Raw genomic sequence first — 57671 nt, forward strand, 5'->3', positions numbered from 1 at the left:
GCACAGCAATGTCGGATTACGGGTATGCCGAGCCTAGGCGAGGCACCTAGTGGTGGGGTAAGAGCGCTTTGGTTACTTTCGCGCTTTTCGAAAGTGACGCGCTGTAAAAGCGCAACCAATTTCAGCCGTGACCGCAATAACGGATATGTACACATAATCACTAAATAAGAAAGATGTGTAGCCATCTATGTCGCGGCAAGGTCACCCAGACCTGAACCCCAACTGAACATCCCACGCTCTTCCCAAGAAAACCTTTGGATACCTGAACTTATCTGCATTTTCTCCCTCTCATGCCGGTAGCCATTGATCGCGGCACCCTGATAAGCTCGCGGCTTTACTCGTTTGCCCTATTGGCGCATGAACAAGGAATCAGAATGAAACAGCATCGGTTGGCAGCGGCGATTGCCCTGGTCGGTCTGGTACTCGCAGGTTGTGATAAGCAAGCCAGCACTGTTGAGCTGAAAACCCCGGCACAAAAAGCGTCCTACGGCATCGGCCTGAACATGGGCAAAAGCCTGGCTCAGGAAGGCATGGACGATCTGGACTCCAAAGCAGTAGCCCTTGGCATCGAAGATGCCGTCGGCAAGAAAGACCAGAAGCTCAAGGACGAAGAATTGGTTGAAGCCTTCGCAGCGCTGCAAAAGCGTGCCGAAGAGCGTATGGCCAAAATGAGCGAAGAGTCGGCAGCTGCCGGCAAGAAATTCCTCGAAGAAAACGGCAAGAAGGCTGGTGTAGTGACTACCGCTTCGGGCCTGCAGTACGAAATCGTCAAGAAAGCCGACGGCCCTCAGCCTAAGCCAACTGACGTAGTGACCGTTCACTACGAAGGCAAGCTGACTGACGGCAAGGTTTTCGACAGCTCTGTTGAGCGTGGCAGCCCGATCGATCTGCCGGTTAGCGGCGTGATCCCGGGTTGGGTTGAAGGTCTGCAACTGATGCACGTTGGCGAGAAGATCAAGCTCTACATCCCGAGCGATCTGGCTTACGGCGCACAGAGCCCTAGCCCGACAATCCCGGCCAACTCGGTTCTGGTATTCGATCTGGAACTGCTGGGCATCAAGGACCCTGCAGCTGCAGGCGCACCTGACGCTGAAGAAGAGCCAGCGGCACCCGCTTCCAAGTAAGCGACGCACTGGCTTGAACAACAACGCCCCGTTTCGACGGGGCGTTGTCGTTTCTGGTCGAACGGATTCGGATGAGCGCAGTCGGAGTAACATAGCCGACAACAGAGCTGAGTACCTTGTCGGACGATCCAACATTTTTGTGACAGTGGCTGTGGGTAACTTCTGAACAGCCTCAAGTCAACGATTTTTATGGCTTTTTTTATGTGACTAAAAAACGCCCGATTTGACTCCGGACCACGTAAAACGCGGGTTACGGGCTGAAAAAAGGGCTCTGTTCACAAGGTTATCCACAAGTTGTGTGGATAACCTTTTTGAGTATCAGGCACCGGCATCTGTAGGCGCGGTGTTTATCGGCACCAAACTTGGCTCAACGGGAGTGGACATGAAAGCACCCTGGAATTTGCTCCGATATTTACCCATGGCGCGGCGGCTGATCGCTGCTGGACGCTTGCCGGGTTTGTTATTCGCGGTGGCGCGCAAAGGTTCGGCTGAAGGTAGCCGTCTGGGCAAAATAAAAGACGACCTGCGCTTGTTGCAGGCGTTATGCCTGGCTTACTGGCGCGGCGAATACCGAGCCATCAGCCCCAAGGCAATTCTGTCTATCGTGGCGGGGCTGATGTACTTCTTGAGCCCGCTCGACGCGGTCCCTGACTGGATTCCCGGCATCGGTATGCTCGACGACATCGCCGTGCTGGCTTGGGTCATGAAAAGTCTGGATGCCGAACTGGAGGCATTCCGTCAGTGGCGCGCGCGTCAATCGCCGGAAAAGTTGATCGTGGTCGAGCGTCTGCCTGCCACCGCTGCTTTGCTGGAGCAGGAAAAAGCCAAGTAACGACGTGATCGGCTGTTTGAACCGTCCCTAATGCCGGGGGAAAAGGATTCAGGATAGGCAAGCAGCACCGGACCGCTGTTAAGATGCCAGCATGGGAATAAACTTACTCGATTTGTGTAGTTTTCCTACATGGGGGTTGTATGGATCTGCAGGTTATTTCTCGGAATGGGGAGCCGGAGTACGCAGTTCTGCCGTGGGCTCAGTATCAGGCTTTGCTGAAGGCGGCCGGTCTTTCCCCTCAGTCAGTGGCTGAACCCGCGCCAGTGTCGACCGCGGCGGTTGCCGATGCTGCTGAATTGCCCGGTCTTGATCAACTCGCCGCGCTACGCGCTGCCAAGGGTCTGGAACTCTCGCAACTGGCGAGAACCGTTGGCATCAGCCCGTCGTATCTGGAAATGATCGAGAGCGGCGAGCGCAAACCGGACGCCGCAATTCTTCGCAGTCTGGCTTGGGAAATGGGTGTGACGGGCTGGCGAGGTGAGGCATGAGTGTGCGCATCAGCCGTCAGCATTGGGACGGGCTGCTGGCGGAACTGGACCAGGCGCGTCGTCAGCGTCATCTGTTGACCTATCGTGCATTGCTGGAACGTCTGCAATTGCCAAGTCCGGCCATGCAGACCCTGACAGCCGCACTGGAACACCTCGCGGCTATGGATGCCAAAGCAGAGCAGCCTTTGCGTAGTTCACTCGTGATCAGCCAGGGTGCCAGCCGTTTGCCGCGTACCGGGTTTTTCGAGTGTGCTGAGCGTCTAGGGCGATTTTCAGGGCCCTCCGACGGCGTTGCTGCGGCGTCTTGGCATGCGTCGGAAGTGGTTCGGGTGTTTGAGTTCAGTTATCCCGAATAACGTTTAGATCAATGCGCTGGTTTACAGGAGCTACCGAAGGCTGCGAATTGCGTATCACAGAAATAACGATTTCGCAGCCTGTGGCAGCTCCTGCAGAAAATCATGTTCCTGCCAGTTGGTCCTTGATTGCCAACCCCAACTCCCGCGTATCAATCACATGCACACTCGCGCCAACAATGTCTTTGGCGTGGTGCTTAGCCTCTGAAGCCAGTTCGGCCAACTGGCTTGCATCGAGTTCGTTGCAGGATTCGCTGTGCAAGTGGATCACGCCAATGGACAACGAGAGCAGGGGGAATTCCTGGCGCTGTCCCTGGCGATTGGAAGCGATGAAGCAGCCTGCTTCCAGATGCTCGGAGCGATAAAAGCGGCGGCACTGATTCTGAAAGTCTTCCAGCAGTAAATTCAAACGCTTCTGCCAGTCTTCGGAGCCGAGCACCATCAGGAAATCGTCGCCACCGATATGGCCGACGAAGTCCTGGCTTGGGTCGATGCGATCATTCAGGCACTGCGCCAGGCACAGCAAGACTTCGTCGCCCCGGCCATAGCCATAGATATCGTTGAAGGGTTTGAAGCTGTCGATGTCCACGTAGCAGATCATCGACTCGCGCCCTTGTTGGAGCAAACGCGTCAGGCATTGCTGGATCGGAACGTTACCCGGCAGTAGCGTTAGAGGGTTGGCATAGCGGGCCTGCTGGATCTTCAGTTCAGTGATCAGCTTGAGGACATCGATCACCCGTCCAAGCCCTAGATAGCTGCCGTTCAAGGTGATGATGAAGTCTTCTTCGATACGCTGCCGGGCACGGCTGGTCAGCAATCGACTGACTTTCTGCAGGGACTGGTTTAACTCCACGGCAAGGAAGTCGTCGCTCATCAGGCGGCTGATCGGCTTGCGGGCGAACAGTTCGGTGCCAAAGGGTTTGAGCAGCACTTCGGACAACGAATGCCGATGCACGATGCCGCACGGTCGACCCTGGTCATCCAGTACAGCCATTGAGTTCAGCGCCGCCTGCTTGCGAAAGGCTTCGAGCACTGACGCGGTCGGAGTGCTTTGCTCAACGGCCGGTTGCTCGTTGAGCAAAGCGCTCAGGTCGCTGCCTTCGTCGGTCAGGGATGGCGTCGCCAGAGCGTCCAGTTTTGGCAGCAGCTTGCGGGCGTCGCGGGGCGGTTGTTCCTGCGGGCGGCAAAGCAGATAGCCCTGTACCAGATCTACACCCATCTCACTGAGTACCGCGAGTTCTTCCGGCAACTCGATACCTTCGGCGATGACTGAGGCTCGTGACGCTTTGGCCATTTGCAGCATCGAACCGACGAACTCACGTTTGACGGCATCCTGATGAATGCCGTCGATGAAGTGTCGGTCGATCTTCACGTATTCGGGCCGTAACTCTGACCATAAGCGCAGGCTGGAGTAACCAGCGCCGAGATCATCCATGGCGATGGAAAAGCCCATGTCACGATAGTGATGCAGCGCGGTATACAGCAGCTCGAAATCTTCCGTCGGGGTTTGCTCGGTCAGCTCGATCACCACCTTGTTAGGCGCGATGCCATAGCGTTGCAGCAGCTCCAGTGTTCTCCCGGGCGGATGCGTGGGCTCCAGCAGGGATTCCGGCGAGATATTGAGAAACAGCATGCCTTCCAGCTGTTGTTCGCTGAATCGGCGACAGGCACTTTCCCGACAGGCCATTTCCAGCTCGCTCAGGCGCCCGGCATGGCGTGCCACCGCGAACAGGTTGATCGGGGAGTGCAGGGTGCTGTTGGAGGGGCCACGCGTCAGCGCTTCATAACCCAGAATCCGCCGCTCGCTCAGTGACACAATCGGTTGGAACAGGCTGTGCAGATCGCTGTGAGCGAGAATCGAGCTCAGTGCGCTCAGCTGTTCTGTCATGGTCATGGCAATCTCGAGGCAAGAAATAAGGGGCTAAACGCCAGTGCGTTGAGCCCCTTATTTCACGACAGATTCATGACTGTTTGATGACGATTGCTATCAAATAGCCAGTCCTCTGGATTCAATCCGAATTTTTGTACCAGGTCGCCCTGTGTCCCTGACACCGCGCTATCGCGCGACAAACACGGGACCTGTAGGAGTGACCGGGGTGGCGATCCACATTGCTCGCGATTCGGTCTGTCAGGCAATAAATATATTGCCTGTACTGGAGCTATCGCGAGCAAGCTCACTCCTACGGAAGTTGCAAACGCCTGTAGGAGCTCACGAGCAACGCGAGGCAGCGATTACAATTCGCCTGACACACCGCAATCGCGGGCGTCGTAACCTCCGTGCGCTCCTACAGGGACCTGTTTACTTCTTGGCGACCGAAGCACTCAAGCCCAGATAGTCGATCAGAATACGACCGGTCTCGGACAGGTAAGCATCGTCCTCCGGTTTGGCGTTCTCGTCTTCTACCGGGAGGGCATCTTCGTCTTCTTTCTTCAGCTCTTTAAGCGGCTCTTCACCTTTGGCCTTGCGACGGGCGTTTTCCAGCGCCAGTTGCCTGGCTTCGATGGACGCGTGCTCTGCGCGACGGTCCGCTTCGTTGAGGCTGACCGTTTTCTCATTCATCAATTGCTTGGCCAAGGCCAAGCGATTTTCGATGAACACGAACTCTGCATCCTTCGCCGAACGGCTTTCATGTCGCGACTGAAGCTGGGCCAGGAACGGCTTGAACGGGTCAATGGCCGGCTTGATCGCCGGTTTGATGCTGTCCCATGGCATTGCCTCAGGCAGTGCGCTCTCGCCAATTTCCTTGGTGTCGATGATCGACGGATAAGTGATGTCCGGCACTACCCCCTGATGCTGGGTACTCTGCCCGGAAACCCGGTAGAACTTCGCCAGAGTCAGTTTCAGCTCGCCGTGATTAAGCGGCTGAATGGTCTGCACGGTCCCTTTACCGAAGGTCTGGCCGCCGATAATCAGCGCGCGGTGATAGTCCTGCATGGCACCTGCGAAAATCTCCGAGGCCGAGGCAGACAGACGGTTGACCAGCAGCGCCATCGGGCCTTTGTAGAAAGCGCCGGTGTCTTCGTCTTCAAGTACATCAACCTTACCGTCGGCATTACGCACCAGAACGGTCGGGCCTTTGTCGATGAACAGGCTAGTCAGTTCGGTCGCTTCCTGCAGCGAGCCGCCACCATTGTTACGCAGATCCAGGACCACACCGTCGACCTTTTCGGCCTGCAGTTCGGTCAGCAGTTTCTTCACGTCACGGGTGGTGCTCTTGTACTGCGGGTCGCCAGCGCGATACGCCTTGAAGTCCAGATAGAAAGCCGGAATGTCGATCACGCCGAGCTTGTAGTCGCGGCCATCCTGTTTCAGATGCAGGATCGATTTCTTCGCAGCCTGTTCTTCCAGCTTCACCGCTTCGCGAGTGATAGCGACGATCTTGCTGGTCTGGTCATTCGGCGCATTGCTGGCCGGAATCACTTCCAGGCGCACAACAGAGCCCTTCGGACCACGAATCAGTTTGACGACTTCATCCAGACGCCAGCCGATCACGTCCACCATCTCTTTGTCGCCCTGAGCGACGGCGACGATCTTGTCGGCAGGCGCAACCTGTTTGGTTTTGGCGGCAGGGCCGGCCGGTACCAGACGCACGATCTTCACGTTGTCGTTGTCGCTCTGCAACACGGCGCCAATGCCTTCCAGCGACAGGCTCATGTTGATGTCAAAGTTTTCCGCGCTGTCCGGAGACAGATAGTTGGTGTGCGGATCGTAAGACATGGCGAAGGTGTTGATGTATGCCTGGAAGATATCTTCAGCACGAGTCTGACTCAGACGTGCCAGTTGATTCTTGTAGCGCTTGGTCAGCGTCTCCTGAATCTTGGCCGGGTCTTTACCCGCGATCTTCAGGCGCAGGACTTCGTCCTTGACGCGCTTGCGCCACAGGTCATCCAGTTCAGCTTCGTTTTTCGGCCAGGCGGCGTCCTTGCGATCCACCAGCAAGCTTTCCTTAGCGGTGAAATCAAGTTTGTCGACGCCTTTGTTCAATTCAGCCAGGGCGAAATCCAGACGCGACTTGATGCGGTCCAGATAACGCTTGTAGATGGTAAAACCAGGATTCAGGTCGCCGCTTTTCAGGAAATCGTCGAACTGGGTACGCCACTTGTCGAACTCGGCGACATCGCTGGCGAGGAAGTAGCTGCGCGCCGGGTCCAGAAGCTTGAGGTAGCTTTCATAGATGATCACCGAACGTTTGTCGTCCAGTGGCGGTTTGCTGTAATGATGACGCTTGAGCAGCTCAACCACGTTAAGACTGGCGATCACTTCGTCGCGATCCGGCTGGAGGTTATCCCAGCTATTGGCGGCAAAAGAACTGGCGGACATCGGCAAAATGCTGAGACCCACGACCAGCGCAAGGGCGGTACTTGGTAAGAAATGCTTCATGCTGATTCGACGCGGGGACAATTGATAACGCATATTAGGCCGTCTTTGGAAGTCGCCGGTTCCGTCGGATCCGGTCGCATAATGCAAGAAAGCCCGTGCTGTTTCAGCTTCGGGCTCAGTCCAGACTCACTATGGAGGCACTGTGAAGGCATTGCAAGGCGTTGAAGGTCGTGTGGAATGGGTCGATGAGCCAAGTCCGGCGCTCGATGTAGGGCAAGTTCGTATCAAAGTTGCCGCTGCGGGTTTGAATCGGGCTGATTTATTACAGCGTGCGGGGCTCTATCCGCCGCCGCCCGGGGCTAGCGAAATTCTCGGGATGGAGTGTTCCGGAGTCATCGCCGAAGTCGGGCCGGGGGCTTCCTGGCAAGTGGGCGACAGGGTCTGCGCGCTGCTGGCTGGCGGGGCGATGGCGGAAGAAGCGGTGGTTGATGGACGGCATGTCTTGCCGGTTCCTGAAGGCTTGTCACTGGCCGAGGCCGCCGCCATTCCGGAAGTCTATGCCACCGCATGGCTTAACCTGTTTCAGCTTGCAGGTCTAAAGCCCGGCGAGAAAGTGTTGTTACACGCTGGCGCAAGCGGAGTTGGTTCAGCTGGTATTCAGCTTTGCAAGGCGTTTGGCAATCCTGTCTGGGTCAGCGTTGGCTCGGCGGACCGTCTGGAGTACTGCATCGAGTTGGGTGCTCAGGGCGGCGTAGTGCGTAATGAAAGCCTGGACAGCCTGAAGGATTTTGCGCCGTTCAATGTGATCCTTGATCCTGTGGGCGCCAACTATGCCGAGCTGAACGTCAAACTGCTGGGTGTGGACGGTCGCTGGGTGCTGATCGGCCTGATGGGTGGCCGCGAGGCGCAGGTGGACATGGCGCAGATTCTGGGTAAACGCATCCAGTTGCTGGGTTCGACCTTGCGCAGCCGCGATGACACGTTCAAGGCTGACCTTTTGCATGATCTGGGGCAGCACGTCTGGCCACTGTTCACCGAAGGCCGCCTCAAACCCCAGCTGGCCCGCAGCTACCCGATCAAGGATGCAGAAGCGGCTTATGCCGAGCTGGCGACCAACAAGGTCAATGGCAAGCTGGTGCTGGTGATTGATGAAAGCCTGGTTTAAAGCCTGATTCTGGAATCCTGACTTTATCCCGTCGTGGGAGCTGTGCTTGCCCGCGATAAGGACACCGCGAACCAAAGTGAATCGCGTCCAGCCTTATCGCGGGCAAGCACCGCTCCCACAGGGAATGTAGCCAGGCTTGTTACTTCCAGCTATGCACCGGCCAACCGGCTTTCTGCGCGTGCTCCAGCAGAGTCGGGTCCGGGTTGACCACATGCGGATAATCAACCTTGAGCAGCAACGGCAGATCGTTGCGTGAATCCGAGTAGAAGCTCGCGCCTTCAAGGTTTTCACCTTCGGCGTCCAGCCATTCCATGAGACGGGTGATCTTGCCTTCGCGGTAGGTCAGGGTGCCGACGGTCTTGCCGTTGTACACACCGTGAGCGACGTCCAGTTCGATGGCCAGCACTTCATCAATACCAATACGCTCGGCAATCGGTTTGACCAGATGAACACCCGACGCTGAAATCACCAGAATCCGGTCGCCTGCAGCGCGGTGTTCGGCGATGCATTTAGTGGCGTCGCTGAAAATGATCGGCTCGATGTAATCCTCGACCCACGGCCCGACGAGGTGGTCGACTTCTTCCGGGGTACGGCCAAGCATCGGCTCCAGGCTGAAGGCCATGTAGTCTTCCATGGCCAGCTTGCCTTCGCTGTAGGCCTGCATCAGTTCGTGATCGCGTTTGATGAACGACGCTGGATCAACCCAGCCAAGCCTGGCCATCTGCTCACTCCACAGACTGGCGCAGTCGCCGGCGATCAGGGTTTCGTCCAGGTCAAAAATTGCTAAAGCCATTAAAAGCTGTCCTTTGAAAATTAACTGAGCTGCGGTGCGGTTTCCTGTAGGAGTGAGCTTGCTCGCGATGGCGTTCTACTCGCAACGCAACCATCAAATTTGAGAATGCTATCGCGAGCAAGCTCACTCCTACAGAGGATATTGATCAGGCCATAGTATTTGGCCGGATTAACACCGCCTCGTGATCACGCCACCTCACACAACGCCGAAGCATCAACCCTCAACGTCACCCGCGTCCCGTCAGTCAGCAGATCGTCTGCCGAGCGATTGAGTACGTCCACCACCAGTTCAACGCCGCGAGCCTCGACCCGGTAGCGGATCACGTTGCCCAGCAGGCTGTGGCTGCGGATTTGCCCTTCAAGCTCGCCGGTCAGGCTCAGTTGAATGGCCTCTGGACGAATCGCGATGCGGCTGGTGATCGGCCGTTGCATAAGGCGGCTGGCATCTTCGGCTTCGAGCAGGTTGTAGTTGCCAATGAAGCCTGCGGCGAAAACATCCACCGGCGCAGTGTAAAGGGTTTCAGCATCGCCGCTCTGCACGATACGACCCTGATTCATCAGGAAAATGCGATCTGACATGGTCAGCGCTTCTTCCTGATCGTGGGTCACGAAGATCGTGGTCAGGCCCAGCTCGCGCTGAATCGCGCGGATTTGCTCACGCAGATGTTTGCGAATTCGCGCATCCAGCGCCGACAACGGTTCATCCAGCAGCAACAGACGCGGCCGGGTCACCAGAGAGCGGGCGAGGGCGACGCGCTGGCATTGGCCACCGGACATTTGATGCGGATAGCGGCTGGCGAAATCGGTCAGCTCCACCAGCTTCAACACTTCGGCGACCCGCTTGTGGGTGTCGTCAGCGTTGACCTTTTGCATGCGCAGACCAAATGCGACGTTCTGCTCCACAGTCATGTTGGGGAACAGCGCGTAGCTCTGGAATACCATGCCGATGTTGCGCTTTTGCGGGGTCACTGGCACCAGATCGACACCGTCGAGCAGAATGCGGCCGCTGTTGACCGAGGTCAGCCCGGCAATGCAGCGCAGCAGCGTCGACTTGCCACAACCAGACGGGCCGAGCAGGGTCACGAACTCACCACGCTCGATGGTGCAGTTGATGTCACTGAAGACTGCCGTGCTGCCATAGTTTTTTTGCAGATTTTCAACACTGACAAAACTCATATCAGTCTTTGTCCTTATTCAGGCGATTGGCGGCCAGGGTCAGCAGCAACACGAAGAGGAAGTAGGAAATCACCAGCGCACTGTTGAAGTGACCGCTGCTGTTACGCATGTTGTTCAGGTACACCTGCAACGTTTCATAGCGCGTGCCGACCAGCAGGTTGGCGAACACGAACTCGCCGAACAGGAAGGAGAACGACAGCAGCAGGGCGACCATCAAGCCTTTGCGCAGGTTGGGCAGCACCACCAGGAACGCTGCCTGCCAGGTATTGGCGCCGAGCAACTGGGCGGCGTCCATCAGGTCAGTCAGGTTGATCGCTTGCAGGTTGTTACTGATCGCCCGGTACATGAACGGCAGGGCGACGGTGAAGTAGCAGCCGATCAGAATCCATGGCGTACCGACCATCGCGAACGGTCCGGAACCATACAGCTGCAACAGGCCCACCGACGACGCTACCGGCGGCACCGCGAAGGGCAGCAGGATCAGAATGTTCATTAACGCGTCCAGGCGCGGGAAGTGGTAATGCACCACAAACAGTAGCGGCAGGATCAGCACCACCGACAAGATCAGCGCGCCAACACAAACCAGCAGCGATTGGCCAAATGCAGCGAGGAAGCGCGGATCGCTCCACAGCGCGATGTACCACTTGAAGGTCAGGCCGCTGGGCAGAATGCTTGCCGACCAACTGGTCGCCACTGAATACAACAGCGTGCCGAGCAGCGGCAGCAGCAGGATGAAGAACAGCAGATAAACGACCGCTCGGTGATAAAACCGGGCCGGGCCTCTTTCAACGCGAGACATGGTAGCTCCTCTTCAGCAACCACTGATGGACGACTGTGACCAGCGTCATCAGGCCGACCAGAATCATCGCCAGCGCGCTGGCCATGTTCGGATCAAGGCTGATATCGCCTGCAACCATGGCCGCAATACGGATCGGCAGCACGTTGAAGTTGCCGGTGGTCAGAGCGTAGACCGTGGCGTAAGCGCCCAGGGCATTGGCCAGCAGAATGACAAAAGTGCCGAGCAGGGCAGGAGTCAGCACCGGCAAGCCGATGTAACGCCAGAACTGAAAGCTGCTGGCGCCAAGCAACGATGCCGAATCACGCCAGTCCTGACGCAGGGCATCGAAGGCCGGATAAAGCAGCAATACGCCAAGGGGAATCTGGAAATAGGTATAGAGGATGATCAGCCCGGTTTTCGAATACAGGTTGAAATCTTCGATGATTCCCGCCTGCTTGAGCATCAAGGTCACGGCGCCGTTGAAGCCCAGCAGAATGATGAACGCAAAGGCCAACGGCACGCCTGAGAAGTTGCTGGTCATGTTGGCGAACGAATTGACGAAGTCCCGCAGGCGCGAATCCACGTTGCGCAGCGAATAACTGCCCAGCACCGCAATGATGATGCCGAACAGGCTGGACCAGAAACTGATCTCCAGGCTGAACTGCATGGCCTGTCGATAGAACCGCGAGTCGAAGGCCTTGATGAAGTTTTCAATGCCCCAGCCGGCGTCGGAATGCAGGCTGTTGATCGCTACCCAGCCCAGCGGCGCGATCTGAAACACGAAGAAGAACAGTGCAAACGGAAGCAGGCAGAGAAGCCCGAGCCATTTGCCGCGATTATTGGTGCTCACTTGAGAATCTCCCGGCAGACCGGTTTGTCGTGGGGCACGCCGAGCAGTTCGCAGACAATGCCGCACAGCTCGGTTTGCCTGGGTGCCGCCGCAGTATTCAGGCTGAACGCATCGCCCAGCACGAACAGCGGGACTTCGCGCTCTTCGGGCAGCAGGCCATTGTGGGAGCGGTCGTTGTTCATGCCGTGATCGGCAGTGATCAAGACCTGATAGCCCGCGTCGAGCCAGCCTTGCAGGTAATCCGCGATGATGATGTCAACGCTGCGCGCGCTGTTGCGGTATTGCGCGCTGTCGAGGCCGTGCTTGTGCCCGGCGTCGTCGATATTCATGGGGTGAATCAACAGCAGATTCGGCGCGTGCCTCACCCGCAGACTTTCTGCGTCGGCGAACAGGTGCGAGTCCGGGTAGTGATCGGCGTAGTAGAAGTGGCCGTGCTGAATCGGTAATTCGACGTCATCGGTATGGCGATCACGGGCGGCATCGAACGGCGTGCGGTTATACAGTTCGCTGACCCAGTGATAGGCCGCCGCCGCGGTACTGAGTCCGGCGTCGGTGGCGTAGTGGAACATGCTGCGTTGGTTGGAAAGGCGTGACACCTGATTGTGGACGATGCCGCTTTCAATCGGCGGTACGCCGGTCAGGATGCATTCGTACAGCGGGCGCGAGAGTGCCGGCAGTTCGCATTCCAGCTTGTAAAGCGAGGCTCGACCTGCGTTGGCATAAGCCTGCAGATGGCCCATCGCATGTCTGGCCACTTCGAAGTTGAGGCCGTCGAGCACGATGAGGATGACATTGTGTTTCATGAGCCAATCGCTCCGGCAGGCACAGGCTTTTTGGGGAATGACGGGGAAACGGCCTCATCCTTGAGGCCCGTAGCGCATCAGTTCATTTCAACGATGACTTGCTCGTTCCACATCTGTGGCAGTGCCTTGGAGGTTTTCTCCCATGCAGCTGCGTTTTTGATTGGGGTCACGCCTTTGTACTGCTCGTTTGGCAGCAGCTTGGCCTGCACTTCAGGTGGCAGGGTGAGGTGCTCGGCACGAATCGGACGTGCGTTGCCCTTGGCCAGGTTGATCTGACCGGCGTCACTGAAGATGTATTCACGGGCCAGCTTGGCGGCGTTAGGGTTCTTCGCGTATTTGTTGATGATGGTGGTGTAGCCGGAAATCACCGAACCGTCGGACGGGATCAGCACCACGTAGTCATCCGGGTTGGTCATCTTGGCCTTGTAGCTCAGACCGTTGAAGTCCCAGACGATGCCCACTTCAACCTCGCCTTTTTCCATGCTCTGGATGTTCGGGTTGTTGAGGGCCAGACGCTTTTGCTTGGCCAATTCGGTGAATAGTTGCAGGCCGGGCGCGATATTGCTTTCGTCGCCTTTCATCGCAATCGCAGCGGCCAGAACGCCGTTGGCAGCTTGCGCTGCGGTGCTCACGTCACCTACGGTGACCTTGTACTTGCCATTCTTCAGGTCAGACCACTTGGTGGGTACTTCAGAACCGTGCAGCAACTTCTTGTTGACCACGAAAGCGATGGTGCCGGTGTAGGCCAGTGTCCAGTGACCGTCTTTATCTTTCGCCCAGTCCGGAACCTGATCCCAAGTGCTTGGCTTGTAGGGTTGGGTCACGCCTTTAGCCGCTGCAATAGGGCCGAAAGCCGCGCCGACGTCGCCGATGTCGGCACTGGCGTTATCTTTTTCCGCATCGAACTTGGCGATTTCCTGGGCCGAGCTCATGTCCGTGTCCATGTGCTTGAGGCCGTACTTGGTCTGCAGATCCGCCCAGGTGTCTTTCCAGTTCGCCCAGTCATCCGGCATGCCAACACTGTTGACCGCGCCTTCAGCCTTGGCGGCTGCTTCAAGGGTTTTCAGGTCAGCGTCTGCCGCCATGACGGAGGTGCTGAGAGCAATAGCGGAACCGAGGAGTGATGCCAGCAAAAGGTGTTTCATTCGAAGCTCCTTGTGCACTTCTGAAAGATCTTTTTAGAAGTGATCGTTGCGGGTTGGTTGGTCTAGGTCAGCAATACCTGAGCCAAGTTAAGCTTTTTCGATGACATTTTTATGTTGATGCAGCTTGTTACCCGAGGGCTGCATAGCGAGCTGACCGGGTGCGGGGTAAGCGTAGACCATGATCAAAGCCTTGATCTGAAAGGCCTGCGGCGTTTTATTAGAGCGGGGCTGGCATGGTTTGTGATGGGCATTGTCATGGAGCAGTCATCTACACTCCGTAGGCTGTTTCTGCGCACCAACGTGTGCAATGAGAATCATCAGTGCGCTGTTTTGGCGCTGGTCTAGTCCAGTAAGGAAGCCTGATGCGCGAAGAAGTGCCCCGTGCGGTCACAACGATTTGTAATGCCCTGCAAGAGCAGATCGAGCATGGTCTGCTGCCGCCTGGCAGCAAGTTGCCCGCCGAACGCAAGCTGAGTGAAGTCTTCGACACTACGCGTATCACCTTGCGAGAGGCCTTGGTGCAGCTCGAAGCGCTGGGGCTTATTTATAGAGAGGAGAGGCGGGGATGGTTCATTTCGCCGCCACGTTTGGCGTATGACTTGATGCGCCGCAGTCACTTCCACGCCATGGTCGAGGCTCAAGGGCGGGTCGCTGACACTCATGTCATTTCTGCACGCCTGCAACCGGCCTCGGCAAAAATATGCGAAATGCTGCAATTGCCTGCACTGTCCAGCGTGGTCCAGATCTGCCGCGCCCGGCGCATAGATCAGCGTCTGGTGCTGTATGTGGAGCACTACCTGAATCCCGAATACTTTCCCGGCATCCTTGATAGCGATCTCAATCAGTCGCTGACCGAGTTGTACGCCAGCCGCTATGAACTGCGTTACGGCCAGGTCCGCTTCGAGATGGTGCCCACCGCGCTGCACGCAGAAGCCTCGGCGGCGCTCAAAGTTTCACTGGGCAGCCCAGGCTTGCGCATTGCCAGGGTCAACTTCGACCAGAATGGCAGGTTGATCGATTGCGACCTGGAGTACTGGCGGCACGATGCGATTCATGTGAGCGCGGTGGTGCGGGATATTTGAGGTCATCTGAGCAGTAAGGCGTGGGACCGGCTTTAGCCGGGAAGGGGTCGGTTCAATCACTACATTTTCATCTGCAGAACACCGCCTTCCCGGCTAAAGCCGGTCCCACGTCAGTATTTCAGTGAGGCAGGTTTGGGCAAGCAGCGATATCGGGTCTGCTTGCCCACTTGCTTATGGCAACTCATGACTCGCATAAAACGCGGTCAATACTTTCACCAGGTGCGCGAGGTCATGGCTGCCAGCCAGCTCACGGATCGAGTGCATGGCGAACGTCGGCAAGCCGATGTCTACGGTGCGCACGCCCAGATGGCTGGCGGTGATCGGGCCGATGGTTGAACCGCAAGCCATGTCGCTGCGTACCACGAAGCTCTGCACCGGCACTTCTTCAGCCATGCACAGATGGCGGAAGAACCCGGCGGTTTCGCTGTTAGTGGCGTAACGCTGGTTGCTGTTGACCTTGATCACCGGGCCGGCATTGAGTTTCGGGCCGTGGTTGGCGTCGTGCTTCTCGGCATAGTTAGGGTGAATGCCGTGAGCGTTGTCAGCTGAAACCAGCAATGACTTCTGGATCGTACGCACGTAATCCGCACCGTCCGGCAGCAGACGCTGAAGGATCTGTTCCAGCATCGGGCCATCGGCGCCACAGGTCGACGACGAGCCTACTTCTTCATGGTCGGTACACACCAACAGGCAGGTTTCGTCAGTGTTGGTGCCTAGCAGCGCTTGCAGACCGGCGTAGCAGGACAGCAGGTTATCCAGACGCGCGCCCGCGATGAAGTCGGCGTTCAACCCAACCACAGCGGCGCTTTGCGTGTCGTAGAAACTCAGCTCGTAGTCGAGGACCACGTCAGCATTCAGGCCGTGCTCGCGAGCCAGTTGATCGGTGAGCAGCGCGCGGAAGTCGGCGCGTTCGTCACCCGCTACCTGGGCCAGGATCGGCGGCAGCTCGGTCTGTGGGTTGATCGCCCAGCCTTCGTTGGCGGTGCGATTGAGGTGGATCGCCAGGTTGGGGATCACGGCAATCGGCAGTTTGAAGTCGATCAACTGACTTTCCACTTTACCGTCGCGGCGGAAGGTAACACGGCCAGCCAGCGACAGATCGCGGTCGAACCATGGCGCGAGCAGCGCACCACCGTAGACTTCGACGCCCAGTTGCCAAAAGCCCTGGCGCTGCAGTTCAGGTTGCGGCTTGACCCGCAGGCAGGGGCTGTCGGTATGGGCGCCGACCATGCGGATACCGCCGGTCAGTGGTGATTGACGGCCCATACGGAACGCCACGATGGACGAATCATTCCGGGTTACGTAATACCGGCCGCCGGTTTCGGTGGCCCAGGTTTCGCGTTCGTCCAGACGCTGGAAGCCAGCAGCTTCAAGGTGTTGGACGAGAGTCGCGGTTGCATGGAAAGGGGTAGGAGAGGCCTTGAGGAAATCAATCAGGCCTTTGTTCAGCTCTTCGCGCATAAGTCACTCCAGACAGCAATGGCGGGAGTTTACCGTATTGATGTGGGTCGTGTTGTTGCGGGTGTGCTTTGTGTTGCACTTCACGCTATCTCAGATAAAGCGCAGGACCTGTAGGAGCTCACGAGCAATGCGAGGCAGCGATAGCCGTCTGTCTGACACACCGCCATCGCTGGCCTCGTGACCTCGGTGCGCTCCTACAGGATCGCGGTGTGCCTAAAACGGCGCAGGGCATTCGAACCGTAAACGCTCACCCGTTTGCGGATGGGTAAAGCTCAACATGCTCGCATGCAGGCACAGGCGCGGATACGCGGCCAGTGCTTCCGGATGTGCATAAAGACCATCGCCCAGCAGGGGATGCCCAATCGACAGCATATGAACCCGCAACTGATGCGAGCGTCCGGTAATCGGCGTCAGTTCGACACGGCTGTAATGACCGCAGCGCTTCAGCACTTTCCAGAACGTCTGCGCATGCTTGCCTGCTTCGTGATCCACCACATGCCGAGGCTTGGTAGGCGGGTCGTAACGCAGGGGCAGGTCGATGCTGCCGCTGTCCAGAGTCGGTTCACCCCAGCACAGCGCGGTGTAGGCTTTTTCAGTTTCCCGGTCATGAAACTGGCGGGACAGTTCGCGATGCGTATCCGCATCGCGGGCCAGCAGGATGATCCCGGAGGTTTCCCAGTCCAGGCGATGGACAATGCGGGCTTCGGGGTAGCCGTTTTCCTGCAGGCGGGTAATCAGGCAATCCTTGTTGTCCTCGGCACGGCCGGGAACGGAAAGCAGCAGGGTTGGCTTATCAATCACCAGAACGGCTGCGTCCTGATAAATGATGCGGATGTTCGACAACGGCATTTAACGGCCTCTAAACGCAACGACGGCATCAGCCCCACTCGTAAGAATGGTGCTGATGCCGCCGCAAGCAACCGCCGGATCTAGCGATCTGGCAGGGTGATGTTGAGTTCCAGAATCGAGCAGCTACCCTGGTTTTCCAGAGCAACCTGCACATCGTTGGACTCGATGTTGACGTACTTGCGGATCACTTCGACCAGCTCTTTTTGCAGGGCTGGCAAGTAGTCCGGAGTGGTACGTTGGCCGCGTTCATGCGCCACGATGATCTGTAGACGCTCTTTCGCGACCGACGCGGTGCTGACTTTTTTGCTGGCACGAAAGAAGTCGAAAATGTTCATCAGTTACCCCCGAACAGGCGTTCGAAAAATCCTTTCTTCTGAATGTCCAGGAAACGGTGCTCGCGCTCTTTGCCCAACAGACGATCAACCGCATCGCTGTAAGCCTGACCTGCATCGCTCTGATCGTCGAGGATGACCGGTACGCCCTGGTTGGAAGCTTTCAGTACTGCCTGGGACTCCGGGATCACACCCAGCAGAGTCACCGCGAGGATTTCCTTGACGTCTTCGACGCCCAGCATCTCGCCCTTGCTTACACGCTCCGGGTTGTAGCGGGTCAGCAGCAGGTGTTCCTTGATCGGGTCTTCGCCACGCTCGGCACGGCGCGATTTGCTGGCCAGCAGGCCCAGCATGCGGTCCGAGTCACGTACCGACGATACTTCCGGGTTGGTCACGACAATAGCTTCATCGGCGAAGTACATCGCCAGGTGAGCACCGGTTTCGATACCGGCAGGAGAGTCGCAGACGATGTACTCGAAGGATTCCTTGAGTTCCATCAGGACTTTTTCCACGCCTTCTTTGGTCAGCGCTTCTTTGTCACGAGTCTGGCTGGCAGCCAGTACGAACAGGCCTTCGATCTTTTTGTCTTTGATCAGCGCTTGTTGCAGGTTGGCCTCGCCGTTTACCACGTTGACGAAGTCATACACCACACGACGCTCGCAGCCCATGATCAGGTCGAGGTTACGCAAGCCGACGTCGAAGTCGACAATGACAGTTTTGTGGCCGCGCAGTGCGAGACCGGTACCGATGGCGGCGCTGGTGGTGGTCTTGCCCACACCACCCTTGCCGGATGTAACCACGAGAATCTTGGCCAAGGTGTATCACCCCTAGAGGAAAAGGACAGTTAGTCCTGAAGAGCGTCCCTTGAAGCGGCGACCGTCGAACAATGATGGAAATTTAAAGCTTCCGGGTGTCCTACCCTGGGAGCAATTTGCCAGGAACGATTAAAGCTCCTGGATTTCCTACAACCTTTGCTACGTTTTCGCGACGAATCAGGGATGCTTTGAAAATGGCGCAGTATCCGTTAAAGCCGGATGATGTTCAACACGTCACCTGACAGGCTGACCTGTACCGACGTACCCCAGAGTGGATCCCTGCGTAAATCTTCGGAAACCTTGTATTGCCCGGCGATGGATATCAGTTCGGCACCCATCTGCTGACAGAAAATTCGCGCTTTGGTGTCGCCTTTTATTCCAGCCAGCGCCCGACCGCGCAATGGGCCGTAAACATGGATGTTGCCATCGGCCAGAAGTTCCGCACCCGGACTGACCGGGGCAATCACCACCAGGTCGCCGCCGGGGGCGTAAATCTGCTGCCCGCCGCGCACCGGCGTGGTAATCACGCGGGTCGGTTTGATGGTCGGCTCGGGTGGTGTTTCGACTTTTTTCTTCGCCGCTTCACCTTCCAGCGGGTCCAGTGGACGCTCGCGGGCACCGGACGGCGGGAGGACAGGCAAATCGATAGCGATGGCAGCGGCGATATCTTCGATGCGACTGGCACGAATCGCCAGGGTGCGCAGGCCATGCTGGCGGCATACGCGCATCAGGCCGGGCAGGTCCACGGCGCCGCTGTCGGCGGGAAGCTTGTCGAGCGCCAGCACCAGCGGGGTATTGCTGAAAAAATTTGGAGCCTGGGCCACTTTCGCCGCCAATTGGCGGTCGAGGGCCTCAAGGTTGTTGCGGGCCAGCTCCAGCACAGTGATGGCGAGCATGCTGCCCTTGAGTTGGAAGACTGGATCCTGTTCTTGCGATTCGTTTTGGCTCATGGTCGGCATACAACGGCTTGTCGCTAAAAGTGCCGAGACTTATAACGATAACGCCCGCTAGCCGCAAGCGGGGTCGAACCGTTGTAGAATGCGCGGCCATGGTTCTGATGGAAGCCTTAATGGATCGCCCGCGTTTTCGAGCTTATTTTCTTCACCCCCGTTTCTGGCCGTTATGGCTGGGGCTTGGGCTGCTGTGGCTGATTGTTCAATTGCCATTCCGGGTTCTGCTGGTGATTGGGCGGATGCTGGGCGCGGTGATGTATAGATTTGCCACTGATCGCAAATACATCGCGTCTCGCAATCTGGAGCTGTGTTTCCCCCATCTTTCCAGCGATGAGCGTAAGCGCCTGCTCAAGGAAAACTTTGCTTCCACGGGCATCGCCTTTTTTGAAATGGCCATGAGCTGGTGGTGGTCCAAAGAGCGTCTTGCCAAACTGGCGCATATTGAAGGTCTTGAGCACTTGCAGGCTGCGCAGCAGCAAGGGCAGGGCGTGATTCTCATGGCGCTGCATTTCACTACGCTGGAAATCGGCGCAGCGCTGCTGGGCCAGCAACACACCATCGACGGCATGTACCGCGAGCACAAGAACGCACTGTTCGATTTCGTCCAGCGTCGCGGCCGGGAGCGCCATAACCTGGACTCTTTAGCCGTGGAGCGCGAAGACGTGCGGGGCATGCTCAAGTTGCTGCGTGCTGGCCGCGCCATCTGGTACGCACCGGATCAGGACTACGGCGCCAAGCAAAGCGTGTTCGTCCCGTTGTTCGGCATTCAGGCTGCTACCGTGACGGCCACCAGCAAATTCGCCAAGCTGGGGCGTGCCCAAGTCGTACCATTTACCCAGCAGCGACTGGCTGACGGCGGTGGCTATCGATTGGTTATTCATCCGCCATTGCAGGACTTTCCCGGCGAAAGTGATGAAGTTGATTGCCTGCGCATCAATCAATGGGTAGAAAGTGCCATTACGGAGTGTCCTGAGCAGTATCTTTGGGCGCACCGTCGATTCAAAAGCCGACCTCCGGGCGAGCCAAAAATCTATAAGAAGCGTACGTGATCAACTGAGGCGCAGCTAAATGCTTGAACCCGTCATCGCAATGGATGCTGTGAATGATGTAGAACCCGTTACCGGGTTGATTCTGTCTGGTGGTGGGGCGAGGGCTGCTTATCAGGTCGGGGTATTGGCGGGGATCGCCGATTTGCTGCCTCCCGGCGCACCCAATCCGTTTCCGGTCATTGTCGGAACCTCTGCGGGCGCCATCAACGCCGTGAAACTGGCCAGTGGCGCGTTGCATTTTCGTACCGCTGTGCATCAACTGACCGAGTTCTGGCAAGGCTTTCGCAGCCATCAGGTGCTGCGCAGCGACTGGCCTGGCGTGATGAGTCAGGCCGGGCGTTTCTTCGGCAACAGCCTGTTGGGTATTGGCTCCCAGATACCGGTCGCGTTGCTCAACAGCTCGCCGCTGCGCGACCTGCTCACTGAACGGCTTGATCTAGAAGGCATCGACGCTGCAATTGCAGCCAAACACCTGCGGGCGGTGGCAGTGACTGCGTTTGGTTACGAGTCTGGCCATGCCATGACTTTCTACCAAGGCAAAGGCACCATTGATCCGTGGCTGCGCCATCGCCGTCTGGGTGTTCCAACCCAACTGACCATCGATCATTTGCTTGCCAGTTCGGCCATTCCGCTGCTGTTCGCGCCGGTCAAAATCGACCAGGAATACTTCGGTGACGGAGCGGTGCGGCAGTCAGCGCCGATCAGCCCTGCGCTGCATCTGGGGGCCAACCGCGTACTGGTCGTGGGTGTCAGCGGCAACCCTCGGGGTGCCGATGCCAACAGGCAGGTGCAGCGGGTCACGAACGGCAAGCAGCCAACCCTCGCGCAGATCAGCGGACACATGCTCAACAGCACCTTCATCGACAATCTCGAAAGCGACATTGAAGTGCTGGAGCGCATGAATCTGGTCAGTGACATGCTGCCCTGCGAGCATCGCGTGCGTGAGAAGGGCCTGGCCCCGGTGGAGGTCCTGATCATTGCTCCGAGCCAGCCCATCGACCAGATCGCTGCCCGTCATCGCCATGAACTGCCCCGCGCATTACGCACGTTTCTACGTGGGCCGGGGGCGACCAAAACCAGTGGTGCCAGCGTGCTCAGCTATTTGCTGTTTGAGGCGGGTTACTGCCGGGAATTGATTGAGCTGGGTCGCTATGACGCCATGGCGCAAGGCGAACAGTTGAAGCGGTTTTTGCGGTTGCCGTAACTCTTGTAGGAGCTGCCGCAGGCTGCGAAGCGGTGTGTCAATTTTCAAGTCTTCGCAGCCTGCGGCAGCTCCTACAGATCGATGTCAGCTCACCATCAAGCCGTTAACCGATCATCCCGAAAGTCCCGCAACGCCTGCTCGATCTCTTCCCGGGTGTTCATCACGAACGGGCCGTACTGCACGATGGGTTCACGCAGCGGTTTGCCAGCGATCAACAACACCCGGGCACCATTTGCGGTGTTCAGTTGCAGTTCACCTTCCTCGGACAGGCGCACCATGCGGCTGGCGCTGACGCTCTGCGGGTGACCGGCTAATTCCAGGCTGCCTTCGTAGACATACAACAATGCCCGATGCCCATCAGGAACACGCGGGCTGATGCTGCTGCCAGCAGGCATGTGGAAGTCGAAATACTGTGGTTCAGTGTCCGGACGCTCCACGGCACCGGCCTGCTGAACCTGGCCGTCGTCGAACTGCCCGGCGATGACCACCACTTCAACGCCGTTCTGAGTGGTCAGGCGCGGGATGTTCTCCGGTTGGATATCCTGATAACTGGCTTCGCTGAGTTTGTTTTTACCCGGCAGATTCAGCCAGAGCTGGAAGCCGCGCATCACGCCTTCTTCCTGCTCCGGCATTTCACTGTGGATGATGCCTCGCGCTGCGGTCATCCATTGCACGCCACCGCCTTGCAGCAAGCCGACATTGCCCATGTGGTCTTCATGGCGCATACGGCCTTCAAGCATGTAGGTCACCGTCTCGAAACCCCGATGAGGGTGCGGCGGGAAACCTGCGATGTAATCGTCCGGCTTGTCGGAACCGAACTCGTCGAGCATCAGAAACGGATCGAATTGTTCAACACCCGGCCCGCCGAAAACACGGGTCAGCTTTACACCGGCACCGTCCGATGCAGGTTGACCGGCCTGGATGGACAGCACTTTGCGAAATTGGCTCATGGAATTTCTCCTCATCAATGGCGACCATGCTATGCCTGTTTGGCCGATTAATGGGTGATGATTTTGCGGGTGATTGATCGGGTTTGTTGATTGGAATGCCGCCCAGACCAAGCCCAGCTCCCACAGGGTGATCGCATTCCAGATAGAGTATTGATGTGCACAAAAAAACGGCCAGCCCGATTACTCCGGCTGGCCGTTTTTGTATCGCCTTACTGTTACTCGGCGATCTGCAGCTTGCGGGCTTCGGTGTAGACGTAACGCACTTTCTCGTATTCGAACGGTGAGTTCATCTGGCCGTAGCGGAAGCTGGTGGTGTAGCGGCGATCAATCGCTCGCAGCAGGTAGAGCTCAGGATGATCGCTGCTGACCTGGGCGACGTTGAGGAAGTTGATCTGCGATTCGGCCGTGAAGTCGAACAGCAGCCCGCCGGTGTCACGCAGGTTGGACGGGCCAAGCAGTGGCAGCACCAGGTATGGGCCGGCCGGTACGCCGTAGAAGCCCAGCGTCTGACCAAAGTCTTCGCTCTGGCGTGGCAGGCCCATCATGGTGGCCGGGTCCCAAAGGCCGGCAACACCAATGGTGGTGTTAACCAGCAAGCGGCCGGTGGTTTCCAGCGAACGCTGGCCTTTGAACTGGAACAGGCTGTTCAGCAGGTTTGGAATTTCACCCAGGTTGGCGAAGAAGTTGCTGACGCCAGTACGCACAAAGCCTGGGGTCACGTAGCGATAGCCATTGACCACCGGCAGGAACACCCACTCGTCGAAGCGGTAGTTGAAGTGGTACACGCGACGGTTCCAGGACTCAAGCGGGTCATAGACCTCCAGCGCAGTTAGCGTGGCGCGTTCGAATTCCCGTTGATCCAGTCCCGGGTTGAACTGCAATGACTTGAGCGGCTGGGTAAAGCCGTCGGCATCTTCCTGACGAAGGACAGTGGCCGGGTGTTCGGCAATGTTGCTGTTGACCGCGTCGGCAGCCTGGACGGTGCCAGCGCACAGCAGGGCGGCGAGGATTAAAAGACGTTTAGCCACGGAAGAACTCCAGCATGGCGTCGCTGTTGACGCGGTAATTGATGTTGCCGCAATGGCCGCCGTAAGGATAAACGGTCAGGCGATCGCCGAAGGTCTTGCGCAGGAAACCCAGATCGCCAGAGCCGAGAATCACGTCGTCAGCGTTGTGCATGACGGAGATTTTCTTGCTGGTTTGCAGATAATCTTTGAGGGCGTACAGGCTGACCTGATCTACCAGTTGCAGCAGACTGCCGCCATCGGTGCGGGCGCGCCACATCGGGATAACCTGTTCGGTCAGGTAGCAGTCGAAGTCGCATTGCAGCGCACGACGCAGGAAGGGCGACAGGCTGGTGCCCTCGGTGATCGGAAACTTGGGCGGGGTGATCAGGCCACGACGGTTGATCAGGTCGGACGTAAACGCGATATCGGCCGACGAGAAGCGGAACGAGGTGCCGATCAGCATCGCCATCTGTTCATTGGTCAGGTGCTGCTTGGACTGCTGGAAGTCATAGAGCAGTGCATCGTTGAGGTCGATGTAACCTTTCTGACGGAAGTAACGGGTCAGTTTGGCCAGTACCAGTTCATAGAAAGTGGTGCTGTTGTCGATGCCCTTGACGTTGGTTTGCACCAGCTTGTCGAGGTTGGATATCGAGGTGTACAGGTTGACCGGCGGGTTGAGCAGTAAGACTTTCTTGAAGTTGAAGCTGCGGCGGGTCTCATCCAGACGGCTGACGAACGCGGCGTTGAGCGCCCCGAGGCTGTAACCGGTCAGGTAAAAGTCGGTAATTTTAAGCTCGGTTTGCTGCGCGCGCACCGCCTGCATCACGCGATACAGGTCTTCAGCATCTTCGGTGGAAATACCCGGTGTCGCGAAGCGCGATGCAGAGCTCATGAAGTCGTAGCTGGTTGGCGACGACAGCTGCACAACGTGATAACCCGCGCCGTAATACAGTTTCTTGAGGAATTCGTTGATGGTGCTGTTATACGGCGCGCCGGTGCCCGCGATCAAAAAGATCAGCGGTGCGGCGTGATCCTGCCTGGCCAGTCGATAACGCAGTTTTTTCACTGCCCAGAAATTGTCCGGCAGGGTGAACTCGCGCTCCGGCCGTAGATTCAGGGTGTAGTCGTCCTGGTCGATGTCATCGTCGGCGGGCAACTCTGGACGCATGTCAGGAGGCGTGGTGGCAATGGTCGCTTCAAAAGGGTTCTTTAAAGGAAAGCCATACGTGGCGGGGTCGACATCGACCGCCATAGCGGACGCACTCAAACAGAGGCCACCAATAACGGCAGCGAAGCGCAGGAAACGAAGCATGACTAGATCCCTTGGGAAAGAAGTGCTGATGAGGTACGCGGGCTATGACCATCGGTGTAGTGCCAAAGTGCCCTACAAGCAAGCGAACCTTTGTAAATAGATCGAGACAATACACGTTCTCTGGCGTCAAGAGAGCAGTGCGGTGCTTTTTTATAGCGGGAAGGGATGGAATGAAACCCTGTAGGAGCTCACGAGCAACGCGAGGCAGCGATAGCGGCCTGCCCGAAACATCGTTATCGCTGCCTCGCGTTGCTCGTGAGCTCCTATAGACATACGGGTGATTTCAAACAGGGCAGGCGGGTGCCCCAAACCCCAGACAGCATAAAGGGGAGCCTAAGCTCCCCTTTAAATGGTTTTACGTGCTCTTTTTTTATTGTTCTAGGGTGGTCTGTTGTTGTTTTTGGCGACCGGGCCCTTTACTGCGTTTTTGTTCGATCCCCATCCGGGATCAAGAGCAAACGTATTTTTTTGAGCGCTGACTCACTTCGACCTTGCGATCCAACCAGTTCGGGAGCTACCTGAAGGTAGTTTTATTGTTCTCTGCCCGGTTGCGAGAGCCCGAAGGCATCTCTGTGAAGCTGATCCACTCCAAAAAAATCTGTTAGCTGCGTCTCTGTGCCTTTGTTCTTGTTATGTCAGAGCCGATACGTCTTGTTCTTATTAGGTGTACTGCATTTTTATTCTTGTTATGCCAGAGATATAGCAGAAGCTGTGCCAACTTTTATAAATCTATAAAAATCAATGGTTTATGTTTTTTTGATTTCTGGCAAGAGGTGAGCGCTTGTTAAAATGTTCCCGTGTTACACGCTGTTACAGCGGTTGGCGGGCTGGCGGTAACACTCCTGTCATCAAAGCGCGTTACCCGGTAGCGGTCGCTGGCAGGTGATGATCGGGTGAACCGGGGCGATGCATTGCCTGTGAACATGCGCCGGATTTTCACAACAGGCTGCGCCTCCGGCTGACGTTCGACATGCAATTTTCGGACGGAAATAAGGGGTTTTACGACAAGGTGGTCGCTGATGGCACGTCGATGTCGTTTCTCCGTGTCTTGATGTCGTTGACAGAGCATGTCGTATTGCCTTGCGGGTTGATGATCAAGGGGCGATACGGTGCATGCCATCGTTCGCCGAGTCACTGAGGCGTGAAAAAGTGCGCGGTGCTCCAAGGCTGGGCGCGGACTGCGGTCTTTATAAAAACGTTAACGACGCCTGACCCCATTGTCGGGCGCGAGACTACCGGGGAAGTAACGATGAAGATGCGGAAAATCCTGGGCGTGGGTGCGGCTCTGGCACTTGCTGTCAGTTCCACTCTGGCACATGCCAAAGAAGTGAGTATCGGTTACGTAGACGGTTGGTCCGACAGCGTTGCGACGACCAACGTCGCCGCTGTAGTGATCAAGCAAAAGTTGGGTTATGACGTAAAACTGCAGGCAGTTGCGGCCGGGATCATGTGGCAGGGCGTCGCGACGGGCAAGCTGGACATGATGCTGTCGGCATGGCTGCCGGTGACTCATGGCGAGTATCTGGCAAAGAACAAAGACAACGTTGTGAACTATGGCTCCAACTTCAAAGACGCCAAGATCGGTCTGATCGTGCCTGAGTACGTGAAAGCCAACAGTATTGAAGACCTCAAGACCGATGCATCCTTCAAGAAGAAAATTGTCGGTATTGATGCAGGCTCGGGCGTCATGATCAAAACCGATCAGGCGATCAAGGATTACGGTCTGGACGGTTACAAGCTGCAGGCCAGTTCCGGTGCCGGGATGATTGCCGAGCTGACTCGTGCTGAAAACAAGAAGGAGTCCATCGCAGTAACTGGCTGGGTGCCGCACTGGATGTTCGCCAAGTGGAAGCTCAAGTTCCTTGAAGACCCAAAAGGTGTTTATGGCGCGGCTGAAACCGTTGACAGCGTCGGCAGCAAAGAGCTGGCGACTAAAGCACCGGAAGTCGCCGAGTTCCTGAAGAAATTCCAGTGGAAGTCCAAGGATGAAATCGGCGAAGTCATGCTGGCCATCCAGGACGGCGCTAAACCTGAAGCCGCAGCCGAGGCCTGGGTTGCCAAGAACCCTGATCGCGTAAAGGAGTGGACGGGTAAATAAACGCCACGTCTGACGTAAAACCAAAACCGCCTGATTTAACGATCGGGCGGTTTTTTTATGCGGGCTATAAACCATAACGCGGTATGGCTTCCAGCTGTGTCTCACGTATCGCATGCAAGCTCTGCAACGGGAATCACCGATGACGTGGGACCGGCTTCAGCCGGGAAGAGGCCGGGACAGACGCTGAATCTTTATCTGCAGAAAAACCGCCTTCCCGGCTAAAGCCGGTCCCACGTCAGCTTGCAGGCATACATAGAATTTCCCACATAGTCCGCGCTATTCCTTAGGCCCGGTTTCAGCCCGCAATGTCGTTCTAATACTAAGGTCGTCTGGAGCGCTTGCCAGACCGGACTAAAGTGCAATGTGTGACATCTCATCTGTGCTGCGAGGACAAAAACAATGAACGACAGCATTTACCTCTCGATTCAAGACAGCCCCCGTTTCAAGGAGCTGGTATCCAAAAGGGAGCGTTTCGCCTGGATTCTTTCGGCGATCATGCTTGGGCTCTATGCCGCTTTCATCCTTTTGATTGCTTATGGACCACACATTCTAGGCGCGAAAATTAGCGCTACTTCGACTATTACCTGGGGAATGCCGATTGGGGTCGGCCTGATCCTGTCTGCATTTGTGCTGACTGGCATCTACGTTCGCCGTGCCAACGGCGAGTTCGATGACCTGAACAACGCCATCCTGAAGGAGGCACAGCAATGATCGGGCGTCTATCAGCAGTATTCGGCCTGGCTGCCTTCGCACCGTCGCTCTGGGCGGCAGATGCGTTAACGGGCGCTGTGCAAAAGCAACCGTTGAACACCTCGGCGATTGTCATGTTCCTGGTGTTCGTTGCGTTCACGCTGTACATCACTTACTGGGCATCGAAAAAGAACAAGACAGCATCGGACTATTACTCTGCGGGCGGCAAGATCACCGGTTTTCAAAATGGTCTGGCCATCGCCGGTGACTACATGTCGGCGGCGTCCTTCCTGGGTATTTCCGCGCTGGTGTACACCTCCGGCTATGACGGCCTGATCTATTCGATCGGCTTCCTGGTGGGCTGGCCGATCATTCTGTTCCTGATCGCCGAACGCCTGCGTAACCTGGGTAAATACACCTTTGCTGACGTGGCGTCCTATCGTCTCAAGCAGAAAGAAATTCGCACCCTGTCCGCCTGCGGTTCTCTGGTGGTGGTTGCGTTCTACCTGATTGCGCAGATGGTGGGTGCCGGTAAGTTGATCCAGCTGTTGTTCGGTCTTGACTACACCGTTGCGGTAATTCTGGTCGGTATTCTGATGTGCCTGTATGTGCTGTTCGGCGGCATGCTGGCCACCACCTGGGTACAGATCATCAAGGCAGTCATGCTGCTCTCCGGTGCGTCTTTCATGGCGCTGATGGTGATGAAGCACGTCAACTTCGACTTCAACCTGCTGTTCGCCGAGGCGGTCAAGGTTCACCCTAAAGGTGAAGCGATCATGAGCCCGGGCGGTCTGGTGAAGGATCCGATCTCGGCGTTCTCCCTGGGCCTGGCACTGATGTTTGGTACCGCAGGTCTGCCACACATTCTGATGCGCTTCTTCACCGTGAGCGATGCTAAAGAAGCTCGCAAGTCGGTGTTCTACGCAACGGGATTCATCGGTTACTTCTACATCCTGACCTTCATCATCGGCTTCGGCGCGATCCTGCTGGTCAGCACCAACCCGGCGTTCAAAGATGCAGCGGGCGCTTTGTTGGGTGGTAACAACATGGCAGCGGTGCACCTTGCCGATGCGGTCGGTGGCAGTCTGTTCCTGGGCTTTATCTCGGCAGTAGCGTTTGCGACCATTCTGGCCGTTGTTGCCGGTCTGACCCTGGCGGGTGCTTCGGCAGTGTCCCACGACCTGTATGCAAGCGTGATCAAAGCCGGTAAAGCCAACGAGAAGGACGAAATCCGTGTCTCGAAGATGACTACGATTGCCCTGGCAGTTGTGGCAATCCTTCTGGGTATCGCTTTCGAAAGCCAGAACATCGCGTTCATGGTCGGCCTGGCGTTCTCCATCGCAGCCAGCTGTAACTTCCCGGTACTGCTGCTTTCCATGTACTGGAAAAAACTGACCACCCGTGGCGCCATGATTGGTGGCTGGATGGGCTTGATCAGTGCTGTGGTGCTGATGATTCTTGGCCCAACCATCTGGGTTTCGATCCTGCATAATCCGAAACCCATCTTCCCGTACGAATACCCGGCGCTGTTCTCTATCGCCATCGCATTCGTGGGTATCTGGTTCTTCTCGATTACCGACAAGTCCAAAGCAGGGGAAGACGAGCGCGCCTTGTTCTACCCGCAGTTCGTCCGCTCGCAGACTGGCCTGGGTGCCAGCGGCGCGTCGTCGCACTAAACAGCAATAAGTGCTCCAAAAGAAAGCAGCCTTCGGGCTGCTTTTTTGTTGCCCTGATTCTGGAGCCATCGGAGGTTGCGACGGTCGCGATGGCAGTGCGTCAGACAAAACGCCATCGCGGTCTCGCGTTGCTCGTGCGCTCCTACAGTGTGTGAGGCTGGACAATTATTGTGTAGGAGCCATCGGAGGTTACGACGGTCGCGATGGCGGTGCGTTAGACAAAACGCCATCGCGGCCTCGCGGTGCTCGTGCGCTCCTACAGTGTGTGAGGCTGGCAAAGAATCATGTAGGAGCCATCGGAGGTTACGACGGTCGCGATGGCGGTGTGTCAGAAACAACGCCATCGAGGCCTCGCGGCCCTCGTGCGCTTCTACAGAAACTAGTTGGGTTAGATAATCAGGTGCGTTTTACTAGTTCAGAATTGGAGCCTGATTAGTTATCAACCCAATAAAAAGCCCCGCTATAAGCGGGGCTGTTTTACTGCTGGCGTGGGAACGTTATATCCGTCCCAGCAACACCAGAATCAGCAGAATCACCAGTACGGTACCGATGATGCCCGACGGACCATAGCCCCAGCTGCGGGAGTGCGGGAATACTGGCAGACCGCCGATCAACAGCAGAATCAGGACGATGATAAGAATAGTGCCGATGCCCATGATGAGTTCCTTCCTTAGTTCTTGGTAGATGGCTAGAACAGTTCAAGCTTCCGCCCGATGGCATAAAGTTTGTGCTGCTTGAATGATCCGACTGTAGGCGTTCGGAAAAAGTCCATCGGAAACGTGAGAAAGTTTACATTTTGAAAAAAGTTTATAAGTGCCAAAATCAAGTTGAACTTTAAACCTCTGTAACTGTTTTCATTTTTCAACGGTGTGTCGGGCCGCTCTGGCTGAGGACCTTTTTATGTTCTACCGACTGGGTGCTGATGCTGTATTGGTCATCCATCTCCTGTTCATCGTGTTCGTGTTGTTTGGCGCACTGCTGGTTTTGCGCTGGCGGTGGTTGGTGGTGCTGCATATCCCCGCGATGATCTGGGGTGCGGTGGTGGAGTTTTTTCACCTCTACTGTCCGCTGACGCCTCTGGAAAATGCACTGCGCGTTCGCGCTGGCGGTGCGGGTTACGAGGCTGGCTTCATTGAGCATTACCTGATCGCACTAATCTACCCGGCAGGCCTTACACCGCAGATCCAGTTGTGGCTGGGCGGTGTGGTACTGGGTTGCAACCTTGTTGCGTATGGCTGGCTGATCACTCGTTTGCGGCGCAAAGGCACGTAGGCCGTGGGTTTGCCCGTGTCATTCAGCGTTCTGATGGTAGGTCGAAGCGACGATCCTCGTGGTTACACTGGGCTCACTTGGTAAAAAACATGAGCCCTCAACCACAAGGCGTTTCCTATGCAAAATCGCATCATGATCACTGGCGCAGGTTCCGGCCTGGGTCGCGAAATCGCTCTACGCTGGGCCCGCGAGGGCTGGCGTCTGGCATTGTCTGACGTCAACGATGCTGGTTTGCAGGAAACCCTCAAGTCTGTGCGCGATGCGGGTGGTGACGGGTTTGTTCAGCGCTGCGATGTACGCGACTACAGCCAGCTAACGGCACTGGCTCAGGCTTGCGAGGAAAAGTTTGGCGGCATCGACATTATCGTCAACAACGCCGGTGTCGCCTCGGGTGGTTTTTTCAACGAGCTGTCTCTGGAAGATTGGGACTGGCAGATCGCGATCAATCTCATGGGAGTGGTCAAAGGCTGCAAGGCTTTCCTGCCGATGCTGGAGGCAAGTAAAGGCAAAATCATCAATATTGCGTCCATGGCTGCCTTGATGCAGGGGCCGGCGATGAGTAACTACAACGTCGCCAAAGCCGGCGTGGTGGCGCTTTCGGAAAGCTTGCTGGTCGAGTTAAGCGAACAAGAGGTCGGGGTGCATGTGGTGTGTCCGTCGTTTTTTCAGACCAATCTGCTGGACTCCTTCCGCGGGCCAACTCCGGCAATGAAAGCTCAGGTAGGCAAACTGCTGGAAAGCTCACCGATTACTGCCTCGGATATTGCTGAATACATTTACGACCAGGTTGCCCAGGGCCAATTCATGATCCTGCCGCACGAGCAAGGGCGCATGGCCTGGCAACTGAAACAGAAGAATCCACAGGCGCTGTATGACGAGATGACCAGCATGTGCGCGAAGATGCGGGCCAAGGCGCGACAGGGCAGGGAGTAGATTACCGACGATGAAATGCAGTCTCTGTGGGAGCCGGGCTTGCCCGCGATAAACGATAACTCGGTGCATGCCTGTAAATAAGGTTGACCCTATCGCGGGCAAGCCCAGCTCCCACAGCTCTTACGGGTCCGCATGAGGTTTTTCTGATACGGTTGCGGCCATCCATCGCGACCGTTGAAGAGAATGTCTGTGCTCAACTATTTCTGGTTTTTCCTGGCGGCTCTGTTCGAGATCGCCGGCTGTTATGCGTTCTGGATGTGGCTGCGCCAGGGTAAAAGCGCGCTGTGGGTGATTCCGGCGCTGATCAGCCTGACCTTGTTTGCATTCTTGCTCACTCGAGTCGAAGCGGCATATGCCGGTCGTGCCTATGCGGCCTATGGCGGAATCTATGTCGTCGCTTCCATTGCGTGGCTGGGGATCATCGAGCGTGTCAGGCCACTGACATCAGACTGGTTGGGTGCGTCGCTCTGTGTGATCGGTGCAAGCATCATCTTGTTTGGTCCGCGCTGGTCCGCGCCGTAACTTTTCCTACCTGATTGGTCTTCAAGTAAGACGTTTCTGTCGGCTCGATCCGATGGGGGTGAAGGACGTTACTGATTTACTTCTAGCCAATTGATGCCTGCAGACAGTCCATGCAATCTGCCCTCCGGTTGACAATAAGAGAGTAGAAAACATGCTGGTGATAATGCGCGACATTGGGGAGGTATTTTCGATCGGCGATGAGGTCACCGTACAGATCCTCGCCATCAACGGTAACCAGATACGCTTGGGCATCGAAGCGCCCAAGGACGTCAAGGTCCATCGGGCAGAGGTCTACAAGCGTATCGCCCAAAGGAATTCGCAACAGGCGGCAAAGGCAGGGCCGCTAGTGCCTGACACCGACTCCTGATTAGTCGAAAAACTCTTTGGGTACATCATGTTTGAGCATGAGCTGACACTGTTGACTTTCCAGGTCGAAAAAAATCACCGCCTGGCCTTTGCTCAATGCATGACGCACACGTAAAACGCGGGTTTCCAAAGGCGTTTCATCGCCATTGTCGGTGCCGTCGCGGGTGACAAAGTCTTCAATCAGGCGCGTAAGGGTGTCTGCTTCGAGTTGGTCGTGGGGGATCAGCATGGGCGTTCTCGCATCAATTCCCGGCGATGATAGTGCCGATGTCTGGAAAAAGCAGGGGAATAATCGTGGTTTTACCTATGCGAGGCTTGCCCGCGATAAGGCTAGCGCAGTAGGCAGGCATACCGCGTTATCGTTTATCGCGAGCAAGCTCGGCTCCCACAGGACATATTTCAAGCAGGGGTTTGCTACTCCACCTCTTCCCGATGCTGCCCAACCAGGCTGTCCACACTTGGCACGCGGGTGTCGGTTTCCATCTGGGTGTCGTGCTCGATCTGATGACTGAAGCGCTCCAGGGAAGACTGCGCCGGTTGTGCATCGCTCGCAAAAACTGGCGGACTTAGCATGTAAGCGCCCAGTAGACGGCTCAGCGCGGCGAGGCTGTCGATGTGGGTGCGCTCGTAACCATGAGTGGCATCGCAACCAAACGCGAGCAGGGCGGTGCGGATATCGTGGCCTGCGGTGACCGCCGAATGAGCATCGCTGAAGTAGTAGCGGAACATGTCGCGACGCACCGGCAGTTCATTTTCACTGCCCAGGCGCAGCAGGTGACGGGACAGGTGATAGTCGTAAGGGCCGCCGGAATCCTGCATCGCCACGCTGACCGCATGTTCGCTGGAGTGCTGACCAGGGGCGACCGGTGCGATATCAATGCCGACGAATTCACTGACATCCCAAGGCAGCACACCTGCAGCGCCGGTGCCGGTTTCCTCAGTGATGGTGAACAGCGGATGGCAGTCGATCTGCGGCTCGGCGCCACTGTCGACGATGGCCTTGAGCGCTGCCAGCAAGGCGGCGACACCGGCTTTATCGTCCAGATGGCGGGCGCTGATATGACCGCTTTCGGTGAATTCCGGCAATGGATCAAAGGCCACGAAGTCACCAATGCCAACCCCCAGCGATTCACAATCGGCTTTGGTGGTGCTGTAGGCATCAAGGCGCAGCTCGACGTGATCCCAACTGATGGGCATCTCATCGACAGCAGTATTGAATGCATGACCGGACGCCATCAGCGGCAGTACGCTACCGCGAATCACGCCGTGATCCGTGAACACGCTGACGCGGCTGCCTTCGGCGAAGCGGCTCGACCAGCAACCAATGGGTGCCAGCGACAAGCGACCGTTGTCTTTGACTTCACGCACGGCTGCGCCAATGGTGTCCAGATGCGCAGAAACTGCGCGGTCCGGGCTGTTTTGCTTGCCTTTCAATGTGGCGCGAATCGTGCCGCGACGGGTTAATTCAAACGGGATGCCCAGTTCTTCCAGACGCTCGGCGACGTAGCGCACGATGGTGTCGGTGAAGCCTGTCGGGCTTGGGATCGCGAGCATTTCCAACAGGACTTTCTGCAGGTAGTTCAGATCCGGTTCGGGGATTTTATTTGCAGTGGTCATTGGGGTACTCCTCAAAATGCTAAAGCTTCACACCGTTTTTCTGTAGGAACTGCCGAAGCTGCGATTGGGCTAAATCGCGTTCGCAGCCTTCGGCAGCTCCTACAGGGATCGGCGCGGCAAACAATTCACACGTGCGCAGGCAAACTGTGCGGGAACAGCAGATCAACGAATTTCTCTGCCGTTGGTTGCGGTTCATGGTTGGCCAGGCCAACCCGTTCGTTAGCTTCGATAAATACATACTCGGGTTGATCGGCAGCAGGGACCATCAGGTCCAGGCCCACCACCGGGATATCCAGCGCGCGAGCTGCACGGACAGCAGCGTCGCTGAGCACCGGATGCAGAATCGACGTTACGTCTTCCAGGCAGCCACCAGTGTGCAGGTTGGCGGTACGGCGCACTGCGAGGCGTTCGTCCATCGGCAAGACACTGTCGAATTCATAACCCGCGTCGCGCACCGTACGCTCGGTTTCTTCATCCATGGGGATCTTGCTTTCGCCACTGGTTGCAGCAGCGCGGCGACGACTTTGAGCTTCGATCAGTTGACCAATCGTGTGGCGACCGTCGCCCACCACTTCCGCAGGGCGGCGAATGGCGGCGGCGACTACTTCAAAACCGATCACGACAATGCGTAGATCCAGCCCTTCATGGAAGCTCTCCAGAATGACGCGGGTATCGAACTGTCTGGCACGCTCAATGGCGCCGTGCATTTCTTCTGGAGTGCGCAAGTTGACTGCAACGCCCTGGCCCTGTTCGCCATCCAGCGGTTTGACGACGATCTGCTGGTGCTCCTCAAGGAACGCCAGATCAGCTTCTTCGTCACCCGCACGTTGCTGGGCTGGCAACTTCAAACCTGCCGCTTTCAGGGCTTTATGCGTCAGGCTTTTGTCTTGGCACAAGGTCATGCTGACTGCGCTGGTCAGGTCGCTTAGCGATTCCCGGCAGCGAATCCGGCGTCCGCCATAAGCCAGCGTAAACAAGCCGGCTTCGGCATCATCAACCTGCACTTCGATACCGCGACGATGAGCTTCTTCAACAATAATCCGCGCGTACGGATTGAAATCCGCCTGCGGGCCGGGACCGAGGAACAGCACTTCGTTGATACCGTTTTTGCGCTTGATGGCGAAGGTCGGCAAATTACGGAAGCCGAGCTTGGCATACAAAGCCTTGGCTTGATGGTTGTCATGCAGCACTGACAAGTCCAGATAGCTCAGACCACGGCTCATGAAGTGCTCAACGAGATGGCGCACCAGCACTTCACCAACGCCAGGGCGTGTGCATTGAGGATCTACCGCCAGGCACCAGAGGCTGCTGCCGTTTTCTGGATCATGAAAGGCCTTGTGGTGATTAAGGCCCATCACGCTGCCGATCACCGCGTTAGTCGTTTCGTCTTCGGCCAGCCAGTACACCGGTCCGCCCTGATGACGTGGCGTCAGCAGTTCGGGATCAATAGGTAGCATGCCGCGTGCGATGTACAGATTGTTGATCGCCTGCCAGTCAGCGCTGTTCTGCGCACGTCGAATACGAAAGCCTCGAAAAACCCGCTGCGACGGGCGGTAATCGCTGAACCACAGGCGCAGCGTGTCCGACGGATCGAGAAACAGCTGCTGCGGCGATTGAGCCAGGACCTGCTGCGGCGCAGCCACATACAGAGCGATGTCGCGCTCGCCCGGTTTCTCGTTGAGCAGTTCGTTGGCCAGTGCAGCCGGGTCGGGATAGGTATGACCGATCAGCAACCGCCCCCAGCCGCAATGCAGCGCAAGCGGCGTGGCGTCAGTGTCGCTGCCGTCTTCGGCAAATCGCGCCTGAAGACGTTCATACGATGGCGACTGACCGCGCAGCAGGCGCTGGCTGTATGTCGTCGAATGCTGTTTCATCAATTAAAGTCCTTGTTCGCTGAGCCACAGGTTCAGCGCTGCCAACTGCCACAACTTCGAGCCGCGCAGAGGAGTCAGTTGACCTTCCGGGTTGGTCAACAGTTTGTCGATCATGGCCGGGTTGAACAGGCCGCGATCCTGGCTTGGGTCCACCAGCAAGTCGCGTACCCAGCCCAGCGTGGCCCCTTCAAGATGCTTGAGGCCCGGTACCGGGAAGTAGCCTTTTTTACGGTCGATGACTTCCGAAGGGATGACCAGACGTGCAGCTTCTTTCAGGACCTGTTTGCCGCCATCGGGCAGCTTGAATTTGCCGGGAACACGCGCCGACAACTCCACCAGTCGATAGTCGAGGAACGGTGTACGCGCCTCCAGGCCCCAGGCCATGGTCATGTTGTCCACGCGCTTGACCGGGTCATCAACCAGCATGATCGTGCTGTCCAGACGCAAAGCCTTGTCGACTGCAGCATCGGCGCCCGGCTGAGCGAAGTGCTCCCGAACGAAGTCGCCTGCTGCATCATTGGCAGTCAGCCACTTGGGCTGCACCGTGGCCGCGTATTCGTCGTAGCTGCGGTCGACGAACGCATCGCGATACGCTGCAACCGGGTCGGCTGCGCCATCCACTTGCGGATACCAGTGATACCCGCCGAAAAGCTCGTCTGCACCCTGGCCGCTTTGCACCACTTTGCAATGCTTGGCGACTTCACGGGACAGCAGGTAAAAAGCGATGCAGTCGTGGCTGACCATCGGTTCGCTCATGGCACGGAACGCCGCAGGCAATTGCTCGATGATCTCGTGTTCCTGAATGCGCAACTGGTGGTGGTTGGTGCCGTAATGCTTGGCGATCAGGTCCGAATACTGGAATTCGTCGCCACGCTCGCCGCCCGCATCCTGGAAGCCGATGGAGAAGGTCGACAGGTTCTCGACACCGACTTCACGCAGCAATCCAACCAGCATGCTCGAATCGACGCCGCCGGAAAGCAGCACGCCGACATCAACCGCAGCACGTTGACGAATAGCAACGGCTTCGCGAGTGCTGTCGAGCACACGATCACGCCAGTCTTCCAAGGTGAGGTTGGCCTCGTCGGCGTGTGGGCCGTAAGGCAGATGCCACCAGGCTTTCTGCTCGGTCTTGCCATGGGCGTCGATGCGCATCCAGCTGGCAGGCGCGAGTTTTTCCACACCGGCAAGCAATGTGCGCGGAGCAGGGACCACAGCGTGGAAGTTCAGGTAATGGTTGAGTGCTACCGGGTCAAGCATGCCGCTGATGTCGCCGCCCTTGAGCAGCGCGGGCAGCGTCGAGGCGAAACGCAGGCGTTTGTCAGTGCGCGAGAAATACAGCGGCTTGACGCCCAGACGGTCGCGAGCAATGAACAGCTCTTGCGTGTCGCGATTCCAGATCGCGAAAGCGAACATGCCATTGAGCTTGGGCAGCATATCCACGCCCCAGGCGTGATAACCCTTGAGCAACACCTCGGTGTCGCCTTCGGAATGGAACTGATAGCCCATGCTTTGCAGCTCGGTACGCAGTTCCGGATAGTTATAAATCGCACCGTTGAATGCCATGGACAGGCCAAGGTGACTGTCGATCATCGGCTGCGCCGAGCCGTCCGACAGGTCCATGATTTTCAGGCGGCGATGACCAAGGGCAATCGGCCCCTGGCTATGAAACCCCCACGCATCCGGGCCGCGAGGCGCCAGCTCATGGGTAATGCGTTCAACAGCGGCCAGATCCGCTGGTTGATGGTCGAAACGTAGTTCACCTGCTAATCCGCACATAAGTCCTTACCGGTTTTCCGTTGGGGAGGAGGCTGAGAAAGTGCAGCCACCCAGAAACTGACCCATGGGAAACGGGGGAGTTTTAGATCAATCGGTTATAAGGGCTTCAGTGGCGGCTAGATTTGGGTTCAATTCCCGTATGAACTTTGGACTGCATTACCCCCGTGTGAGCAGAGCTTGCTCGCGATAATAACAGCGCGGTCTATCCGAAATCGAGTCTAGCCATATCGCGAGCAAGCTCTACTCCTACAGAGGATCGAAGGCACTTGCACTATATGCGTGCAGCCATCAATACCCGGTCATCTCCAGATACCCCACACCTTTATGACTGCCACTCAAGGTAATCGGGCCTTCCCAGTAGGGAATCCGCAGATCCATCCAGGCCTCGGGGTTTAGCGCTTGGGTAATGATCTCCAGACCCTTGCCGGGAATCTTTACCGACCAGCGGGTCGGTACGTCATGGTCCGCGACTCTTGTATTGGCCAATGGCGACAGGCTGATGTCCTTGGCGGTCAGCAACTGGATACTGCCATCCGCGCCAATCCAGGTGCCAGTCAGATAGGGCTCGCCCTGTTTCTGGCGCATGCGATACAGCATCAGTTCTTCTCCGCTGTCCAGGTGCACCGAGAACCAGTCCCAGCCGGTCTGGTTGGCGGTCAGCGGCTGGCTGCTCCATTCGCGATCCAGCCACGCCGGGCCGCTGACTTGATAGCGTTTGCCGGCAATGGTCAGTTCGCCCTCGGCTTGAAAATAGGGCTGACTGTAGTAGTACGAAGCCTGGCCCTGCTCGGATTTCTGACTGAAACCCTGTGTGCCTTGCAACACCAGCGGTTTGCTGGACGTCAGGTGGAGTTGATAAGCGAGCTGCGGACCCTTGGCCTGAAGTTGCATGTCGGTCAGCGGGTCTGCTGTGGGCGACGTGCTGTGCAGTTTCCAGTCGTCTATCCAGGCCGAAAACGGCGCAAGGTTCACGCCCGCTTGCTCGACGCCACCGCGGGCATAACGCTCCGCCGCGTAGTGCTGCGTGGCTGAGGTCACGGCGGCATGGCCCATCCAGATAGTGCCGTCGTTCCAGCCGGAACCCTGGTTGCCAGCCCGCAGCGCATTGCGGAACAGCGTCCATTGCACGCCGAAATTCTGGCCTTTCTCATCTTTGAGATTGGCCGTGATATACCACCACTCAATGCGGAAGCCCGGGTGTGGTCCGTGATCTGCCGGGAAGGCGAACTCACGGCCTGGTGTGACCGGCGTGAACTGTTCGGCTTGATTACCCATCCCGGCGAAACCCTGCTCGGGTTCGGCAGGCTTATCGCAGCCAGCAAGGGTCAGCAGAATTAGCATGAGCAAGAGATTAGTTTTCACTGGCAAACGTCCTCAGCAGATCGGCCGGGCGAGTGCGGGATAGCTTCCACAGCGGCCATGCGGAGGCGAGGAGGGTGGCAAGCAGTGCCAGCGCGGCCAGTTGCAGCAGCTGTAGCGGGAATACATGCAGCGGCAAACGCCAGCCAAAGGCCTGCACATTGATCACTGCATCCAGACACCATGCCAGTAACAGGCCCAATGGCAACGCCAATACCAGCGTCAGTACCGCGAGCAACCAGGTCTGGCCGAGGTTGAGCAGCATCAGCTGTCGTCGTGTGACACCCAGCGCCCACAAAGGCGCCAGTTGGCCGAGACGGCTTTGACTCTGGGTCAGCAGGCTGATGAACAACGCAATGCCCGCCACGGCCAGCGTCAGGCTGTTGAGGGCGGCGGTGGCGGCGAAGGTGCGCTCAAAAATCTGCGTGGACCAGCCTTTGAGCTGGGCCTGATCGACGATGTGGTTATCGTCCAGAGCAAAGCGCTGTTGCAGGGCGCTGAGCAGCGCGGGCACCGCGGCCGGATCGATGCGCAGGTTGAAACGATTGGCAGCCAGTTGCGGCCAGTGGCGCAGCAGGTGTTCGGAGTTGACCAGCAGATGACCCTTGGGATTGCCGTAGTCGGCGTAGATACCCACGATGCGTGGCGTCCATTGGCCGTCGGGAACTGGAATTGCCAGACTTTCGCCAACGTTCAGTTTGAGGCGACGGGCCAGTTGTTCGCTGATCATCACGCTGTCACTCTGGACCAGTTGATCCCACGGATCGCCACTGGCAGCCTCCAGCAGCGGCCAATGTTCGCGGTAGGTTGAATGATCCACCACACCGAACAGGTCTGCGGGCCAGCCTTGTAGCTGGATCGACACCTGTCGGTTCGGCAGTATCGCGCTGACCTCGGGCTGTTGCTTGAGCCAGGCCTGAATTTCAGGGGCTTGGGCCGCGTTTTGCGGCGTGACGTACAGCTCGGCAGTCAGGCGCTGTTGGAGCCAGTTGCCGAAGGTTTGCCGAAACCCGGACGTCATGCTCCCCGCGCCGATGTTCGCCGCCAGCGCCAGCAACAAGGCCATCAATGCCAGGCTGAGAGCGGGTAGTTGTTGACGGCAATCTGCAAGAAACCATTGGCCCAACACTGAGCGGCTGCGTCCCAGCAAGGTATTGAGCAGTCCATTGAGAAGCACCGGCAAGCCCAGAGCGGCAGATAGCAATAGACTGCCCGTCAAGACGAAACCTGCGGCGAGACTGTCACCCAGCACCAGCGCGGTCAATGCAATCAGTGCTGCACCGCCAGCCACCCAGCCCTGGCGTTGCAGCCAGCGGCTGTGGGCCTGATGCCAGGCTTGCGGGTTGGCCAGCGCCAGCAAGGGCAGACGCGCCGCGCGCAGCAGACTGTTAGCCCCGGCCAGCAATGCCCCCAGCACGCTCAAGCCAAGGCCACCCAGCCACCAGATCGGGCTCAGGCCCAGTTGGCCTGCGACTTCGGCACCATACAAACCGCGCAGGCTGGCAGCGACATCGGGTAGCAGCAGACTCGCCAACAGATAACCGCTGGCAATCCCGAGCAGGCCGCCGAGCAAGGCCAGAACACCCAGTTCCATGCTCAGTGCCGAGATCAACATTCTGGCGCTGACCCCGCACGCGCGCAGATTGCGCAGCAGTCCGCGTCGCTGCTCCAGCGCCAGGCCGATGGCCGCATGCACGATGAACAGACCGACGATGAAGGCCAATACGCCCAAGGCGTTAAGGTTCAGATGGAAGCTTTCGGTGAGACGCGTCAGGTTGTTCTCTTCGCCGCTTTTCTTCAGTTGAAGCTGACCGTTCAATTGCGGCGGCAACACAGGATTGCTCGCGGCGAAGTCTTTGGGCAGCAGCAGACGCGACACGTGATGAGGCATGTCCAGCAGTGGCTGAGCAAAGCCGATATCCGTGACCAACACGCCGGGCGCCATATCCACTCGACTGTGCAGCGGTGGCAGGCGCTGGCCGTTGCTGGTCAGCGGTTGTTGCCCTTCATGCAGGCCTAGCGCTTGCAGCGTCTGGGTCGCGATCCAGGTCTGGCCGGGCGGCGTGAGGAAGTCGACGATTGCGTTCAGGTCCAGAGTCTGTCCGGCAACCGCCGTACCGCTGGGCAATGACACCGGCTCGATGCCCATCAGTTGCACACGACGGTCTTCCAGCCCTTGAAGAAAGATTCGGCCCTGCACCACGGGCGATACGGGCCAGCCCTCACGGCGCAGGTTGATGAATACATCTTGTGAAAACGTCGCGTTGTTGGCGGTGGCCAGACTGCTTTGTGGTTCACCGCCGATCAGTTGGCTGGCCTGGGCATAGCTCTGCCGCGCCTGACTGTTGAGTGCCTGAACACCGGTCAACAGCGCGGTTGCCAGCCAAAGGCCGGTCAATACGCTGAAAAACTGCACCGGGTGACGTCGCCAATGGCTAAGCAGGGCGCGCAGTGTCCAGTAGAAAACCCGCACCTCAGCGACCGCTCCCGGTTGCCAGGCGACCGTGATGCAGGATCACTTTGTGAGTCAGACGCTCCGCCACCCGCGGGCTGTGGGTCACCATTAACAGGCTGGTCGAGCTGTCGGACAGCAGGTCCAGCAGTAATTGCAGGACTTCATCGCTGGTGGCTTCGTCGAGGTTGCCGGTGGGTTCATCGGCCAGCAGTAAACCGGGGCGCGATGCCAGCGCCCGGCCAATGGCTACTCGCTGCTGTTGGCCGCCGGAAAGTTGCTCCGGATAGCGCTTGAGCAAATCCCCAAGCCCCAGTCGCTCCACCAGTTGTGCCTGCCATTGCGGATCATGACGCCCAGCCAGTCGCGCCTGAAACGCCAGATTGTCCTCGACCTTGAGGCTGCCGATCAGGTTGAACTGCTGGAACACCAGGCCGATTTCCGTGCGTCGCCAGTTGGCCAGTTGTGCTTCGTTCATGCGATCCAGCCGCTGCCCGGCGATCTCGATCTGCCCTTCGTCAGCCTGATCAAGGCCCGCCACCAGGTGCAGCAACGTGCTCTTGCCGCTGCCGGATTCACCCATCAATGCCAGGCTGCTGCCGTTCTGCAAAACCAGATCCACCCCACGCAACACCGCCAGCGGACCCTGCGCGGTGGGGTAGCTCTTGAAGACGTTTTTTACCTCAAGCATGGGCTACTCGATTTTTTGGGGAGGGGGGAGGATAGCGGCTTGACGTCCAGGGTGTATCCAATTGCCTGGATTTCCTGGACATAAAGACCCCAGGGCTTGCTTTAGCCGGGAGCGCGCCAGTTCAGCCTCTGCACATCCTTCGTCATGAACATCGTCCTTCCGGTTAAAGCCGGTCCAGCGGGGCTGTTACTTTCCGCGAATCAATTCCCGCAACATGAACCGGTTCGGATGGCAGGCTTCTGCCACGTTGCGGGGTAGCGGCAGCGGTTCGTTATCGAGCCAGGCCGCGAGCAGTTCAGCGCACAGTGGCGCGGTGATCAGGCCGCGTGAGCCGTGGCCGCTGTTGATGTACAGGCCGTCCAGCCAAGGGCAGGGCGCTTCGGGTATCTGTCGGGCGTCTTTACTGAGTGCAGCATAGGTCTGGACAAACGTGCCCTTGTCCGCCAACGGTCCGATGATCGGTAGATAGTCCGGGCTGGTACAGCGGAAGGCCGCCCGGCCCTCCAGTTGTTCCGTCGGCAGATGAGTAGCGTCGAGACGCTCACTCAGGTCCGGCGAGATTTCCTGCAGCAGCTGCAGATTGCCCAAATGGTCCGCCGTGGTAGTGCTCAGATCTTCATTAGTGAAGTCGAAGCTGGCCCCCAGCGTATGTTCGCCAAGTCTTGCCGGAGCGATGTAGCCTTCGGCGCACACCACTGTGCTCAGCGCTTTGCTGGCCTCAGTTTGCGCCAGGCGCGTGATCTGCCCGCGAATACGCTTGAGCGGTAACGCAGCACTCAATGGGAATTGCTTGATATCGGCCGCACCCGCAAGAACCACCACCTCTGCCTGATCGAGCAACAGATCACCATCCCAAGCGTGCCACTGGCCGGACTCACGACGCAGCTCGACGACGTTGTGATGCAGCTGCACGCGAATATTCGGATGACTGACATGTGCATGACACAACGCAGGCGGGTGCACCCAGCCTCCCTCAGGAAAGAACAGGCCTCCCTGACCGAGCTGCACACCGCTGCGCGCTTCGGCAGCCGGCTTGTCCAGCGGATGCAGCAGTTCCTCGGGAAATGCCGCCGCCAGTTGTGCCTGCCGCTGAGCTTCCTTGTCGTTGAAGGCAAGTTGCAGAACACCGCATGCATCCCAATCGACACCTTTTTGCAGGCGCTCCAACATGCGGCGGGTGTAGCCGAAGCCGCTGAGGATCAACTGCGACAACGCCGTGCGGTGTGCAGACAGCTTCAGGTAAAGCACGCCCTGCGGATTACCCGACGCTTCCTGAGCAAGGTCGTTATGGCGCTCTAACAACGTCACCTGCCAGCCCCGTGCTGCGAGGCTTGCAGCGGTGGTGCAACCGGCCATGCCGCCGCCGATCACCATCGCCTTGCGGTCACCAGTCAGCGGTGCCGGGCGGGCGAACCAGGGTTTGATCGCGGGTGTTGGCGCGGCATCCTCCGGCCAGCCAAGGAAGGTGCCGCGCAACACTTCCCACTTGTGACCGATGCCTGGCACACGCTTCATTTTGAAACCCGCAGCGTTCAGGGCGCGACGGACCCAGCCAGTGCTGGTGAACGTGCCGATGGTCGAATTCGGTGCGGCGAGTCTGGCCAGTTCGGCGAACAGTTCAGGTGTCCACATTTCCGGATTTTTTGCCGGGGCGAATCCATCCAGAAACCAGGCATCGATCTGCCCATCCAGTTGCGGCAGCATGTCCAGGACATCTCCGATCAGCAGGGTCAGCGTTACCCGTCCGCCGTCGAACACCAGACGCTGAAACCCCTCATGCACGGCCACATATTGCTCAAGCAAAGGCCCCGAGAAAGGCGATAGCTCTGGCCACAGAGCCAGCGCGCGGTGCAGGTCTGACTGGCTGAGGGGGAATTTTTCGACGCTGACAAAGTGCAGCCGTGCAGACGCAGATGCGCACTCGGCGAACAGCTGCCAGGCGCAGAGAAAATTCAGCCCGGTGCCAAATCCGGTCTCGCCAATCACCAACCGACCATTTTCCGGCAATGCGCTGAAACGATCGCGCAGATCGTTCTGCACCAGAAATACGTGTCGGGTTTCTTCAAGGCCTGCTCCCGTCGCGAAGTAGACGTCGGAAAACTCCCGAGAGTGGGGGTTGCCCTGTTCGTCCCAGTCGATCTGGGCATGGCGGGTGATGGTCACAGTCTGGCTCGGCTTGGGGGCGGGGGCATGCATATTAGCGCAGCGCGCACTGGACCTGTAGGCACGGGGTTTACTGCACGACTGGGCATGTAGCAAAAAAACAACCCCGGTATTAACTATCTACCGCTTCTGGCGCTGTAGAAACTGATCACGTGCAGACTTCTTTTATAGGAGTTGTGCAATGAACCCGCCTGTAATCCAGCCCCATCAGGGCATCGTCAAAAATACGCTACCGTCCTGGTATGTCTACACCACCGCTGAGCTACGTCAGCGCCTGCACCGCGACATGTTGCGCAGTCACCACTTGCGCGACCAGGTGCAAAAGGCACTGGGCGGCATGCAGGACCTCACGGCATTTGCCCGGCCCATATTGTCCAGGGCGCTGACCCAGGCATTCGGGCCGGGGCTGGACATTGATCGCGATCACTTTCGTCATGTCCGTTTTGCGCAAAGCATATTGCCGTTACCGGGCCAACTGGTAGAACGCACTTCCACTGTGCAGTCGTTACTCGAGGCCGCGCTGCAGAACTTTCATCAGGAAGAGGTCGAGGAGGTCACTGCCGACTCGGTGATTTTTCAGGGCAAACCCAACCTGGCGACTTTTGCAGCGGGTACCAGCTTTCCCCATCCGCTGAAGATTTCCCCCGCAAAATTCATGACGTTGTGTCGAACGCTGGACTTGGGCGGGCAATATCAGGCCCATCTCAAGCGTGTACTGGAGCCTGCTGCCAGCGAGCGTCCGGCGGGAGCGCTCAATGCTGCCCAGATCAAGGACTTGCTCAGTCATCAGGTGCGCAATGCGTTGTATGTCGAGGCTCACTTGGCGCACATGAAGGGCGACGACGTTCTCTCCAATGGCGCTTATCGTTCGGTCCTGGCGGCGAGCGGGCATTGGGCGGAAAAGGGCCGGGTCGAGGCTGTACATATCCAGAGCCTGACCCTGCTCGGTTTCGCAGTGCGCGACATACTGGTTTTCCAGACCCGTGACCTGAGCGGCTGCGTGGTGTACCTGCCTGGCGATCCGTCTTCGCCGCTCAAGGAATACGACTCGCTGGATCACTTCATGAAAGAGCTGCGCGCAAAACTGAGGAGCGTCGGCTATCAGCAATATTTCGCCGGTTTTATTGCGCAACGGCGCAGGGCGGAGTTTCTTGGCAAGCTTCGCGCCTGCCTGACCCCTCATCGATTGCGGCCCGTACCAGGCGACACAGGTTTGATCGCCAGAAAATGGAAGGTGCCTGAGGTGGACGAGAATGCCGATCTTCGAGTGTGCGCCGAGACCCTTCCATACCCGTTGCTGGAGCACTTGTATTTCCAGCGAATGCTGCGCATCAAGGACGATGCCCGATCGTTGGCGGTGCCCACTGGCGATGAGGATGAAGCGTCACGCAGAGCGCGCCTTGCTCATTACCTGGCGTTGGGCATGAACGTGGTCAATATGGCTGCGTTGTTTGTGCCGATGCTGGGCGAAGTGATGATGGTGGTGGCTGGTGCGCAATTGCTGGTTGATACCTTTGAGGGCGTTGAAGCCTGGGTGGTGGGTGATATGGAGCAGGCGCTCGAACATCTGGCCAGCGTCGCGCAAAACCTGGCAATGCTTGCCGCGTTTGCTGCTGCCGGTAAAGTCGCGTCTCCAGGCGAGTTGCCTGCCATCACCGAGTCCTCTTTTGTGGGCAAGATGATCCCGGTCAAGCTGGAGAATGGTCAGACACGACTGTGGTCGCCGGATCTCACCCCATTCGCCAGTGATGTGATTCTGCCGCAAGGCATGAAACCCAGCGCCGAGGGCATTTTCGAGCACCAAGGCGTGAAATATGTGGGCCTGCAAGGCCGTTTTTATCGTGTCGAGCTGGATACGGCATTGAACAAATGGCGGATCAAGGCGCCACGCGCTAACCGTTATTCTCCATCGCTTGAGCACAACGGCGCGGGGGCGTGGCGACATGAGGGCGAGAATCCCCTGACCTGGGACGTGAAAACCTCATTCAGACGCCTGGGGTATTCCGTAGAGGCGCTTTCTGATCAGGCGGTTGAAGATGTGCTCGCGGTGACCGGCACCGACCAGACACTGCTCGCCACACTGCACCTGGAGTCCCTGCCGCCGCCTTCGGCGTTGACGGATGCGGTAGAGCGGTTCGGGTTGGACGAGCAAGTCACCCGGATGAAAGACGCCGACCCTGAATCGCAGTTTGATCGACTGAATCAGTTACGTGAGATCAGCGATGATCCGCTGGTGCAGCTCATCAAACGTGATTTTCCGGGCATGACGTGCGCTGGGGCTCGTGAATTGTTGAGCGAAGCCGGTACGGAGCAACTGGCGAGTATGAAAGCGACGCAATCCATTCCGTTGAATATCGCTGGCAGGGCGCGTGGCTACCTGCAGCAGACCCGTATCGATCAAGCCCTGGAAGGCTTCTTCCTGAAGTCCCCGGCAGCCAGTCCAGACACGCTGAAACTCTCCCTGCGGGGGCTGGAACAGTTGCCGGGCTGGCCGAGAAACCTGCGCATCGAAATACGCGACGAAGAGTTTGGCGGAGCATTGCTTGACGGTATAGGTGAGCGCTCCACTCCCGAGCGGAGAATTCTGATCAAAAAGGGCGATCTCTATACGCCTTGCGAGGCTTCGGGAAACAAGCTTGCGCCTCAGGACTCTTTTTTCGCCTCAATTCTGCATGCTCTGCCCAAGGCTGCCATACGCGACATCGGCCTCACCAACCCCGCTGCATTGCGCAGCCGGATTGTCAGCCAAGCAACCCGACAGCGTAGCTGGGTCGCGAAGATACTGGGGCTGCAGGAGATCACTCCAGGGTTTCGAGGCCCGGTGCGTCTGGCTGATCGGCGCTTTGGTTATGTGTTGAGCGGTCGAGGCGCGGCGTTACCCGATTTGCCAGCAGAGTCCGTTGAGCTGATTGCAGCGCTGAGCGTGCTTTACCCGGAAGTTCCCAGTATGGCAGTCCATGTACAGAATCTGCTTTATCGGGGCTGGAGTATTCCGCAATTAGTAGAAATGACACAGGCCAGATTGCAATCCTGGGAGATGTTGCGCAGTGCGTTGGAGGGTTGGGTAAATCCTGTCGGGCCTGGACGTGCGATCAGCAACGAACAGTTTGCTGTTCGCCAGGCTATTGCCGAGGCGCTGGCGCGCGCCTGGCGTTTTAGTGACCGGCTGTCGCCAATGCATTCCAGCAACATGCTCTTGGAAAATATTGATCTGACCGGCTTCTCCGACATGCCCGAGTTGCCTGCTCATTACGCGGAAATTCATTACCTGACGCTGAGTGGTGTCACGGGGGGGATGGAAGATGTAAACCGCTTTCTGGGGCGCTTTGCGCATGTGACCCGGCTGGAAATCCTTGGCCGTGGTTTGTCGGCAGTACCAGAAAGCGTGGGGGGTATGGGGAGTTTGGTCCACCTGTCACTTGAAGGCATGGGGCTCACGATTGATCAGCAAGCCATGGAACTGTTCATGAGAATACAAACGCTGGATGAACTGGACCTGTCCGGTAATGTGCTCGGCGAGATTACTGACGTGAGTCGTCTTCGGGTGGCAACCCTGTGGCTTAACCAGACAGGACTGACCCAGTGGCCATCTTGGGTTGAGGACCTGCCGTTGCAGTCGCTGGATATCAGTGACAACCAGATCACTCATCTACCTGATCATATTATCGAAAACAGTGTGGGCCAACCGTCGCAGTTGACCATTCACGCTTATGAAAACCCTATCAACTTTGAGGACTTGCGCAGGTTCTGGATCAATGATCGCGGCTACGACATGACCTATCGCCTTGAATATGATTTCCCCGAGGAGATTCGGGAGCTGGTCGTGAATACCACTTCCAGCGATGACGAAACTTCCTCGGACGACGATGTTGGTTGGCATGCTCATAACGCCGGTCATGTGCCTCTTGCTCCTCCTGTGCCATCGATGGAAATCTGGCTTGTCGAGGGGCGCACCGAGTTGAACTCCAGATTGAGCTCCGCCTGGCAAACGGTCGCAGGGGCTGGCGATGCGCCCAATCTGCTGGTATTGCTGCAGAGACTTCGCGAGGCCCCGGACTTCCAGCGCTTTCACGAAGAGTTGGCCAATGATGTGATGAGGGTGCTTGAAGCTGCCGCAGAGAATCCGATATTGCGCGCTGAACTGGAAACCATGGCAGATGATCGTCTGTTCGGTGCAGACCAGACCTGTGAAGACGGCGCGAGGCTTATTTTCAGCGACATTCAGGTGGCAGTTTATGCGCAGAGTGAGTTGCAGGGCGTGCCTGAGGCGCAGCACACCGAGGTGCTGTTCCGGGTCTTGCGAGGTCTGTTTCGCCTCAATGAGGTGCAGACGATCGCAGATCTGGAAATCGCCAGCCGCGAAGCGCGCGGTATTCATGTTGATCATGCGGAAGTACGTATCGCGTATCGAATCGGCCTGGCTCAGGATCTGAACTTGCCGGGCCAGCCATTGAGCATGGCCTGGAGCCGACTCGCCTCGGTGGATCGACAGGCGATTCTCAGTGCTCGACGTCTGGTACTGGAGCGCGAGCTGAGTGACGAATTTGTAAACTATGCGCTGGCTGATCGCCGCTGGAACGAGCGCCTGCGTGCTGAGCATCAAACCGATCTGGAGCGTGTCACCGCTTCCATCAAAGCGCAGATGGATGCCCTTGAGGAGCACCCACCGGTGGATGCAACCGAGGAGCTGCGCCGCCGCTCGGAGATCAATATCCGTCTGATGGCCGCCCAGATGACTACCGATCTGGAGACGTTTGGCCAGGCGACTCTTGAGCTTGAAGAACTGACCGCCAATCCGCCCATTGATAACGATGAGTACGACCGGCAAGGCCGGGCCTTGATCGCGAGCCTTAGTGCGGCCGAAAAAGCATTGCTGGAACAGTTGACCAATAACATGCGCCAGCAATGGTTCTGATTCATTGATCCATCCCCGGCAACTTTGCCGGGGATGGATTAGTCTGAGGTTTGCCGGCGATTACATATCTTGTGGTTGTGGGAGCCGGGCTTGCCCGCGATACAGGCGCTGCGGTTTATCAGGCAGACCGCGTCATCGTTCATCGCGAGCATGCCCGGCTCTTACAGGGGCATCGTCGTTGCAGATGTTTGTGTGGGTTTAGGCTAGAGGAGTCATGCATGTTCGAATCCGCTGAAATCGGTCACGCCATCGCCAAGGAAACCTACGACGCTGAAGTGCCCGCCTTACGCGAGGCGTTGCTGGAAGCGCAATACGATCTTCATCAACAGGGCAAGCGTCAGATCATCGTGCTGATCAATGGCATTGAAGGCGCGGGCAAGGGCGAGACGGTCAAACTGTTGAATGAATGGATGGACCCGCGCTACATCGAAGTGCGCACCTTCGACCAGCAAACCGATGAAGAACTGGCACACCCGGCAGCCTGGCGTTACTGGCGGCAATTGCCAGCCAAGGGCCGAATGGGGGTTTTCTTCGGCAACTGGTACAGCCAGATGCTCCAGGGCCGGGTTCACGGCTTGTTCAAGGACGCGGTACTCGATCAGGCAATCAACGGCTCCGAGCGGCTTGAAAAAATGCTCACCGATGAAGGCGCGCTGATTTTCAAATTCTGGTTTCATTTGTCGAAGAAACAGATGAAATCGCGCCTCAAACAGCTCAAGGACGATCCGTTGCACAGCTGGCGTATCAGTCCGCTGGACTGGCAGCAATCGAAAACCTACGACAAGTTTGTCCGTTACGGCGAGCGCGTATTGCGTCGTACCAGCCGTGAGTACGCGCCGTGGCATGTCATCGAAGGCGTCGATCCGTATTACCGCAGTCTGACCGTCGGCCGATTGTTGCTTGAGGGGATGCAGGCGGCGCTGAACGCTCCCAAGACCAAAGCGCAGCCGCTGAGCGTTGGACCGCTGGCGCATAACCATGACGAAGTCACGCTGCTGGGCAGCCTCGACATGAGTTTGAGCCTGGAGAAGGATGATTACGAAGAACAGTTGATTACCGAGCAGGCGCGTCTGTCGGGCAACATTCGCGACAAGCGCATGCGTAAACATGCATTGGTTGCGGTGTTCGAAGGCAACGACGCGGCAGGAAAGGGCGGCGCAATTCGTCGCGTTGCCGCAGCGCTCGATCCGCGCCAATACAACATCGTGCCCATTGCCGCACCCAGCGAAGACGAACGCGCCCAGCCTTACCTATGGCGCTTCTGGCGACAGATTCCGGCGCGGGGCAAGTTCACTGTTTTTGATCGTTCCTGGTACGGTCGAGTGCTCGTGGAACGGGTTGAGGGTTTCTGCAGCGAGGCCGACTGGTTACGTGCCTATGGCGAGATCAATGACTTCGAAGAGCAACTGACCGATGCCGGGATTGTGGTGGTCAAATTCTGGCTGGCGATTGACGATAAAACCCAGCTGGAGCGGTTCAAAGCTCGGGAGAAGATCCCTTTCAAGCGGCACAAGATCACCGAAGAAGACTGGCGCAACCGCGAAAAATGGCCGCAGTATCGTGAGGCGGTGGGCGATATGGTGGACCGCACCAGCACTGAAATTGCGCCCTGGACACTGGTTGAAGCCAACGACAAACGCTGGGCGCGGGTGAAGGTGCTGCGTACGCTGAACGAGGCACTGGAAGCGGCGTTTGCCCGGGACAAGAAGAAGTAGTTTTGATGTCAGTGTTGAGACTTAACTCCAGATGAGACCTCAGCGCCTGTATCGCGGGCAAGCCTCGCTCCCACAGCAGAATGCGATCTCATGTGGGAGTGAGGCTTGCCCGCGATACGGCGCCTCGGTACATCAGACGACCAATCGTCAACGCTCCCGCATCGCCTCTGTCCGCGCCTTCAATACCGGCTTCAACAGATAATCCATAACGCTTTTCTCACCCGTAATAATGTCCACCGTGGCAATCATGCCGGGGATGATCAGCAACGGTTTCTCGTCGCTGCCCAGGTGGTTGCGATCGGTCCGGACCTGGATCAGGTAGAAACTGTTGCCCTTGTCATCGGTCGTGGTGTCCGCCCCGATCAACTCGAGTCTGGCCGGCAGCCCGCCATAAATCGTGTAATCATAGGCGCTGAACTTGACCATGGCTTTCTGGCCGGGGTGCAAAAAGGCAACGTCCTGCGGTCGTACTTTTGCTTCAATCAACAGGTTGTCTTCCAGTGGCACAATCTCGACCAGATCACTGCCTGGCTGGACCACGCCGCCGATGGTATTGACCTTGAGCATCTTGACCACGCCGCGCACCGGCGAAACTACAGTCGTGCGGCTGACCCGGTCATCGATAGCAATACGGGTGGCGGTGATTTTCGCCAACTCCGAACGCCGCTCGTTGAGCTCTTTCGACGCCTCTGAGCGGAAGGTCATCTCCGATTCCTGCACCTTGCTCTTGATCTCGTTGATCGCTGCTTCAGCCCGGGGAATGGCCAGTGTCGCGGCCTCCAGCGAACCGCGGATGTCCACCGCGCTCCTTTTCAACCGCAGAATTTCTACCGGCGACACTGCTCCTGAAGCCACCAGCGGCGAAGACATGTTCAGCTCTTGCTGCACCAGGCCGAGGCTGCTGCGATATTGCTCCTGCTTGGCGCGAAACTCGGCCAGCTCCTGGGTTTTCTGTCGCAGTTGCTCGTTCAACGTACGCTGTTCGCTGCTCAGGCGACGCTGCCGTGATTGGTACAGCGACAGTTCATCCCGTGCGGTTTGCGAAGCCTTGGCGACGATCTCGTCCGAGAGTTTGAAAGGCCAGCCCTGAGACTCCGCTGACAATCGCTCCACCTGAGCACTCAAGGTATAGCGGTCTACTTCGCTTTCACCCTTGTTGGAGAGAAAACGCGTGTCATCCAGACGCAACAGGGTGTCGCCCTTGTTCACCAGTTGCCCTTCGCGGACAAAAATCTCGGTGACGATACCGCCTTCCAGATTCTGGATGACCTGCACTTTGCTTGAAGGAATGGCTTTGCCTTCGCCTGTGGTGACTTCCTGCAGAACGGCGAATTTGGCCCACACCACTGCGGTCAGCATGAGGCCTGCAACTACCCAGACGGTGATGCGCGATTTGCGCGGCGAGTCCTGCGCCATGGCACCGGCCAGATATGGCATGAATTCGATGTCTTCGCGCAGACGAGGATTGAAGTAGCGGGGAGAGAAGGCGCGCATAAGTGATGCTCCTTAAACTGTGCCCGAGCCGACCTGGCCCCGGCGCAGTGCTTCGATTACAGCGTCTTTGGGGCCATCCGCGACGAGCTTGCCGTTGTCCATGACCAGCAAGCGATCCACCAGGGTCAGCATCGACATGCGATGGGTGACCAACAACAGGGTTTTGCCAGGTAGCAAGTCGTACAGATGCTGGCGTAGTTGGTCTTCGCCGCTGTTGTCCATGTGGCTGGTGGGTTCATCCAGTACCAGCAGCGGCGGGTCGAGCAGCAGCGCCCGTGCCAGTAATACCGTCTGCCGCTGCCCACCGGAGAGCAGTTGCCCACGCTCGCCCACCGGCCGGTCAAAACCCTGCGGATGACGCAAGGCCAGCTCGTCTACCCCGGTAAGACGAGCCACTTCGAGCATGCGTGAATCACTGATATAGCGCGCGCCGAGCGTCAGGTTGTCGCGCAGGCTGCCGGACAGCAGCGGCAGGTCATGGGCGACATAGCCGATCTGCTGGCGAACATCGGCGACGTCCAGTTGCCGCAGGTCGAGGTTGTCCAGCAACACCTGGCCCTCATCCGGCGTGTAAAAACCCATCAGCATTCGCGCCAGGGTGCTTTTGCCAGAGCCGCTGCGGCCAATGATGCCGATGCGCTCGCCGGGACGAACGTTGAAGCTGACCGCCGATAACGCTTCAGCACCCTTGTCTGCGTAGCGAAAGCTCACTTTTTCCATACACAAACCGCCCAGCAGTGTGCTGTTCTGCAGCGGCTTTTGCCCGGCGTGGGTTTCCTGAGGCAAGGTCATCAAGGCGTCGGTACTGGTCATGGTCAGTCGCGCTTGTTGATAGCGAGTGATTAAACCGGCGATTTGCCCCAGCGGCGCCAGCACCCGGCTGCCGAGCATGTAGGTGGCGACCAGCGCGCCGACGCTTAGGCTGCCCGCGATGATGCTGTAGACCCCAGCCACAATCGTCGCCATGCCCGCGAACTGCTGAACGAACAACGTGCCGTTGCTGGCGAGCGCCGCGAGGTTGCGGGCGTGGCCGTCGAGGCGGGTGAGGGTGCCATGGGTGCTTTCCCACTGGTGTTGGTGCTGGCTTTGCGCACCGCAGGCCTTGAGGGTTTCCAGACCACCGAGGGTTTCAATCAGCAGGCCCTGACGTTCAGCGCCTAATGTGAGGCTTTTTTGGACGGTATCGCGCAAGCGGATCTGGATCAGCCAGGCGAAGATTATCGTCAGCGGGAAGGCGATCACCGGGATCAGCACCAGCCAGCCACCCAGCAAGCCGATGACCACCAGCATCAATGCGGCGAAGGGCAGATCAATGAGGCTGGTCAGGGTGACGGCGGTGAGAAAATCTCGCAGGCCTTGAAAGTCATGAATGCTTTGAGCGAAGCCGCCAATAGTCGCGGGGCGCGCTTTCATGGTCATGCCGACGATGCGCTCGAACAGCGTGGCGGAAAGAATCAGATCGGTTTTACGTCCAGCCTGATCCAGCAAATGTGCACGAATCAGGCGCAGACCGAGTTCGAACAACGTACCGATCAGCAGCCCGATGGCCAGCACCCATAGGGTTGAAGTGGCCTGATTGGGCACCACCCGGTCGTAGGTCTGCATGACGAATAGCGGCACCATCAAGCCGAGCAGGTTGATCAACAGGCTGGCCAGAATCGCGTCGCTGTACAGCCCGCGCGACAGTTTAAGGGTGTCGCGAAACCATGCCTTGACCCTTGGCACCAGTTGTCCGCGCAGGTCTTCGAGTTCATGGCGCGGGCGGGCGAACAGTGCCTGGCCGCTGTAGCTTTTGCTCAGCTCCTCACGCGTAACCCATTGCTCGCCGCCCTCGCTTTCACAAGGCAGGATCATTGCCCGGCCGTCTTCGCCCCAGCGTCGGAGTACGGCACAGCGCCCACCTTGAAGCAGCAGTAAAACCGGCAGGTTCAACGTATCAATGGCATCAAGTTCGCGGCGTAGCCAGCGCGCCTGCAATCCGGCCCGTGCCGCAGCCCGAGGCAGCAAATCGACGCTCAAGCGCTGTTCGGCCAGGGGCAGTCCGGCGCTCAGGCTGGTTCGGCTGGCCGCACAGTCATGCAGTCGGCAGAGGATCAGCAGACCGTCGAGCAGCGGGTCATCAAAGCTTGAGCGGGCATCAAGTGAAAAGGGCAGTTCCATGCTGGTCACAGGCGTACTCCCGAGGCAGGCGCGTTATTTCAGTTCTGGCAGGCGAGCGTCGCTTTTGACTTCCGTCAGCGCGATGGCCTCGGTGGGCACTACCACCCGCTGCTTGCGCAGCAATTCACCTTCGGTGGCGAGCACGCGGTACATGGCGAACTCTTCGGTGTAACGCACTTCGGTGTAGCGACGGCTGGCGTTGTACAGCTCGTTTTCGCTGTCCAGCAGGTCCAGAAGCGTGCGTTGGCCCAGGCCGAACTGATCCTGATAGGCCGAGCGGACGCGGGTGGTGGTTTCGGCGTATTCCCTGGCTGCGGGCGTCTGCAGACGAGCGTTGGCCATGGCGTTCCAGGCCAGCGACAGGTTCTCGTTAAGCATGCGCAGGGCGTTGTTGCGGATGTCCAGAGCTTGTCCGGTCTTGTAGGAGTCCGAGCGTAGGCGAGCCTTGTCGCGGTTGCCGTTGAACAGGTTGTAATTCATCACCACGGCCGCCCGCCATTCGTTGTCGTGGCCTTCCTCGCCCTGCAAATTGTTGTTGGCGCCCACCGCCACTTCGGCATCGAAGCGTGGGTAGAACGGCGACTTGGCGATTTCGTATTGTTTTTGGGCGGCGTTTACATCGGCCTGAGCTGACTTGAGATAGGGGTTGTTGATCAACATGCTCTGCTGCGCGGCACTGAGGCTCAACGGCACTTCGCCCTTGATGGACGGCGGTGTTTCCAGCTCGTCCGGCAAGCGGCCGACAGCGCTGAAGAAGTTGGCTTCGGCGTCGGCCAGATCCACTTGGGCGGTGTAGAAATTGTTCTCCGCCAAGGCCCGACGGGCTGCCGATTGGTCGCGATCAGCGGTGCTGCCCACGCCGCGCTCACTGCGCAGGCCTATCTGGTCGTTGATGCGCAGGTGCGCTTGCAGGTTGTTTTTGGCGAGAGTCAGCAACTCGCGGCGTTTCAACACGTCGAGATAAACCTCGATAGCCCGTAACGCGAGGCTTTCCGAAGTGCCCCGCACGTAATACGCCCGGGAGTCCACCACCGCCCTGGTGCGGCCGACTTCGTTAGGGGTGTTGAAACCATCGAACAGCAACTGGCGCAGGCGCAGTTCCGACTGGGTGTAATTCAGGTCGCGATTGTCATGGCCGTAAATCGCCCGGGTGGTCGGGTTGTCGGTGCGTTGCCGGCCGTAGCTGGCGACCAAATCAACTGCGGGTAGATAACCCCCTTTGGCAACGTTCACATCCTCATCGGCAGACAACCGGTTGTTCTTGCTGGCCTGGATTTCCGGGTGGTTATCAATGGTGTTCTGAATGGCGTCGGTCAACGTCATGGCTTGCGCCTGGGCACAGGCCACCGCCAACACCACAGCACCGTAGAGCGGGGTCAAATCGCGCATGAATACTTCTCCCTAAGTAATAGTGTTCTTGATTGCCAAAAAAATGACTTTCCGTGCGTTTAAAACCGTATCAGGTTTGTAACATCACAGCTAAGAACAACTTAGGGGCCACTCAAGACGTTTTTCTCATAACGCTTATGCCAAAAAAAACTTATGAAAATTTCACGGGGAGGGCGATTGTTTATTGGTCGTTGCGCTATAAAACAAAGGCTTGTGAGCACTGTTTTTGGTTGATCAGGTTTTTGGCAGAAGTTTGACTTTGCCTTTGTCGATGATTTCAAAGGTAAAAAAACGGTACAGATGGTGTGTCGGTTTTTTGTCGTTTTGATAAATGTCGGTCGTTTAACGGGTTATAGAGCGCGCGAATGGCGTGGTTTTGTAACGTGAGCAGACCGGATTGTTGCGAATACTGGAGGGAATATGGTCGGGTTTATCGGGACGGTGCGACAGGTGGTGGGTGAAGTGTTTGCAGTGGCGGGAGACGGTACGCGCAGGCTGCTGATCGAGGGCGATCGCCTGTTCGCCGGGGAACAGTTGCAAACCGGATCTGGCGGCGCGGTAGCGGTCAATCTGGATGCCGGAGGCGAACTGACGCTTGGGCGTGGCAGCAGCCTGCAACTGACGCCACAGTTGCTCAATCATCAGGCAGGTCATGTCACGACTGGCGACGAGCTGACCCCGTCTCTTACTCCTTCCTCCTCCACACCGGCCGTCTTGCCTGAGCAAGTCTTTAGCGCTGATGCCCCAACGCAAACGCCTGAAGCGGCCGCCCCAGAACCGGCCCCGGATGGATCGTCCCTGGGCGGCGGGCATTCGGCGATGCTGTTGACTGAAGTCGGCGGGGAAGTAAGCCCCGAGATTGGGTTTACGACCCAGGGCTTGAGCAGCGCTCCCGAGTTTCCCGAAGGGCGTATTGAAGGTCTTCCCGATTCGTCGGATGCCTCGGGCTCCGTTTTCGTACCTCCGGTTGTCGTGGTTCCACCTACAGAACCCGAGCCGCCGGTTGAGCCGGAACCGCCGGTCGAGCATCCCGTCGATCATGGCGTTGAATTGTCCGGGGGACAGTTGACCCTGGCTGAAGGCGACCTGTCCTGCGGCCCGGTCACTCAGTCCGGGGTGTTCACGGTCAACGCGGTCGATGGGTTGCAAAGCCTGGTGGTAGGAGGGCTGGCCGTCATCAGCGGCGGTGTCGTCGCAGGATTTCCGCTGAGCACACAGACCCCTCTGGGTAATACATTCAGCGTCACCGCCTATGATCCAGCCACGGGCGAGGTGAGTTACAGCTATACGTTGCAAGGTGCGATAGAGCATCCCGTAGGCGAGGGCGCCAATACCCTGGGTGAGTCCTTTACCGTGGTGGCCCGGGACACAGATGGTGATCAGGCTGACAGCACTCTGGACATCAACATCGTCGACGACGTGCCTGAAGCTCATTGTATTGAAGTGACATTGAGCGCCGATCCGGATTGCCCGGGCGCGCCATTGCCCGGTGCCAGCGGAAGCCTGTTACAGGGCGGGACTTTTGGTGCGGACGGAGGCTTCATTCACTCTATCAGTCTTAACGGCACCACTTACAGCTATGACCCTGAAACCGGATGTAGTACTGGCTCGTGCGAGGGAACAGGGGTGTTCGACCCTGCGACTTACAGTCTGACGGTGACCAGTGAA

Annotated in this window: 46 protein-coding genes (1 of these 46 only partly in view); 18 read left to right on the plus strand and 28 right to left on the minus strand. The window is 57.8% G+C overall.

All coding sequences use genetic code 11. From position 1 onward, the window contains the following. Positions 1-374 precede the first annotated feature (374 nt). From AUC60_RS07295 to AUC60_RS07310, 4 genes are all read left to right on the plus strand, one after another. The gene (locus tag AUC60_RS07295; RefSeq protein ID WP_087265420.1) at positions 375-1124 is read left to right on the plus strand and encodes a BamJ family beta-barrel-assembly machinery protein; all 750 of its coding nucleotides are present in this window, start codon (positions 375-377) and stop codon (positions 1122-1124) included. A gap of 382 nt (positions 1125-1506) precedes the next feature. Further along, entirely contained in the window at positions 1507-1956 is a 450-nt protein-coding gene (locus tag AUC60_RS07300) for a YkvA family protein (RefSeq protein WP_087265421.1), read from the plus strand. Positions 1957-2096: 140 nt separating this feature from the next. Beyond that, positions 2097-2444, plus strand: a complete 348-nt coding sequence (locus tag AUC60_RS07305; RefSeq protein WP_087265422.1) for a helix-turn-helix domain-containing protein — start codon at positions 2097-2099, stop codon at positions 2442-2444. Beyond that, positions 2441-2800, plus strand: a complete 360-nt coding sequence (locus AUC60_RS07310; RefSeq protein WP_158099102.1) for a hypothetical protein — start codon at positions 2441-2443, stop codon at positions 2798-2800. Before AUC60_RS07305 ends, AUC60_RS07310 begins: the two co-directional genes overlap by 4 nt. Before the next feature lie 100 nt (positions 2801-2900). Here AUC60_RS07310 and AUC60_RS07315 read toward each other — a convergent pair whose 3' ends face one another. Further along, positions 2901-4691, minus strand: a complete 1791-nt coding sequence (locus tag AUC60_RS07315) for a bifunctional diguanylate cyclase/phosphodiesterase (protein ID WP_087265423.1) — start codon at positions 4689-4691, stop codon at positions 2901-2903. Positions 4692-5096: 405 nt separating this feature from the next. After that, positions 5097-7178: a carboxy terminal-processing peptidase gene (locus AUC60_RS07320; protein WP_193441848.1), complete on the minus strand. Its 2082-nt coding sequence runs from the start codon at positions 7176-7178 to the stop codon at positions 5097-5099. A 142-nt stretch (positions 7179-7320) separates the two neighbouring features. Here AUC60_RS07320 and AUC60_RS07325 point away from each other — a divergent pair, with 142 nt between their 5' ends. After that, entirely contained in the window at positions 7321-8283 is a 963-nt protein-coding gene (locus tag AUC60_RS07325) for an NAD(P)H-quinone oxidoreductase (protein WP_087265425.1), read from the plus strand. Positions 8284-8422: 139 nt separating this feature from the next. Here the strand turns inward: AUC60_RS07325 and AUC60_RS07330 are convergent, their stop codons facing one another. The 6 genes from AUC60_RS07330 to AUC60_RS07355 all read right to left on the minus strand — a co-directional run bounded on the left by AUC60_RS07330 (position 8423) and on the right by AUC60_RS07355 (position 13827). Then, positions 8423-9076 (minus strand): HAD family hydrolase, encoded by a 654-nt coding sequence (locus AUC60_RS07330; protein ID WP_087265426.1) that lies wholly within the window; start codon positions 9074-9076, stop codon positions 8423-8425. A gap of 185 nt (positions 9077-9261) precedes the next feature. Then, the gene (locus AUC60_RS07335; protein ID WP_087265427.1) at positions 9262-10251 is read right to left on the minus strand and encodes an ABC transporter ATP-binding protein; all 990 of its coding nucleotides are present in this window, start codon (positions 10249-10251) and stop codon (positions 9262-9264) included. A gap of 1 nt (position 10252) precedes the next feature. After that, entirely contained in the window at positions 10253-11050 is a 798-nt protein-coding gene (locus AUC60_RS07340) for an ABC transporter permease (RefSeq protein ID WP_087265428.1), read from the minus strand. Next, positions 11037-11879, minus strand: coding sequence for an ABC transporter permease (locus AUC60_RS07345; RefSeq protein ID WP_087265429.1), 843 nt, complete (start codon positions 11877-11879; stop codon positions 11037-11039). The genes AUC60_RS07340 and AUC60_RS07345 overlap by 14 nt, the downstream gene beginning before the upstream one ends. Next, positions 11876-12682 carry an alkaline phosphatase family protein gene (locus tag AUC60_RS07350; protein WP_087265430.1) on the minus strand — a complete coding sequence of 269 codons (807 nt, stop codon included), beginning with the start codon at positions 12680-12682 and terminating at the stop codon, positions 11876-11878. Before AUC60_RS07350 ends, AUC60_RS07345 begins: the two co-directional genes overlap by 4 nt. A 77-nt stretch (positions 12683-12759) precedes the next feature. After that, entirely contained in the window at positions 12760-13827 is a 1068-nt protein-coding gene (locus AUC60_RS07355; protein WP_087265431.1) for an ABC transporter substrate-binding protein, read from the minus strand. A 362-nt stretch (positions 13828-14189) separates the two neighbouring features. Between AUC60_RS07355 and AUC60_RS07365 the strand changes: the two genes are divergently transcribed. Then, positions 14190-14909 carry a UTRA domain-containing protein gene (locus tag AUC60_RS07365; RefSeq protein ID WP_087265433.1) on the plus strand — a complete coding sequence of 240 codons (720 nt, stop codon included), beginning with the start codon at positions 14190-14192 and terminating at the stop codon, positions 14907-14909. A 171-nt stretch (positions 14910-15080) separates the two neighbouring features. Here AUC60_RS07365 and AUC60_RS07370 read toward each other — a convergent pair whose 3' ends face one another. From AUC60_RS07370 to minC, 5 genes are all read right to left on the minus strand, one after another. After that, on the minus strand, positions 15081-16370 hold the full coding sequence (locus tag AUC60_RS07370; RefSeq protein ID WP_087265434.1) for a M18 family aminopeptidase: 1290 nt from the start codon (positions 16368-16370) through the stop codon (positions 15081-15083). 213 nt (positions 16371-16583) lie between these two features. Continuing rightward, positions 16584-17219, minus strand: coding sequence for an RluA family pseudouridine synthase (locus tag AUC60_RS07375; protein ID WP_087265435.1), 636 nt, complete (start codon positions 17217-17219; stop codon positions 16584-16586). Between the two features lie 80 nt (positions 17220-17299). Beyond that, the gene (minE, locus tag AUC60_RS07380; RefSeq protein WP_027898645.1) at positions 17300-17554 is read right to left on the minus strand and encodes a cell division topological specificity factor MinE; all 255 of its coding nucleotides are present in this window, start codon (positions 17552-17554) and stop codon (positions 17300-17302) included. Beyond that, positions 17554-18366, minus strand: coding sequence for a septum site-determining protein MinD (minD, locus tag AUC60_RS07385; RefSeq protein WP_087265436.1), 813 nt, complete (start codon positions 18364-18366; stop codon positions 17554-17556). The genes minE and minD overlap by 1 nt, the downstream gene beginning before the upstream one ends. Positions 18367-18575: 209 nt before the next feature. Then, a complete protein-coding gene (minC, locus tag AUC60_RS07390) occupies positions 18576-19316 on the minus strand; it encodes a septum site-determining protein MinC (RefSeq protein WP_087265621.1) in 741 nt (246 codons plus the stop codon). Between the two features lie 119 nt (positions 19317-19435). On the opposite strand from minC, the gene AUC60_RS07395 reads away from it, so the two are divergent. Beyond that, the gene (locus AUC60_RS07395; protein WP_087265437.1) at positions 19436-20368 is read left to right on the plus strand and encodes a lipid A biosynthesis lauroyl acyltransferase; all 933 of its coding nucleotides are present in this window, start codon (positions 19436-19438) and stop codon (positions 20366-20368) included. A 19-nt stretch (positions 20369-20387) separates the two neighbouring features. After that, positions 20388-21572, plus strand: a complete 1185-nt coding sequence (locus AUC60_RS07400) for a patatin-like phospholipase family protein (protein ID WP_087265438.1) — start codon at positions 20388-20390, stop codon at positions 21570-21572. 95 nt (positions 21573-21667) lie between these two features. Here the strand turns inward: AUC60_RS07400 and AUC60_RS07405 are convergent, their stop codons facing one another. From AUC60_RS07405 to AUC60_RS07415, 3 genes are all read right to left on the minus strand, one after another. After that, entirely contained in the window at positions 21668-22522 is an 855-nt protein-coding gene (locus tag AUC60_RS07405) for a pirin family protein (RefSeq protein ID WP_087265439.1), read from the minus strand. 215 nt (positions 22523-22737) lie between these two features. Continuing rightward, on the minus strand, positions 22738-23550 hold the full coding sequence (locus AUC60_RS07410) for an MlaA family lipoprotein (RefSeq protein ID WP_087265440.1): 813 nt from the start codon (positions 23548-23550) through the stop codon (positions 22738-22740). Next, positions 23543-24841, minus strand: a complete 1299-nt coding sequence (locus AUC60_RS07415) for a serine/threonine protein kinase (protein ID WP_087265441.1) — start codon at positions 24839-24841, stop codon at positions 23543-23545. The genes AUC60_RS07410 and AUC60_RS07415 overlap by 8 nt, the downstream gene beginning before the upstream one ends. Positions 24842-26090: 1249 nt before the next feature. On the opposite strand from AUC60_RS07415, the gene AUC60_RS07425 reads away from it, so the two are divergent. From AUC60_RS07425 to AUC60_RS07435, 3 genes are all read left to right on the plus strand, one after another. Then, entirely contained in the window at positions 26091-26939 is an 849-nt protein-coding gene (locus tag AUC60_RS07425; protein ID WP_087265442.1) for a glycine betaine ABC transporter substrate-binding protein, read from the plus strand. A gap of 399 nt (positions 26940-27338) precedes the next feature. Then, positions 27339-27650 carry a DUF485 domain-containing protein gene (locus AUC60_RS07430; RefSeq protein WP_087265443.1) on the plus strand — a complete coding sequence of 104 codons (312 nt, stop codon included), beginning with the start codon at positions 27339-27341 and terminating at the stop codon, positions 27648-27650. Further along, on the plus strand, positions 27647-29305 hold the full coding sequence (locus tag AUC60_RS07435) for a cation acetate symporter (protein ID WP_087265444.1): 1659 nt from the start codon (positions 27647-27649) through the stop codon (positions 29303-29305). The genes AUC60_RS07430 and AUC60_RS07435 overlap by 4 nt, the downstream gene beginning before the upstream one ends. A gap of 497 nt (positions 29306-29802) precedes the next feature. On the opposite strand, the gene AUC60_RS07440 is transcribed toward AUC60_RS07435, so the two are convergent. Further along, positions 29803-29961 carry a DUF3309 family protein gene (locus AUC60_RS07440; RefSeq protein ID WP_080238018.1) on the minus strand — a complete coding sequence of 53 codons (159 nt, stop codon included), beginning with the start codon at positions 29959-29961 and terminating at the stop codon, positions 29803-29805. Positions 29962-30205: 244 nt separating this feature from the next. Here AUC60_RS07440 and AUC60_RS07445 point away from each other — a divergent pair, with 244 nt between their 5' ends. From AUC60_RS07445 to csrA, 4 genes are all read left to right on the plus strand, one after another. Then, entirely contained in the window at positions 30206-30577 is a 372-nt protein-coding gene (locus AUC60_RS07445) for a DUF2784 domain-containing protein (protein WP_087265445.1), read from the plus strand. 117 nt (positions 30578-30694) lie between these two features. Further along, entirely contained in the window at positions 30695-31510 is an 816-nt protein-coding gene (locus AUC60_RS07450; RefSeq protein WP_087265446.1) for an SDR family oxidoreductase, read from the plus strand. A gap of 189 nt (positions 31511-31699) precedes the next feature. After that, complete coding sequence (locus AUC60_RS07455; RefSeq protein WP_087265447.1) at positions 31700-32032, plus strand: YnfA family protein; 333 nt, start codon at positions 31700-31702, stop codon at positions 32030-32032. Between the two features lie 151 nt (positions 32033-32183). Further along, positions 32184-32399, plus strand: a complete 216-nt coding sequence (gene csrA / locus AUC60_RS07460) for a carbon storage regulator CsrA (RefSeq protein WP_087265448.1) — start codon at positions 32184-32186, stop codon at positions 32397-32399. Here csrA and AUC60_RS07465 read toward each other — a convergent pair whose 3' ends face one another. From AUC60_RS07465 to mnmC, 8 genes are all read right to left on the minus strand, one after another. Continuing rightward, positions 32400-32627, minus strand: coding sequence for a YheU family protein (locus AUC60_RS07465; protein ID WP_087265449.1), 228 nt, complete (start codon positions 32625-32627; stop codon positions 32400-32402). Between the two features lie 185 nt (positions 32628-32812). After that, positions 32813-34015 carry an osmoprotectant NAGGN system M42 family peptidase gene (locus tag AUC60_RS07470; protein ID WP_087265450.1) on the minus strand — a complete coding sequence of 401 codons (1203 nt, stop codon included), beginning with the start codon at positions 34013-34015 and terminating at the stop codon, positions 32813-32815. A gap of 125 nt (positions 34016-34140) precedes the next feature. After that, a complete protein-coding gene (gene ngg / locus AUC60_RS07475) occupies positions 34141-35889 on the minus strand; it encodes an N-acetylglutaminylglutamine synthetase (protein ID WP_087265451.1) in 1749 nt (582 codons plus the stop codon). 3 nt (positions 35890-35892) lie between these two features. Then, positions 35893-37665, minus strand: a complete 1773-nt coding sequence (locus AUC60_RS07480) for an N-acetylglutaminylglutamine amidotransferase (RefSeq protein WP_087265452.1) — start codon at positions 37663-37665, stop codon at positions 35893-35895. A gap of 288 nt (positions 37666-37953) precedes the next feature. Next, the gene (locus AUC60_RS07485; RefSeq protein WP_087265453.1) at positions 37954-39006 is read right to left on the minus strand and encodes a lipocalin-like domain-containing protein; all 1053 of its coding nucleotides are present in this window, start codon (positions 39004-39006) and stop codon (positions 37954-37956) included. Positions 39007-39016: 10 nt separating this feature from the next. After that, positions 39017-41497, minus strand: coding sequence for an ABC transporter permease (locus AUC60_RS07490; RefSeq protein WP_087265454.1), 2481 nt, complete (start codon positions 41495-41497; stop codon positions 39017-39019). A 1-nt stretch (position 41498) separates the two neighbouring features. Beyond that, the gene (locus AUC60_RS07495; RefSeq protein WP_087265455.1) at positions 41499-42167 is read right to left on the minus strand and encodes an ABC transporter ATP-binding protein; all 669 of its coding nucleotides are present in this window, start codon (positions 42165-42167) and stop codon (positions 41499-41501) included. Between the two features lie 186 nt (positions 42168-42353). Continuing rightward, a complete protein-coding gene (gene mnmC, locus AUC60_RS07500) occupies positions 42354-44330 on the minus strand; it encodes a bifunctional tRNA (5-methylaminomethyl-2-thiouridine)(34)-methyltransferase MnmC2/FAD-dependent 5-carboxymethylaminomethyl-2-thiouridine(34) oxidoreductase MnmC1 (RefSeq protein ID WP_087265623.1) in 1977 nt (658 codons plus the stop codon). Positions 44331-44511: 181 nt separating this feature from the next. Between mnmC and AUC60_RS07505 the strand changes: the two genes are divergently transcribed. Next, positions 44512-49245: a dermonecrotic toxin domain-containing protein gene (locus AUC60_RS07505; protein WP_087265456.1), complete on the plus strand. Its 4734-nt coding sequence runs from the start codon at positions 44512-44514 to the stop codon at positions 49243-49245. 218 nt (positions 49246-49463) lie between these two features. Continuing rightward, positions 49464-50960 (plus strand): polyphosphate:AMP phosphotransferase, encoded by a 1497-nt coding sequence (gene pap, locus AUC60_RS07510; protein WP_087265457.1) that lies wholly within the window; start codon positions 49464-49466, stop codon positions 50958-50960. A 147-nt stretch (positions 50961-51107) separates the two neighbouring features. On the opposite strand, the gene AUC60_RS07515 is transcribed toward pap, so the two are convergent. From AUC60_RS07515 to AUC60_RS07525, 3 genes are read right to left on the minus strand one after another with little or no spacing between them, the layout of a single operon-like run. Continuing rightward, positions 51108-52454, minus strand: coding sequence for an HlyD family type I secretion periplasmic adaptor subunit (locus AUC60_RS07515; protein WP_087265458.1), 1347 nt, complete (start codon positions 52452-52454; stop codon positions 51108-51110). 12 nt (positions 52455-52466) lie between these two features. Then, positions 52467-54614 carry a type I secretion system permease/ATPase gene (locus AUC60_RS07520; protein WP_420800724.1) on the minus strand — a complete coding sequence of 716 codons (2148 nt, stop codon included), beginning with the start codon at positions 54612-54614 and terminating at the stop codon, positions 52467-52469. 33 nt (positions 54615-54647) lie between these two features. Continuing rightward, the gene (locus AUC60_RS07525) at positions 54648-56003 is read right to left on the minus strand and encodes a TolC family outer membrane protein (protein WP_087265460.1); all 1356 of its coding nucleotides are present in this window, start codon (positions 56001-56003) and stop codon (positions 54648-54650) included. Between the two features lie 420 nt (positions 56004-56423). On the opposite strand from AUC60_RS07525, the gene AUC60_RS07530 reads away from it, so the two are divergent. Continuing rightward, positions 56424-57671 carry the 5' portion of a retention module-containing protein gene (locus AUC60_RS07530; protein ID WP_087265461.1) on the plus strand. The gene runs 1623 nt beyond the window's last position, so 1248 of the gene's 2871 nt are visible here — the first part of the coding sequence; it begins with the start codon at positions 56424-56426; the stop codon falls past the right edge of the window.

It is taken from the genome of Pseudomonas caspiana, from assembly GCF_002158995.1.
GTDB lineage: Bacteria > Pseudomonadota > Gammaproteobacteria > Pseudomonadales > Pseudomonadaceae > Aquipseudomonas > Aquipseudomonas caspiana.

Excerpts from the sequence above, each read along its gene's own strand:
- AUC60_RS07295 (WP_087265420.1), top strand. The coding sequence starts at position 375 with ATGAAACAGCATCGGTTGGCAGCGGCGATTGCCCTGGTCGGTCTGGTA.
- AUC60_RS07300 (WP_087265421.1), top strand. The coding sequence starts at position 1,507 with ATGAAAGCACCCTGGAATTTGCTCCGATATTTACCCATGGCGCGGCGG.
- AUC60_RS07305 (WP_087265422.1), top strand. The coding sequence starts at position 2,097 with ATGGATCTGCAGGTTATTTCTCGGAATGGGGAGCCGGAGTACGCAGTT.
- AUC60_RS07310 (WP_158099102.1), top strand. The coding sequence starts at position 2,441 with ATGAGTGTGCGCATCAGCCGTCAGCATTGGGACGGGCTGCTGGCGGAA.
- AUC60_RS07315 (WP_087265423.1), bottom strand. The coding sequence starts at position 4,691 with ATGACCATGACAGAACAGCTGAGCGCACTGAGCTCGATTCTCGCTCAC.
- AUC60_RS07320 (WP_193441848.1), bottom strand. The coding sequence starts at position 7,178 with ATGAAGCATTTCTTACCAAGTACCGCCCTTGCGCTGGTCGTGGGTCTC.
- AUC60_RS07330 (WP_087265426.1), bottom strand. The coding sequence starts at position 9,076 with ATGGCTTTAGCAATTTTTGACCTGGACGAAACCCTGATCGCCGGCGAC.
- AUC60_RS07335 (WP_087265427.1), bottom strand. The coding sequence starts at position 10,251 with ATGAGTTTTGTCAGTGTTGAAAATCTGCAAAAAAACTATGGCAGCACG.
- AUC60_RS07340 (WP_087265428.1), bottom strand. The coding sequence starts at position 11,050 with ATGTCTCGCGTTGAAAGAGGCCCGGCCCGGTTTTATCACCGAGCGGTC.
- AUC60_RS07350 (WP_087265430.1), bottom strand. The coding sequence starts at position 12,682 with ATGAAACACAATGTCATCCTCATCGTGCTCGACGGCCTCAACTTCGAA.
- AUC60_RS07355 (WP_087265431.1), bottom strand. The coding sequence starts at position 13,827 with ATGAAACACCTTTTGCTGGCATCACTCCTCGGTTCCGCTATTGCTCTC.
- AUC60_RS07365 (WP_087265433.1), top strand. The coding sequence starts at position 14,190 with ATGCGCGAAGAAGTGCCCCGTGCGGTCACAACGATTTGTAATGCCCTG.
- AUC60_RS07370 (WP_087265434.1), bottom strand. The coding sequence starts at position 16,370 with ATGCGCGAAGAGCTGAACAAAGGCCTGATTGATTTCCTCAAGGCCTCT.
- AUC60_RS07375 (WP_087265435.1), bottom strand. The coding sequence starts at position 17,219 with ATGCCGTTGTCGAACATCCGCATCATTTATCAGGACGCAGCCGTTCTG.
- minE (WP_027898645.1), bottom strand. The coding sequence starts at position 17,554 with ATGAACATTTTCGACTTCTTTCGTGCCAGCAAAAAAGTCAGCACCGCG.
- minC (WP_087265621.1), bottom strand. The coding sequence starts at position 19,316 with ATGAGCCAAAACGAATCGCAAGAACAGGATCCAGTCTTCCAACTCAAG.
- AUC60_RS07395 (WP_087265437.1), top strand. The coding sequence starts at position 19,436 with ATGGATCGCCCGCGTTTTCGAGCTTATTTTCTTCACCCCCGTTTCTGG.
- AUC60_RS07400 (WP_087265438.1), top strand. The coding sequence starts at position 20,388 with ATGCTTGAACCCGTCATCGCAATGGATGCTGTGAATGATGTAGAACCC.
- AUC60_RS07405 (WP_087265439.1), bottom strand. The coding sequence starts at position 22,522 with ATGAGCCAATTTCGCAAAGTGCTGTCCATCCAGGCCGGTCAACCTGCA.
- AUC60_RS07415 (WP_087265441.1), bottom strand. The coding sequence starts at position 24,841 with ATGCTTCGTTTCCTGCGCTTCGCTGCCGTTATTGGTGGCCTCTGTTTG.
- AUC60_RS07425 (WP_087265442.1), top strand. The coding sequence starts at position 26,091 with ATGAAGATGCGGAAAATCCTGGGCGTGGGTGCGGCTCTGGCACTTGCT.
- AUC60_RS07430 (WP_087265443.1), top strand. The coding sequence starts at position 27,339 with ATGAACGACAGCATTTACCTCTCGATTCAAGACAGCCCCCGTTTCAAG.
- AUC60_RS07435 (WP_087265444.1), top strand. The coding sequence starts at position 27,647 with ATGATCGGGCGTCTATCAGCAGTATTCGGCCTGGCTGCCTTCGCACCG.
- AUC60_RS07440 (WP_080238018.1), bottom strand. The coding sequence starts at position 29,961 with ATGGGCATCGGCACTATTCTTATCATCGTCCTGATTCTGCTGTTGATC.
- AUC60_RS07445 (WP_087265445.1), top strand. The coding sequence starts at position 30,206 with ATGTTCTACCGACTGGGTGCTGATGCTGTATTGGTCATCCATCTCCTG.
- AUC60_RS07450 (WP_087265446.1), top strand. The coding sequence starts at position 30,695 with ATGCAAAATCGCATCATGATCACTGGCGCAGGTTCCGGCCTGGGTCGC.
- csrA (WP_087265448.1), top strand. The coding sequence starts at position 32,184 with ATGCTGGTGATAATGCGCGACATTGGGGAGGTATTTTCGATCGGCGAT.
- AUC60_RS07465 (WP_087265449.1), bottom strand. The coding sequence starts at position 32,627 with ATGCTGATCCCCCACGACCAACTCGAAGCAGACACCCTTACGCGCCTG.
- AUC60_RS07470 (WP_087265450.1), bottom strand. The coding sequence starts at position 34,015 with ATGACCACTGCAAATAAAATCCCCGAACCGGATCTGAACTACCTGCAG.
- ngg (WP_087265451.1), bottom strand. The coding sequence starts at position 35,889 with ATGAAACAGCATTCGACGACATACAGCCAGCGCCTGCTGCGCGGTCAG.
- AUC60_RS07480 (WP_087265452.1), bottom strand. The coding sequence starts at position 37,665 with ATGTGCGGATTAGCAGGTGAACTACGTTTCGACCATCAACCAGCGGAT.
- AUC60_RS07485 (WP_087265453.1), bottom strand. The coding sequence starts at position 39,006 with ATGCTAATTCTGCTGACCCTTGCTGGCTGCGATAAGCCTGCCGAACCC.
- AUC60_RS07495 (WP_087265455.1), bottom strand. The coding sequence starts at position 42,167 with ATGCTTGAGGTAAAAAACGTCTTCAAGAGCTACCCCACCGCGCAGGGT.
- AUC60_RS07505 (WP_087265456.1), top strand. The coding sequence starts at position 44,512 with ATGAACCCGCCTGTAATCCAGCCCCATCAGGGCATCGTCAAAAATACG.
- pap (WP_087265457.1), top strand. The coding sequence starts at position 49,464 with ATGTTCGAATCCGCTGAAATCGGTCACGCCATCGCCAAGGAAACCTAC.
- AUC60_RS07515 (WP_087265458.1), bottom strand. The coding sequence starts at position 52,454 with ATGCGCGCCTTCTCTCCCCGCTACTTCAATCCTCGTCTGCGCGAAGAC.
- AUC60_RS07520 (WP_420800724.1), bottom strand. The coding sequence starts at position 54,614 with ATGGAACTGCCCTTTTCACTTGATGCCCGCTCAAGCTTTGATGACCCG.
- AUC60_RS07525 (WP_087265460.1), bottom strand. The coding sequence starts at position 56,003 with ATGCGCGATTTGACCCCGCTCTACGGTGCTGTGGTGTTGGCGGTGGCC.